General features: G+C 71.4%; 51 protein-coding genes (1 of these 51 cut by a window edge). 15 read left to right on the forward strand and 36 right to left on the reverse strand.

Annotated features, from left to right (window positions below):
* The 4 genes from ABD330_RS08510 to leuA all read right to left on the reverse strand — a co-directional run.
* On the reverse strand, positions 1–261 hold the beginning of the coding sequence (locus tag ABD330_RS08510) for an isoprenyl transferase (RefSeq protein ID WP_344462512.1). It extends 618 nt beyond the left edge of the window; 261 of the gene's 879 nt are visible here — the first part of the coding sequence; its start codon is at positions 259–261; the stop codon falls past the left edge of the window.
* Positions 262–266: 5 nt separating this feature from the next.
* On the reverse strand, positions 267–1,013 hold the full coding sequence (gene recO, locus ABD330_RS08515) for a DNA repair protein RecO (protein WP_344462514.1): 747 nt from the start codon (positions 1,011–1,013) through the stop codon (positions 267–269).
* Positions 1,014–1,246: 233 nt separating this feature from the next.
* Entirely contained in the window at positions 1,247–1,792 is a 546-nt protein-coding gene (locus ABD330_RS08520) for a TerB family tellurite resistance protein (protein ID WP_344462516.1), read from the reverse strand.
* A gap of 346 nt (positions 1,793–2,138) precedes the next feature.
* Entirely contained in the window at positions 2,139–3,920 is a 1,782-nt protein-coding gene (gene leuA, locus ABD330_RS08525) for a 2-isopropylmalate synthase (RefSeq protein ID WP_344462518.1), read from the reverse strand.
* A gap of 318 nt (positions 3,921–4,238) precedes the next feature.
* Between leuA and ABD330_RS08530 the strand changes: the two genes are divergently transcribed.
* Together ABD330_RS08530 and ABD330_RS08535 are read left to right on the forward strand one after the other, a co-directional pair.
* Positions 4,239–5,267 (forward strand): M4 family metallopeptidase, encoded by a 1,029-nt coding sequence (locus ABD330_RS08530; protein ID WP_344462520.1) that lies wholly within the window; start codon positions 4,239–4,241, stop codon positions 5,265–5,267.
* Between the two features lie 180 nt (positions 5,268–5,447).
* Positions 5,448–5,747 carry a protealysin inhibitor emfourin gene (locus tag ABD330_RS08535; protein WP_344462522.1) on the forward strand — a complete coding sequence of 100 codons (300 nt, stop codon included), beginning with the start codon at positions 5,448–5,450 and terminating at the stop codon, positions 5,745–5,747.
* Here the strand turns inward: ABD330_RS08535 and ABD330_RS08540 are convergent.
* The 23 genes from ABD330_RS08540 to hrcA form a co-directional block, all read right to left on the reverse strand.
* The gene (locus tag ABD330_RS08540) at positions 5,723–6,544 is read right to left on the reverse strand and encodes a phosphate ABC transporter ATP-binding protein (protein ID WP_344462524.1); all 822 of its coding nucleotides are present in this window, start codon (positions 6,542–6,544) and stop codon (positions 5,723–5,725) included. The two genes, ABD330_RS08535 and ABD330_RS08540, sit on opposite strands and share 25 nt — an antisense overlap.
* 90 nt (positions 6,545–6,634) lie before the next feature.
* Complete coding sequence (locus tag ABD330_RS08545; RefSeq protein ID WP_344462526.1) at positions 6,635–7,570, reverse strand: sortase domain-containing protein; 936 nt, start codon at positions 7,568–7,570, stop codon at positions 6,635–6,637.
* Positions 7,567–9,285 (reverse strand): WxL protein peptidoglycan domain-containing protein, encoded by a 1,719-nt coding sequence (locus tag ABD330_RS08550; RefSeq protein ID WP_344462528.1) that lies wholly within the window; start codon positions 9,283–9,285, stop codon positions 7,567–7,569. Before ABD330_RS08550 ends, ABD330_RS08545 begins: the two co-directional genes overlap by 4 nt.
* A gap of 145 nt (positions 9,286–9,430) precedes the next feature.
* Positions 9,431–11,026, reverse strand: coding sequence for an Ig-like domain repeat protein (locus tag ABD330_RS08555; RefSeq protein ID WP_344462531.1), 1,596 nt, complete (start codon positions 11,024–11,026; stop codon positions 9,431–9,433).
* A gap of 40 nt (positions 11,027–11,066) precedes the next feature.
* Positions 11,067–12,065, reverse strand: a complete 999-nt coding sequence (locus ABD330_RS08560; protein WP_344462533.1) for a substrate-binding domain-containing protein — start codon at positions 12,063–12,065, stop codon at positions 11,067–11,069.
* A gap of 183 nt (positions 12,066–12,248) precedes the next feature.
* The gene (locus ABD330_RS08565) at positions 12,249–14,969 is read right to left on the reverse strand and encodes a hypothetical protein (protein ID WP_344462535.1); all 2,721 of its coding nucleotides are present in this window, start codon (positions 14,967–14,969) and stop codon (positions 12,249–12,251) included.
* A gap of 11 nt (positions 14,970–14,980) precedes the next feature.
* Complete coding sequence (gene pstA, locus ABD330_RS08570) at positions 14,981–17,851, reverse strand: phosphate ABC transporter permease PstA (RefSeq protein WP_344462537.1); 2,871 nt, start codon at positions 17,849–17,851, stop codon at positions 14,981–14,983.
* The gene (gene pstC, locus ABD330_RS08575; protein ID WP_344462539.1) at positions 17,848–18,843 is read right to left on the reverse strand and encodes a phosphate ABC transporter permease subunit PstC; all 996 of its coding nucleotides are present in this window, start codon (positions 18,841–18,843) and stop codon (positions 17,848–17,850) included. Before pstC ends, pstA begins: the two co-directional genes overlap by 4 nt.
* On the reverse strand, positions 18,840–19,067 hold the full coding sequence (locus ABD330_RS08580; RefSeq protein ID WP_344462540.1) for a hypothetical protein: 228 nt from the start codon (positions 19,065–19,067) through the stop codon (positions 18,840–18,842). The genes pstC and ABD330_RS08580 overlap by 4 nt, the downstream gene beginning before the upstream one ends.
* Positions 19,068–19,434: 367 nt before the next feature.
* Entirely contained in the window at positions 19,435–20,364 is a 930-nt protein-coding gene (gene era / locus ABD330_RS08585; RefSeq protein WP_344462541.1) for a GTPase Era, read from the reverse strand.
* A 57-nt stretch (positions 20,365–20,421) separates the two neighbouring features.
* Entirely contained in the window at positions 20,422–20,577 is a 156-nt protein-coding gene (locus ABD330_RS08590) for a hypothetical protein (RefSeq protein WP_344462543.1), read from the reverse strand.
* A gap of 150 nt (positions 20,578–20,727) precedes the next feature.
* Complete coding sequence (locus tag ABD330_RS08595; RefSeq protein WP_344462545.1) at positions 20,728–21,108, reverse strand: cytidine deaminase; 381 nt, start codon at positions 21,106–21,108, stop codon at positions 20,728–20,730.
* A 43-nt stretch (positions 21,109–21,151) separates the two neighbouring features.
* Positions 21,152–21,691, reverse strand: coding sequence for a DUF4383 domain-containing protein (locus tag ABD330_RS08600; RefSeq protein WP_344462546.1), 540 nt, complete (start codon positions 21,689–21,691; stop codon positions 21,152–21,154).
* 129 nt (positions 21,692–21,820) lie between these two features.
* Positions 21,821–22,054, reverse strand: a complete 234-nt coding sequence (locus ABD330_RS08605) for a hypothetical protein (RefSeq protein WP_344462548.1) — start codon at positions 22,052–22,054, stop codon at positions 21,821–21,823.
* Between the two features lie 62 nt (positions 22,055–22,116).
* Entirely contained in the window at positions 22,117–23,442 is a 1,326-nt protein-coding gene (locus ABD330_RS08610; protein WP_344462550.1) for a hemolysin family protein, read from the reverse strand.
* Positions 23,443–23,454: 12 nt separating this feature from the next.
* The gene (ybeY, locus tag ABD330_RS08615; RefSeq protein ID WP_344462552.1) at positions 23,455–23,949 is read right to left on the reverse strand and encodes an rRNA maturation RNase YbeY; all 495 of its coding nucleotides are present in this window, start codon (positions 23,947–23,949) and stop codon (positions 23,455–23,457) included.
* A 14-nt stretch (positions 23,950–23,963) separates the two neighbouring features.
* Positions 23,964–24,992, reverse strand: a complete 1,029-nt coding sequence (locus ABD330_RS08620; protein ID WP_344462706.1) for a PhoH family protein — start codon at positions 24,990–24,992, stop codon at positions 23,964–23,966.
* 415 nt (positions 24,993–25,407) lie between these two features.
* Positions 25,408–26,331: a ribonuclease Z gene (locus ABD330_RS08625; RefSeq protein ID WP_344462554.1), complete on the reverse strand. Its 924-nt coding sequence runs from the start codon at positions 26,329–26,331 to the stop codon at positions 25,408–25,410.
* A gap of 4 nt (positions 26,332–26,335) precedes the next feature.
* On the reverse strand, positions 26,336–26,701 hold the full coding sequence (locus tag ABD330_RS08630) for a histidine triad nucleotide-binding protein (RefSeq protein ID WP_344462556.1): 366 nt from the start codon (positions 26,699–26,701) through the stop codon (positions 26,336–26,338).
* A 166-nt stretch (positions 26,702–26,867) separates the two neighbouring features.
* Complete coding sequence (locus ABD330_RS08635; RefSeq protein ID WP_344462558.1) at positions 26,868–30,113, reverse strand: S41 family peptidase; 3,246 nt, start codon at positions 30,111–30,113, stop codon at positions 26,868–26,870.
* A 123-nt stretch (positions 30,114–30,236) separates the two neighbouring features.
* Entirely contained in the window at positions 30,237–30,986 is a 750-nt protein-coding gene (locus ABD330_RS08640) for a 16S rRNA (uracil(1498)-N(3))-methyltransferase (protein WP_344462560.1), read from the reverse strand.
* 123 nt (positions 30,987–31,109) lie between these two features.
* Complete coding sequence (dnaJ, locus tag ABD330_RS08645; RefSeq protein WP_344462562.1) at positions 31,110–32,252, reverse strand: molecular chaperone DnaJ; 1,143 nt, start codon at positions 32,250–32,252, stop codon at positions 31,110–31,112.
* A gap of 71 nt (positions 32,253–32,323) precedes the next feature.
* Positions 32,324–33,421 carry a heat-inducible transcriptional repressor HrcA gene (hrcA, locus tag ABD330_RS08650; RefSeq protein WP_344462564.1) on the reverse strand — a complete coding sequence of 366 codons (1,098 nt, stop codon included), beginning with the start codon at positions 33,419–33,421 and terminating at the stop codon, positions 32,324–32,326.
* Between the two features lie 223 nt (positions 33,422–33,644).
* On the opposite strand from hrcA, the gene htpX reads away from it, so the two are divergent.
* From htpX to ABD330_RS08665, 3 genes are read left to right on the forward strand one after another with little or no spacing between them, the layout of a single operon-like run.
* A complete protein-coding gene (gene htpX, locus ABD330_RS08655; protein ID WP_344462566.1) occupies positions 33,645–34,568 on the forward strand; it encodes a zinc metalloprotease HtpX in 924 nt (307 codons plus the stop codon).
* A gap of 40 nt (positions 34,569–34,608) precedes the next feature.
* Positions 34,609–35,193 (forward strand): PspA-associated protein PspAB, encoded by a 585-nt coding sequence (pspAB, locus tag ABD330_RS08660; RefSeq protein ID WP_344462568.1) that lies wholly within the window; start codon positions 34,609–34,611, stop codon positions 35,191–35,193.
* Between the two features lie 29 nt (positions 35,194–35,222).
* Entirely contained in the window at positions 35,223–36,053 is an 831-nt protein-coding gene (locus ABD330_RS08665; protein ID WP_344462570.1) for a DUF3097 domain-containing protein, read from the forward strand.
* A 133-nt stretch (positions 36,054–36,186) separates the two neighbouring features.
* Here the strand turns inward: ABD330_RS08665 and hemW are convergent, their stop codons facing one another.
* Together hemW and ABD330_RS08675 are read right to left on the reverse strand one after the other, a co-directional pair.
* Complete coding sequence (hemW, locus tag ABD330_RS08670) at positions 36,187–37,416, reverse strand: radical SAM family heme chaperone HemW (RefSeq protein ID WP_344462572.1); 1,230 nt, start codon at positions 37,414–37,416, stop codon at positions 36,187–36,189.
* Between the two features lie 49 nt (positions 37,417–37,465).
* Positions 37,466–39,361, reverse strand: a complete 1,896-nt coding sequence (locus ABD330_RS08675) for an AMP-dependent synthetase/ligase (protein ID WP_344462574.1) — start codon at positions 39,359–39,361, stop codon at positions 37,466–37,468.
* 282 nt (positions 39,362–39,643) lie between these two features.
* Between ABD330_RS08675 and ABD330_RS08680 the strand changes: the two genes are divergently transcribed.
* From ABD330_RS08680 to ABD330_RS08695, 4 genes are all read left to right on the forward strand, one after another.
* Positions 39,644–41,377 (forward strand): ABC transporter ATP-binding protein, encoded by a 1,734-nt coding sequence (locus ABD330_RS08680; protein WP_344462576.1) that lies wholly within the window; start codon positions 39,644–39,646, stop codon positions 41,375–41,377.
* A gap of 110 nt (positions 41,378–41,487) precedes the next feature.
* Positions 41,488–43,386, forward strand: a complete 1,899-nt coding sequence (locus tag ABD330_RS08685; RefSeq protein ID WP_344462708.1) for an ABC transporter ATP-binding protein — start codon at positions 41,488–41,490, stop codon at positions 43,384–43,386.
* 202 nt (positions 43,387–43,588) lie between these two features.
* The gene (gene pnuC / locus ABD330_RS08690) at positions 43,589–44,248 is read left to right on the forward strand and encodes a nicotinamide riboside transporter PnuC (protein WP_344462578.1); all 660 of its coding nucleotides are present in this window, start codon (positions 43,589–43,591) and stop codon (positions 44,246–44,248) included.
* Positions 44,245–45,357 (forward strand): AAA family ATPase, encoded by a 1,113-nt coding sequence (locus ABD330_RS08695; RefSeq protein WP_344462580.1) that lies wholly within the window; start codon positions 44,245–44,247, stop codon positions 45,355–45,357. Before pnuC ends, ABD330_RS08695 begins: the two co-directional genes overlap by 4 nt.
* A 101-nt stretch (positions 45,358–45,458) precedes the next feature.
* Here ABD330_RS08695 and lepA read toward each other — a convergent pair whose 3' ends face one another.
* A complete protein-coding gene (gene lepA / locus ABD330_RS08700) occupies positions 45,459–47,327 on the reverse strand; it encodes a translation elongation factor 4 (protein ID WP_344462582.1) in 1,869 nt (622 codons plus the stop codon).
* A 186-nt stretch (positions 47,328–47,513) separates the two neighbouring features.
* Here lepA and ABD330_RS08705 point away from each other — a divergent pair, with 186 nt between their 5' ends.
* The 3 genes from ABD330_RS08705 (at position 47,514) to ABD330_RS08715 (ending at position 49,653) form a co-directional block, all read left to right on the forward strand.
* Positions 47,514–47,819, forward strand: a complete 306-nt coding sequence (locus tag ABD330_RS08705; RefSeq protein WP_344462584.1) for an antibiotic biosynthesis monooxygenase family protein — start codon at positions 47,514–47,516, stop codon at positions 47,817–47,819.
* A 191-nt stretch (positions 47,820–48,010) separates the two neighbouring features.
* The gene (gene rpsT, locus ABD330_RS08710) at positions 48,011–48,268 is read left to right on the forward strand and encodes a 30S ribosomal protein S20 (protein WP_344462586.1); all 258 of its coding nucleotides are present in this window, start codon (positions 48,011–48,013) and stop codon (positions 48,266–48,268) included.
* Positions 48,269–48,885: 617 nt separating this feature from the next.
* A complete protein-coding gene (locus ABD330_RS08715) occupies positions 48,886–49,653 on the forward strand; it encodes a hypothetical protein (RefSeq protein WP_344462588.1) in 768 nt (255 codons plus the stop codon).
* A 57-nt stretch (positions 49,654–49,710) separates the two neighbouring features.
* Here ABD330_RS08715 and holA read toward each other — a convergent pair whose 3' ends face one another.
* Positions 49,711–50,706, reverse strand: coding sequence for a DNA polymerase III subunit delta (gene holA, locus ABD330_RS08720; protein WP_344462590.1), 996 nt, complete (start codon positions 50,704–50,706; stop codon positions 49,711–49,713).
* Between the two features lie 90 nt (positions 50,707–50,796).
* Between holA and ABD330_RS08725 the strand changes: the two genes are divergently transcribed.
* The gene (locus ABD330_RS08725; RefSeq protein ID WP_344462710.1) at positions 50,797–51,054 is read left to right on the forward strand and encodes a hypothetical protein; all 258 of its coding nucleotides are present in this window, start codon (positions 50,797–50,799) and stop codon (positions 51,052–51,054) included.
* Positions 51,055–51,132: 78 nt separating this feature from the next.
* Here ABD330_RS08725 and ABD330_RS08730 read toward each other — a convergent pair whose 3' ends face one another.
* Genes ABD330_RS08730 through ABD330_RS08740 form a run of 3 tightly spaced genes read right to left on the reverse strand, consistent with a single transcriptional unit; the run spans position 51,133 to position 51,847 of the window.
* Positions 51,133–51,336, reverse strand: a complete 204-nt coding sequence (locus ABD330_RS08730; protein ID WP_344462592.1) for a hypothetical protein — start codon at positions 51,334–51,336, stop codon at positions 51,133–51,135.
* 11 nt (positions 51,337–51,347) lie between these two features.
* The gene (locus ABD330_RS08735) at positions 51,348–51,641 is read right to left on the reverse strand and encodes a hypothetical protein (RefSeq protein ID WP_344462594.1); all 294 of its coding nucleotides are present in this window, start codon (positions 51,639–51,641) and stop codon (positions 51,348–51,350) included.
* Positions 51,638–51,847: a hypothetical protein gene (locus tag ABD330_RS08740; RefSeq protein WP_344462596.1), complete on the reverse strand. Its 210-nt coding sequence runs from the start codon at positions 51,845–51,847 to the stop codon at positions 51,638–51,640. The genes ABD330_RS08735 and ABD330_RS08740 overlap by 4 nt, the downstream gene beginning before the upstream one ends.
* 204 nt (positions 51,848–52,051) lie before the next feature.
* Here ABD330_RS08740 and ABD330_RS08745 point away from each other — a divergent pair, with 204 nt between their 5' ends.
* The gene (locus tag ABD330_RS08745; RefSeq protein ID WP_344462598.1) at positions 52,052–52,888 is read left to right on the forward strand and encodes a helix-turn-helix domain-containing protein; all 837 of its coding nucleotides are present in this window, start codon (positions 52,052–52,054) and stop codon (positions 52,886–52,888) included.
* The gene (locus ABD330_RS08750) at positions 52,881–53,093 is read left to right on the forward strand and encodes a DUF397 domain-containing protein (RefSeq protein WP_344462600.1); all 213 of its coding nucleotides are present in this window, start codon (positions 52,881–52,883) and stop codon (positions 53,091–53,093) included. Before ABD330_RS08745 ends, ABD330_RS08750 begins: the two co-directional genes overlap by 8 nt.
* An 832-nt stretch (positions 53,094–53,925) precedes the next feature.
* Here ABD330_RS08750 and ABD330_RS08760 read toward each other — a convergent pair.
* Complete coding sequence (locus ABD330_RS08760; RefSeq protein WP_344462602.1) at positions 53,926–55,899, reverse strand: caspase, EACC1-associated type; 1,974 nt, start codon at positions 55,897–55,899, stop codon at positions 53,926–53,928.
* Positions 55,892–56,257: a hypothetical protein gene (locus ABD330_RS08765; protein ID WP_344462604.1), complete on the reverse strand. Its 366-nt coding sequence runs from the start codon at positions 56,255–56,257 to the stop codon at positions 55,892–55,894. The genes ABD330_RS08760 and ABD330_RS08765 overlap by 8 nt, the downstream gene beginning before the upstream one ends.
* Positions 56,258–56,932 lie beyond the last annotated feature (675 nt).

Raw genomic sequence — 56,932 nt, forward strand, 5'->3', positions numbered from 1 at the left:
GAAGGCGTACAGCGAGATGTTCTTCACGCCGAGCTCGATGGCGCCCTTGAGGACGTCGAGCACGACGGACTCGCCGACCTTGTGGCCCTCGGTGCGCGGCAGCCCGCGCTCCTTGGCCCAGCGCCCGTTGCCGTCCATCACGATCGCCACGTGCTCCGGGACGAGCTCGCCGGGGAGCTTCGGCGGCCGGGCGCCGCTCGGGTGCGGGGTCGGAGTCACGTACTCCCGCTGCTTGCTGCCGAAGAGGCGTCGCGCTGCCATGGTGCTCACTTCTCCACGTATCTCATCGAGCGGATGCCCCGCTCCAGGTGCCACTGCAGATAGGCGGCCACCAGCCCGCTGCCCTCGCGCCAGTACCGGGGCTCACAGTTGTCCGCCGTCTGCCAGTCCCCTGACAGCAGCGCGCCGAGCAGTACCAGTGTCTCAGGGGAGGGTACGGCACTTCCGGGTACCCGGCAGTCCGAGCAGAGCACACCGCCCGCCTGGAGCGAGAAGAACCGGTTGACGCCGTCCATACCGCACTTGGCGCAGTCGGTGAAGCTCGCGCCGTACCCGTTGACCGCCAGCGAACGGAGCAGGAAGGCGTCCAGCACGAGGTGCGACTCATGCAGCCCGGCCGCCAGTGTGCGCAGCGCGCCGACCAGCAGCAGGTACTGCTGGACGGCCGGTTCGCCCTCGTTCTCGGCGAACCGCTCCGCCGTCTCCAGCATCGCCGTACCGGCGGTGTAGCGGCCGTAGTCGGTGACGATCGAGCCGCCGTAGGGGGCGATGGTCTCCACCTGGGTGCAGAGCGGCAGCGAGCGGCCGACCAGGTCGGCGCCCCGGCTGAAGAACTGCACGTCGACGTGGGAGAACGGCTCCAGCCGCGCGCCGAACTTCGACTTGGTCTTGCGGATGCCCCGGGCGACCGCGCGCACCCGGCCGTGCTGGCGGGTCAGCAGGGTGATGATCCGGTCGGCCTCACCGAGTTTCTGGACGCGCAGCACCACGCCGTCGTCGCGGATGAGGCTCATGCGCGCGTTCCGGGGCAGCGGGTGTCGGACAGGGTGGCCATCCGACCATTGTCCCCCAAGCCGCCCGGTGCCCGGACAGCCGTCCGCCCGCACCCAGGTCCGTGGGGGGACGCCTCGGGTGCGGGTGACGGCGGGCCCGGAGGGGGGTTCGGGCCCGGTCTGTGGGGGTCTGAGGGGGTGGTGACGCGGTGAGCAGGGCGGCCGGGCGGGCGGCGGAACGCCGGACGCCGTGGTCAGTGCGGGGCGCTGGTGGCCGACTGGAGGAGTTCGCCGACCCGGAGTTCGGCGAGCTTGAGGCAGCGGCCGACGGCGGCCAGCGCGGCGCGCTCCTGCGGGAGGTACCGGCCGTCGGCCAGCGCGATCCGGGCGCCCTGCAGCAGCAGCCGCTCGCGGCCCTGCTGGGCCAGGTGCGGGGCCAGGGGTTCGAGCGCGGCGTGCAGTTCGATGGTCAGACCGCTGCCGGCGCCGTCGAGGTCGACCGGCACCTCGCCGTCGACCCCGGAGAGCGCGGCCAGCGCGGCCAGCACCTGGACCTCTCCGCAGTCCTCGAACCCGGCCTCGCGGACCACCGCGCAGGCGGCCTCCCGGGCCGCCCGGCCACCCGTGCCGCCGGCCGCGAGCACGGCCAGGGCCACGGTGTACTGGGCGTCGCGGAGCATCGAGGCCAGCCGGACACTGGTGAGCTGCTCCAGGGTCTCGACGCCGTACCTGCCGTGGCAGGAGGTGCACTGCACGCTGCCGACCACCGGCCCGACCGGGAGGATCGGCGTACCGACCAACCGCAGCCACCGCCGACCGTGCTGTCGGCGGTAGTTGCGGTCCCCGCCACAGCCGGGACAGAAGAAATCACCGAGGACGTCCGTCCGCCACCTAGGGCGGACACCCCACAACCCTGTCACGGCGCCACTCCCCAGACATGGCAGGCGGCCTGCGCATCAATGGGCAGGTCACGCGACCGGAAGGCGGGGGCCGTCCCACCGACCCCGGTTCCGGTGGATAGATGCTGCCACGGTTAAGGACACGTGTCAGCACCCCGAACGGGTAAAGATGTGGCGTGGAACACATTTCTCCGGAGGGGCCCCCGGGGCGTCCCGGGAGCCCTCCCCGGAACGCCCCCCGTACGAACTATCCGCGCTGCGCCCGGTTGACGGCGCTGACCATGGCCTTCAGCGAGGCCAGCACGGTGTTGCCGTCGATGCCGACGCCCCACAGCACCCGGCCGTCGACGGCGCACTCGACGTACGCGGCGGCCTGGGCGTCGCCGCCCTCGCTCAGCGCGTGCTCGGCGTAGTCCAGGACGCGGACGTCGATGCCGATCCGGGCCAGCGCGTCGCCGAAGGCGGAGACCGGGCCGTTGCCGGTACCGGTCAGCGTCGCGGGGACGCCGTCCAGGACGGCTTCGGTGGTCAGCGCGTCCCGGCCGTCCTCGGTGGTCAGGCTGCGCGAACCGCTCAGCGAGATCCGGCCCCAGGCGTTGTCCGGGGTGGGCAAGTACTCGTCCTGGAAGGCCGCCCAGATGTCGGCCGGGGTGACCTCGCCGCCCTCGGCGTCAGTCTTGGCCTGGATGATCTTCGAGAACTCGATCTGCATCCGGCGCGGCAGGTCCAGCTTGTGGTCGTTCTTCAGGACGTACGCGATGCCGCCCTTGCCCGACTGGCTGTTGACCCGGATGACGGCCTCGTACGAGCGCCCCACGTCCTTCGGGTCGATCGGCAGGTACGGCACGCCCCAGGTGTACTCGCCGACCGGCACCCCGGCCGCCGCCGCGTCGGCCTCCAGAGCGTCGAAGCCCTTCTTGATGGCGTCCTGGTGCGAGCCGGAGAAGGAGGTGTAGACCAGGTCGCCGGCGTACGGGTGGCGCTCCGGGACGGCCATCTGGTTGCAGTACTCGGCGGTGCGGCGGATCTCGTCGATGTCGGAGAAGTCGATCATCGGGTCGACGCCCTGCGAGAACAGGTTCATCCCGACGTTGACCAGGTCCAGGTTGCCCGTCCGCTCGCCCTGCCCGAACAGGCAGCCCTCGACCCGGTCCGCACCGGCCATCACGGCCAGCTCGGCGGAGGCGACGCCGGTGCCCCGGTCGTTGTGCGGGTGGGTGGACAGGCAGACGAACTCGCGGCGGGACAGGTTCCGCGACATCCACTCGATCTTGTCGGCGTAGACGTTCGGAGTGGAACGCTCCACCGTGGTCGGCAGGTTCAGGATGATCTCGCGGCCCTCGCCCGGCTGCCAGACGTCCATCACCGCCTCGCAGACCTCCAGGGCGAAGTCCAGCTCGGTGTCGATGAAGATCTCGGGCGAGTACTCGTAGCCCAGGACGGTGTCCTCGCCCAGCAGCTTCTCGGCGTACTCCATCACCAGCCGGGTGCCGTCCACCGCGATGGCCTTGATGTCGTCCTTGGAGCCCTTGAAGACCACCCGGCGGAACAGCGGCGAGGTCGCGTTGTACAGGTGGACGGTGGCCCGGGGGGCGCCGATCAGGGACTCCACCGTGCGCTCGATCAGGTCCTCGCGGGCCTGGGTCAGCACCGAGATGGTGACGTCCGCGGGGATCGCGCCCTCCTCGATCAGCGAGCGGACGAAGTCGAAGTCGGTGGCGCCGGAGGACGGGAAGCCGACCTCGATCTCCTTGTAGCCCAGCTTCACCAGCAGGTCGAACATCTTGCGCTTGCGGGCCGGGGACATCGGGTCGATCAGCGCCTGGTTGCCGTCCCGCAGGTCGGTGGACAGCCAGCGCGGCGCCTTGGTGATGACCTTGCCGGGCCAGGTGCGGTCCGGCAGGTCGATCGCGCCGAAGGGTACGTAGCGGCCGAACGGCATGCCGGACGGCTGCTGCCGGACGGACGAGGCGGTGATCGGGGTGGGACGGTCGATGAACGCGCGGGCGATCGAAGACTGCTCAGTCATGAAGGAGACTCTCGGCTTCTCTGTCGATTGCGGGCTGGTCGGGGTGGATGAACACCCGACTCGGCCGACTTCTGCGCCGCATGGAATGCATCGCTCAGGAGATGCATGGGCACAGCACGATCCCCGCGGCGAGGGGGCCGGCCTTCGTGGTCTACAGGCCCTCGCCGCGGCAGCTAAGAAGAAGCAGCCCGTAACGCATGATGTTGCCCAGCGTAACCCAGGTCCCCCGGCGCGAGCAGTGAACCGCACCACCATTCCACCCCTTGAGACACCGGCAGCACCGTGACAACAAGTCACCGATGCGTCACGCTTGGCGACATGACATCTGGCGCGCAGTTCTGCACCATCATCCCGCCGTACATGCTCGACCGGCTGGCCGAGCAGGGCCACGAGGCCGCCCAGCGCTCACTGGCCCTGGACGCCGTCCACCGCGCGGGCCGCCTGACCGCGGCCCCGGCGGCCGCCCCCGCACCCCCGCCGCACCACCTCACCCGCACCATCGGCGACGCCCACCACACCCAGAAGGCACCAGGGCGCCCGGTCCGCCGCGAGGGCGGCGCGCCGGTCAAGGACGCCGGCGTCAACCGCGCGTACGACGCCCTCGGGGCGACGTTCGCGCTGTACGAGGAGGTCTACGGACGGCACTCCGTCGACGGCGCCTGGCTGCCGCTGGACGCGACCGTCCACTACGGGCAGAAGTACGACAACGCCTTCTGGGACGGCGCCCGGATGGTCTTCGGCGACGGCGACGGCGTCCTGTTCAACGACTTCACCTCCTCACAGGACGTGATCGGCCACGAACTCACCCACGGCGTCACCCAGTACAGCGCGGGCCTGGACTACCAGGGCCAGTCCGGCGCGCTCAACGAGTCGGTCTCCGACGTCTTCGGCTCGCTCGTCAAGCAGTACGCGCTGCGGCAGCCCGCCGCCGACGCGGACTGGCTGATCGGCGCCGCCCTGCTCGCGCCCGGCGTCCAGGGCGTCGCGCTGCGCTCGATGAAGGCGCCCGGCACGGCGTACGACGACCCCCGGCTCGGCAAGGACCCGCAGCCGGCCCAGATGGGCGACTACGTCGAGACCACCGAGGACCAGGGCGGGGTGCACATCAACTCCGGCATCCCCAACCACGCCTTCTACCTGCTCGCCACCGCCCTCGGCGGCAACGCCTGGGAGCGGGCCGGGCAGGTCTGGTACGACACCCTGACGGGCGGCCGGCTCGCCCACGACGCGGACTTCACCGCCTTCGCCAAGGCCACCGCCGCGGCGGCCCGGGCCCGCTACACCGACGAGGCGGTGGCCAACACCGTGATCGCCGCCTGGTCGCAGGTCGGCGTCAGCGCGACCTGACGGCCGTCGGCCGTCGGCCGGCGGGCCGACCGGGCCGACCGGGCCGACCGGGCCGACCCGCCGGGCTGCCCGTTCCCGGCGGGCGAAACCTTGGAGCGGGCTGGGTGTCAGCTGGGCACGGTTCGCGCAAACTCTGTAAAAACCCAGCAAATCCCATCACCAGGCAGCAGACTGGCGACCATGTACATCCAGGTGACCCGTACCGGCGGCCTGGCTGGCCGCGCCCACCGCGCGGAGCTGGACACCGCCGACCGGCCCGACGCCCCGCACGTCCACGCCCTCGCCCGCGAGGCCGTGGCCGGCGGGCTGCGCGCACCCTCGTACGGGGTGCCGGACGGGTACCACTACGAGATCACCGTCGACGGCCGGACGGTGCACTGCGCCGACCCGAAGCTGACGGACTGCCAGCGCGAGCTGATCTCGCTGGTGCTGCACGAGGGCGTCAGCCGGCCGGATCAGCCGAAGCGGCCGTTGACGTAGTCGGAGGTGCGGGGGTCCGCCGGGGTCGCGAACATCGCCCCGGTCGGGCCGTGTTCGACGATGGCGCCCGGGGTGCCCTGCTCCGCCAGGAAGAAGGCGCAGCGGTCCGAGACGCGCTGCGCCTGCTGCATGTTGTGGGTGACGATCACGATGGTGACCGTCTCCGCCAGTTCGCGGATGGTCTGCTCGATCCGGCGGGTGGAGGTCGGGTCGAGGGCCGAGCAGGGCTCGTCCATCAGCAGCACCTTGGGGCGGACGGCCAGCGATCGGGCGATGCACAGCCGCTGCTGCTGGCCGCCGGAGAGCGCGCCGCCGGGCTGGCGCAGCCGGTCCTGAACCTCCCGCCAGAGCCCGGCCTTGCCCAGGCACTCCTCCACCAGGTGGTCCTTCTCCGGCCGGGAGGCCCGGATGCCGGTGAGCTTGAGGCCCGCCACCACGTTGTCGTAGATCGACATCGCGGGGAAGGGGTTGGGCTTCTGGAAGACCATCCCGATGTCCCGCCGGGCGCTGGTGAGCCGGCGCTCGGGGGCGTAGACGTCCGTGCCGTCGAGCAGCACCTCGCCCGCGAGGGCGGCGCCCGGGATCAGCTCGTGCATCCGGTTGAGGATCCTCAGGAAGGTGGACTTGCCGCAGCCGGACGGGCCGATCAGCGCGGTGACCTGCCCCTGGGGCATGGTCAGCGAGACCCGGTCCAGCACCTTGCGGTCGCCGAACCAGGCCGACACGGCCCGGGCATCGAGGGTCCCCGCCGTGGACGGCCGCGCGGGCAGCAGGACCGTGCTCTCGATGCTGGTCATGGGGTGGTGGTCTCCTTCACGGTGGTCTCCTTCAACGGTGTTGGCGGCTCACGGTGGTGGCGGCTCACGGCAACGACGGCGGCGGGCGGGTCAGACCAGGTTGGGCAGCAGGCGGGCGACTTCGTCCGCGACGGCGAGACCCAGCGCGCTCAGCACCGGTACCCCGACGATCCAGGCCTGCGGACGGCCCCAGCGGGACCAGGCCGAGGCCAGCGCGAGGGCGGCGAGCAGCAGGGCCTCGCCCCAGAGCACCAGCGGGATCCAGGCGCCGCTGTCCGTCCCCATCGCCAGCTCGCCGGGTGGCAGTGAACCGGCGCCGAGCGGACGGGCGTTGGCGTCCTTCACGGCGGAGACCTGGTCGGCGTCGACCAGCAGGACCCCGGACGGCGCGTACCGCGGCCCGTCCCCGGTGGCCAGCACCAGCCGGCCCGCGCCGTTCGGCAGGGCCGCCGGCACCGGGTCGCCGGCCCGCCGGACGTCCAGCACCCGGTAGGTGTGGGTGCCCTGGCCGGTGGTGACGGTGAAGGTCTCGCTCGGCCGGAGGTTGCCGAGGGTCCCGAACGGCCCGCCGAAGCCGGCCTGGCGGCCGAACAGGATGCTGGTACCGGCCTGTCCGGGGTACGGGCTGTCCCGGCGGTGCCCGGGGCCGGACTCCAGCACGTCGCCGGAGGTCCCCTCCCGCACCACCTCGCGCAGTCCCAGCTGTGGGATGGTCAGCAGGGCGATCGGGGTGCCGGGGTCGACCAGGGCGCCGCCCGAGGTGCGCTGGCCGATCGGCGTGGTGCCCTTGGCCAGGCTCTCGCGCAGCTGGGCGTAGCCGGTCTCGTGGTCGCGCAGGTGGCGCAGGCCGCCGAGCGGCCCGAGGTCGAGCAGCAGTCCGAGAAGCATCGCCGCCGCGATCGACAGCGCGGCGCCGACCAGCTGCGGGCCGTCCGGGCGCAGCCGGGCCCGGACGGGGGCGGGCGGCGGCGGGACGACCGCCTGCGGGAACCACGCGGGCACGGCGGGCGGGCGGGTGAGTGTCACTTGACGTCCTCCCCCGCGCCGCGCCCGGCCAGGCGGCGCCGCGCGTAGGGCACCCCGATCCAGCCCAGCAGCAGTACCCCGGCGCCCATCACGAGCCAGGAGCCGACGGGCGTACCGGACGAGGCCGTCCGCACCGCCGCCGTCCGCCGCACGCCCGGTGCGGCACCGGCCGGTGCGGCACCGGTCTGGCCGGCGGTCGGTGCCGTACCGGTCTGCGGGTCGGCCGCTGCCTCCTGGATCACGCCCGGCGGGGCGACGGTGACGGCCTGCCAGCTGGTGGGCGTGCCGAAGTTCAGTACCCCGGTGAAGTCGCGCAGCGAGGTGGGGGCGACCTTGGCCCGGCAGCTCGCGGTGACGGTGTAAGCGCCGTGCAACGGGCCCGCGCCACTGCGGTTGGCCACCACCCGCAGGGTGTTGGCGAGCGGCAGGACGTACCCGCCGTTGGCGGCGCGCCGGTACGCGGCGGCTGCCACCGTGCCGGTGAGCGGGGCGCCTTCGGCGGGGAAGCCCGCACCGGTGATCCGGACGGCCAGGTAGTCGCCGGCCGCCGGGCAGAGCCCGGAGGTGAGCACGTCGATGGCGTCGTCGTCGTGCCCGGTCTCGTAGTCGAAGGCGAGCGTGCCGGTGTCGGCGGGCGAGGCGAGCGTGCCGGCCTCGGCAGCCGAGGCGTGCGGGGCGAGCGGGAGCTGTCCGAGCAGCAGGGCGGCGGCCAGCAGAGCGCCGGCCACGACGGGCGCCGGGAGGGCCGGGATGCCGGTCAGCCGGTTGTGGCGGCGCTGCCGCAGAGCGTAGCCGATGAGGGCGAACGGCAGCAGGACGACCAGCAGGGCCCACGGGATGCTGGCGAAGCCCTGCTTGGCCACGGTGCTGGAGAGTTGCGGGTCCTTGTCGGCGCCGACCGCGAGCGGGTCGACGGTGATCCCGGCGGTGGACCAGAGCACCGGGTAGGAGCCGCTGACGTCGAAGTGGTAGCTGACGGTGTTCCCGGGCAGCAGTTCCTGCAGGTCGGCGGGGGCGGCGCCGGTCGCGATCGAGCCGAGCAGGTTGCTCACCCGGACGGCCTGCCGACCGCCCAGGCGGACGTTGCCGGTGTTGCGGACGGAGTAACTGACGGTGGTGCGGCCGCTGTCGAGCGGATTGAGGCTCGGGTGGTACACGGCCCGGGCGTCCAGGACCTTCAGTTCGGCGTGCAGCGCGCCGGAGACCCGGATCTGCACGCGGGCGCCGACCCGCTGGTCGACCGTCACGGCGTTGCCCTTGGCGTCCTTGCTCTCGCGGCGCAGCGAGACGACGATGCCCGCCGCGTGGTCGCCGGGCGAGGCGGTGGCGGGGACGGCGAGGGTGAACGGCACGATCTGCCGGCTGCGCGCGGGCAGCGTGAGCGAGTCGGCGGCGGTCCGCACCCAACTCCCGGCCTGGGTGGACGGCTTGCCCTCGGGCAGGACGTCGTAGCCGCCGGAGTCGGTGTTGAAGGCGTCGGCGGGGTAGAGCCGCAGGGTGAGCGGCTGGTCACCGTAGTTCCACACCGCGACGTGGTCCTTGACCAGCGCCCCCGGCGTCACCGAGTACGAGAAGGTGCCCCGGCTGTCCGGCTCGGTCGCGCTCGCGGGCTGGATGCCGAAGGTCTGCGCGGTCGGGGTGTCCGCACGGGCCGCCCCGCCGCCCAGCAGCAGGGTCAGCAGGGCGGGAGCGAGTACCAGGAGCCATCGGCGCATCGGCAGCGTCATCCCTCGTTTGTGGTACGTGAGTTGGGGTGGGCGGGCCGGACCGTCCTGGCGCCTTCGGCTCATGGGAGCCATTGGGCCAGGGCGGTCCGGCCGCCGGTTTACGACCTGGATGCCGGTCGGTGACGGGCAGGCGTCAGATCGCGGTCAGGGTGAGCACGCCCTGGTACGTCCCGGCCTGGGTGGAGGTGGGGGCGAGCAGGGTCAGGTCGGCGCCGACCTTGGCGGTGCCGAGGCCGGTCGCGGTGGCCAGCGTCCGGGAGGACTTCAGGCCGAGCACGCCGGTGTCGTTCGCCTCGACGGCGTTGGCCGGGTTGACCTGGCCGCCGAGGGTGACCTTGAGGCCGTCGCCCTTGGAGACCAGGTTCGGGGCCCAGCCGAGGTTCTCCGGGTTGATCGCGTTGGCACCCGAACTGAACGGCGCCACCTGGCCGCTGACCGACCAGCCGGGCGCGCCGGCCCGGGTGTCGGTGACGGTGACTGCCTGGATCGGGCCGGCGGTGGAGAACAGGGTGCTGGTGCTGTTCAGGGCGAGCGGAGGCAGCGTGACGGCGGAGCCGGCCACACTGATCACCAGCGCGCCGGGGGCGACGGTGGTGGTGATGGTCTCGCCGACCGGGGACGGCGGGGTCGGGCCGCCGGGGTTCGGCGGGGTGACGACCGGGGTGACGGTGAAGGGGACGGCAGCGGAGGCCGAGGCGGCGAACTTGGTGGCGTCGGCCGGGGTGAAGGCGGCCGTGAGCAGGTGGTCGCCCTGGGCCAGGCTGCTCAGGGTCAGCTGGGCCGCGCCGCCGCTGACCGGCTGGGTGCCGAGGCTGACGCCGTTGTCCTTGAACTCCACGGTGCCGGGGGCATCCGGCGTGACGGTCGCGCCGAGGGTGACCGAGGTGCCCTGCGCGGCGGAGCCGGACGGGGAGACCGCGAGCGCGGTGGTGGTGGACTGCGCGCCCTGCGGGCTGATGGTGTACGTGGTGGTGGCGGAGGTCGAGCCGAGGAAGCCCGCCGTGGTCGAGGTGAAGACCGCCGAGAGGCTGTGCACGCCCTGGGCCAGGGCGTTGGTGGTGAGCGCGGCCTGGCCGGCGGCCACCGCGACGGGTGCGCCGAGCGCGGCGGTGCCGTCCAGGAACTGCACCGTCCCGGCGGTGGCCGGGGAGACCGTGGCGGTCAGCGTGACGTTGCCGCCGACGGTCGCCGAGCCGGCCGGGGTCACCGCGAGCGTGGTGGTGGTCGCGGTGGTGGCCGGCGGGTTCGGGTCGGTCGAGGTGTACGTGGTGGGGCTGGTGAACCAGATGGCGCCCACGAAGTCGCCGAAGTACGTCGTGCCGAGCTTGGCGCGGCAGCGCATGTGGAACTCGTACTTGCCGCTCAGCGTGGTGAAGCCGTTCTTCTGTGCGAAGCTGCGCAGGGTGTCGCTGAGCGGGATGTTGAGGTCACCCTGCGCGTCGGGCGGGAAGACCGACTGTGCCTGGTTGAGCGTGACGCCGTAGCCGTCGGCCGGGAAGCCCTGGCCGAAGACCAGGGTCTGCAGGTTGGTGCCGCCCGGGCAGGAACCCGAGGTGACCACGTTGAGCAGTGAGTCGTCGGCGCCGGTGGCCGGGTTGACGGCCAGGGTGCCGATGGTCGGGCTGACGCCGTCGGCGTACGCGTCGACGGAGCCGATCATGCTGATGCTGCCGGCGGCCAGGAAGGTGGCCGCGCCGAGGGCGACGGAACGCGGGATGCGGATGCTCACGGTGGGTGGTGCCTTTCCTTCAGAAGTGGTGGAGGGAGGGTCAGCCGGTGGTGCGCGAGGTGTCGCCGCAGTTCTTGTTGACGCCGAAGCCGTACTGCGTGATGACGGCGGACTGCTGGCAGATCAGCGCGTTGCCGCCGACGAAGACGTCACTCCACGGGCTGGTGGCGACCTTGCTGCTCGGGATCACGTTGTAGACGTCGCGGGTGGCCGCCGCGCCGGTGTTCAGCAGCAGCGAGGGCACGCCGTTGATGTTGCCGAGCTGGGCGGTGCCGCGCAGGTCGGCGAGGGTGCCGGAGCTCTGCGCGATGTACTGGGCGATCGAGAACGGCACCAGCGAGGTCGGGTCCAGCACGCGGCCGTCGTGCTCCTCGATCGGCTTGCCGCCCTTGGTGTCGCTGATGCAGGGGTACTTCTTGGCGACGACGTCGGCCTCGGTGATGCCGACGGTGGTCTCCCAGAAGCTCCGGGTGCCGGAACCGGCCTGCGGGAGCAGCGGGTGGACGGAGTAGTTCGGGGCGGTGCCGACGAAGCCCGGGTCGCAGCTGTAGATCGCGTGCAGGTCGGAGACGGCGAGGTCGAGCGGCAGCGAGCTGCCGGCGCTGACCGCGTACGTCACGCCGTCCACCGCGAACGGGACGTAGGTCAGGCCCGGGGTGGCGGCGGCGAGGTTCAGGCTGGAGGAGCGGGAGAAGTCCAGGCAGTTGTTGTTCTTGTTGAGCTCGTTGAGCAGCATGGTGCGGCCGGCGCCGGAGCCGTTCGGGCGGGTGAGGCCCTGGCAGGCGGCCGTGCTCTTGGTGTTGATGGTGGGCGAGCCCACCGCGTCGTACGAGCCGATGACCTTCTGGCCGCCCAGGGTGACGGCGTTGGAGAGCGCGTTCATCACGCCCTGCGTGGTGTCCGAGCCGACACCGGCGAGCTGGCGGTAGGCCGGCGCACCGGACGGGTCGGCCTGGGCGATACCCGCACCGGCGACCAGCAGGCCGAGACCGGCGGCGACGGTGACGCACTTGGCGAGGTGGCTCTTGGTGAAGCTCATCACGGTGTTCATCCCTCACAAAGGCAGCTGCGGGGCAGCTGTTCCTGGGCACGGCGGAAGGACCTTCCGTCGTGTGGCGCACATGCGTCGGCTGTTCGGACGGAGCGGTGAAAGTGAGCGGTGGGACGGAGCGGTGTACGGGAGCGGTGGCCGGAACAGCAGGCGCTCCGGCAGGTGGATCGGTCAGGGGCGCCGCTTGCGCAGCAGCAGGGGGACGAGGATCCCGGCGCCGCCGGCGAGCAGCCCGGCGAGCAGGGCGCCGGGCAGCAGGTAGCGCAGACCGCCGACGGCCGTCGTGGCTGTACGGGCGACCGGCGCGGCCTCGGCGGCGGGGGCCAGCGTGGCGGTGCTGTGGGAGGGGCTCGGGCCGGGAGCCGGTTCCTGGCCGGCGTCCGGTGCGGCGGCGTGTCCGGCACCGGCCGGGCCGCTGCGGTCGGCCGGACGGTCGCCGGAGCCGTCCGGGCCGGAGCCGCCGGAGGACCCGCCGGTGTCCGGCGCCGTCATCGGCGGCGGCGGGCCGGCCGGCGGCCGGGCGCCGGGGGTGGTCTCGGGTACACCGGCCCACTGCTCGATCAGCTGGGCCACCCAGAGGGTCCTGGTCCGCCAGGCGGCCGGCAGCGGCAGGTACCCGTCGGGCAGCTGGCCGGCCGCGACGCCCGTCGTCTGGCCGTCACCCATCGCGTAACGGAGCAGCCCCGCATAGGACTTGCCGTCGTCCTTGGTCAGCGCGGAGGGCACCGTGGCGGCGTAGGTGACGTCGGTGAGCGGGTAGCCCCCCGGCACCTTCGAGGTCGGGTCGGTGAGCAGCACGCCGCCGTCACTGCTGTGGACGACCTGGCCGAGCGAGGCGAGCAGTGCGCTGTCGGTCGGCGCGACGTACTCGCCCGCTCCGTTGCGCAGCTTGGCCGTGCTGAGGCCGAACTTGGCCGCCTGGGCGGTGGTGGTCAGCGCCATCACGCCGCGCAGCCCCTGGGCCTGGAGCGGCACCGACTTGTAGGTGCCGGGCGGGGTCGGGTCCCAGATCGTCTTGGCCAGGGTGTCGCCGCGGGCCGCGCCGCGGGCGCCGTCACGCATGCTCTTGGAGAGCGGGTGGCCGTCGGCGTTGCAGAGCTGCCCCGGCTTGGCGGGGTCGTCCGGAAACTCCTCGCAGTAGCCGTCGGCCCGCAGGAAACTGGCGGCCGGCAGTTGGACGTCCGGGCGCAGGAACTCGGGGTTGACGGAGTCGTGGTACTTGGGGCTGACCGTACCGTGCAGGAAGGCGGCGGCGTCCGGGTCGCTCAGCAGCCACTGCCAGACCAGGAGCATCGCGTCGCCCGAGCCGGTCGGCAGCAGCAGGTCGGGGATCCTGGAGGGGAAGTAGAGGTCCTTGAACTGCGGGTTCAGGTCCAGGAATTCGGGATCGGAGGTCAGGTCGAGCGGGTTGCCCTTGGGGATGTGCGGGTCACCCGGGTTGACGGAGTACTGGTAGCTCTGGGTGATCAGCTTGGCCACCAGCCGGGGGCTCAGGGACATGTCCTGGATGCGCTGCCCGTCCTGTTTGCGGACGTCCAGCGGGGTGCGGGAGTAGGACTGGCTCTCGATGTCGAAGGCGATGGTGAGCCCGGACACCGCGAGCGGGGCGTAGATCGGGGTGCGGCCGGGCACCTTCGCGGCCGGGCCCAGTGGGCGGCCGACGTAGACCAGTCCGGGGTCGCCGTCGTCGGTGAGCGCCTTGCGCGCCGAATCGTCCGAAGTGGGAATGTAGTTGAAGATCCCGCCGGCCTGCCGGCAGAGCACCGGCTGCCAGCGCCAGACCGCCTCGGCCGCCAACTCGTTGCCGGAGGTGGTCCGTTCGACGCTGCCGATCGGGCAGGACAGACCGATCGGCTCGAAGTGCAGTGGGACGACCATGCGCCCGGCCCAGTTGGTGCTGCTGAGCGGTGAGGACTGGAGCTTGGCGGAGTCCCCGGTGGGCACCGTACCGTCCACCTCGTGGCTGCCGCGCGGGACGATCACCAGCCAGCAGCGGCGCCCCTCGCTGAACGGCCCGGGCTGGCCCGCCGGGGTCTGCCCGCAGCCGAGGCCGGAGGCCTCGGTGCCGGTCTCGATCTCGAAGAAGACCTGGCCCGTCCCGTCCGCGCGGGTCGGCGCGAACGGCACCTCGTTGGTGGACTGCGAGTCGTAGTACTGGCTGGTGCCGCCGGTGTCCGGTGTCCCGCCGTTGGCCGGGCGGAACGGCACGTAGACGTTCTGGTTCGGCTGGGTCTGCACCATCGGCTCGGCCGGATCGGTGAGCGTGCGGCCGTAGTTGAGCTGCCGGCTGGGCACGTAGGCCCCTCCCCGGGCATCGCCCTTGGCGGCGCCGTACTGGCACTGGGAGCGGTCCGGGCCGCTGTCGGTGTCACCCCAGCACTCCATCAGCTCCAGGTAGTTCTGGCCGTAGGACATCGGGCTGGGCGTGGTCTCCCGGCCGCCCTGCCAGGTGACGGCCACCACCTGGTTGACCAGGTGGGTGGTCTGGGCGACCGTCACCTGGAGACCGGCGAACTCGCCCTTGCCCCGGACGATCACCTTCCCGGGATCGGCCGACTCCGGACGCACCGCGCCGGCCGCCGTCCCGGCGGCGGGCGCCCCGGCCGGCCCGGCCGGCCCGGCGGGCCCGACCGGCGCGGCGGCGCCCTTCGGCACGGCCGGCGCGACTCCCCCGGCGGTCCCAGCGGCCCCGGCACCCGCACCGTCGATCGGGACGGGTGCCCCGGCGATCGGGTCGACCGGGATCCGCGGCGTCGCCGAGGCGGCCGAGGCGACCTGTGCGGGCGGCTCTCCCGAGCCCCCCGAGAGCGTCGCACCGGCCGCGGTGGCCAGTACCAGGGCCAGCGCGCCGGCCGTACGCAGCGCCCGCCGTAGGACGGTGTGCCTGATCACGCCCGCGCCTCTCATCGCTGCCCCTCCCGGCCCCGCCCGGCACGGCCCAGGACCAGCGGCGGCAGCACGATCAGCCCGCCGAGCAGCACCCCCGCGATCACCATCAGCGCATGCCGCAGACCGCTGCCGGCACTGGCCGAGATGGCCACCGAGTCCGCGTTCACCTGCTGCCCGCCGCCGCTGCCACTGCCGCCGTCCCCGCCGCCGGTCAGCGCCGGGTCACCGCCGCCGGCCCCGCCGCCCGGTCCCCCGGTGCCCCCCGCACCGCCGGCCCCGCCCGAGGCGCCTCCCGCACCCCCTGGGCTGCCGCCGCCCGGCCCGGCTGTGCCTCCCTTGCCCCCGCCGCCCTTGTTCCCGCCGGCGCCCCCGCCGGTCCCACCGGCCGCACCGCCGCTGCCGCCGCCCGAGCCGGAGCTCACCGGCGTGACCACCTGCCCGGCGCCGCCCGTACCGTTGCCGCACTGCGTGGTGGAGTCCTTCTGGTCGCACGCCTGCGGTTTGGGGGCGCTGTCCGCGTAAGGGTTGCTGCCGCCCGGCCCGAAGGTCGGGTTGGTGCACTGCGCGGGGTCGAACGCCTTGGCCTCGCTGCCGGGCACCTTGGCGAACTGTTGGAAGGCCGACTGGACGAGCTGCTGGGTCAGCGGCGAGTAGCCGAGCCGGTCGGCCTGTTTCTGGCCCTCGCACAGGAAGTAGTAGCCGAAGGCGGCGAGCGTGCGGCCCTTGTCCTTGGTGAAGGTCCCGACCTCGGAGGTGTGCACCACCATGTAGCTGTAGCTGGAGAGCGGGTAGGCGTTCTGGTCGGTGCTGTCGTACACGGCGTCGAGCTGCTGGGTCAGGTCGGGGTTGATGTGGGCGTTCTTGAGGGCCACCGAGACGTTCCTGCCGTTCGGCTCGACGTAGTACCCGGCGTTGTTGAGCAGTTTGACCACCGGGAAGCCGCTGTTGAGCGCGTACGAGTACTCGACATAGGTGATCGCGCCGACGTTGTCGGAGTTGGAGACGGCGTCGGCGACGTTCACCGAGGTGCTCAGCGCCTGCCAGGTGGAGCCGGGCAGCAGCGGGTAGAACGAGGTCATGCCGCAGGGGACCGGCCTGTTGGCGCGGGCGCAGTAGTCGTCCCAGATCGCCTGCTGCCGCTTGCTCATCCAGGTGGTCAGCTGGGCCGTGGTGCCGGAGCCGTCCGAGCGGACGACCGGGCGGACGGCGACGTCCGGCATCTGCAGGCTGGGGTTCTCCCGCTGCACCTCGGGGTCGTTCCAGCGGGTGATCTTCCCGGTGAAGATCTTGGCCACGGTCGCCCCGGTGAGCCGCAGGTTGGTGACGCGCTGCCCGTTGATCTTGAGGTTGTACATGAAGGAGGTGCCGCCCGCGACGATCGGCAGGTAGGCCGTCGGGAACGGCGGCGGGGCGTCCACCTGGCCGCCGTCGCTGAGCCCGTACGGGATCTCGGTGACCGCGAAGTCCGTCGCGCCGTTCTTCAGCTGGCTGCGGCCGTAGGAGGAGCCCTGCGAGTCGAAGTCGATCACCATGCCGTACTGCTTGACGTTGCTGACCCAGGCGTCCATCGCGTTGCTGCTCCAGGTGGAGCCGGCACCGCTGATCCGCCGGTAGTCCGAGGCGGCCGCCCGGGGCGCCGCGCCGAGCAGCAGCGAGGAGCCGAACAGGGCCAGGGCGGCAAGCAGGGTGACACCTCGGGTGAGGGCTGGGCTGCTGGTCACGGGGTCCTTCCGGAGGGTCTGGGGCAGGGTCATCCGCCGCAGGTCGTCGGCCGACCGCCTGGCCCTGCGCCGCTGTTGGCGCCCGGTCAGTTCACCCGGGCCGCGCCCGCCGAGGGTCCGGGCCAGCAGGAAGAGCAGCAGGACCAGGACGAGCAGCACGGCCGCCGCCCCGAAGGCGCGCGTCACCTGGAGCCGGGACGGGAACTTGACCAGCGTGAACGCCATCAGCGGCAGTGAGGCCTGCGGGTCGTGCAGCGGGTCGAGGTTGAGGTTCTTGGTGTAGCCGGAGCAGAGCAGCACCGGCGAGGTCTCGCCGATACCCCGCGCGGCGCCGAGGATCACGGCGGTGGCCAGACCCGACCGGGCACTGGGCAGCGTGACCGTCCAGACCGTCCGCCAGCGGCTCGAACCCAGCGCGTAGGAGGCCTCCTTGAGCGAGGCGGGCACCAGCCGCAGCACCACGTCGGCAGCCCGGATCAGGATCGGCAGCATCATCACCGACAGCGCGACGCCGGCCGCCAGCCCGGAGCGCGGGAAGCCGAGCGCGAGCACCAGGACGGCGTAGATGAACAGCCCCGCCAGGATCGACGGCAGCGCCGTCATCGCCTCGACCAGGGTCCGGACCAACCGGCTGAAGCGGCCCGGGACTTCGCTCAGGAAGACCGCGCAGCTGATCCCGAGGGGGATGGTGACCGCCAGCGCGACGGTGATCTGGGTGAGCGTGCCCGCGAGCGCGTGCAGCGCGCCGCCCTTGGTCAGCGGGTCGGTGGGCCCGGCCTCGGAGAGGTCCTGGGTGAAGAAGTTCGGGTGCCGCAGCGCGGCGAACCCGTGCAGGAAGACGTAGCCGACCGTCCAGACCAGCACCCCCAGCAGCAGCGCGGCGAGGCTGTGCACCACGGCCGAGACCAACCGGTCGCGCACCACGAGCCCGCTCTCGTCCCGGGAGACCAGCAGCGCGTACAGGCCGAGGAAGGCCACCCAGGCGCAGACCGTGAAGCCGATCCCGCCGCTGAGCGGGGCGAACCGCCCGAACAGCAGCGAGGTGAGCGCCACCGAGGCCGCCAGGCTCCCCCAGAGCGCGTAGTGGTCGGCGGCCCGCCGTACGCCCACCCTGCGGCGCGGCTCCTCGGCGGCGGGCTCCGGCGCGGGTACCACCGTGCTCATGAACTGGCCCCCGAACGGCTGCGGGCGACCACGGCGGCCGCGGCGAAGTTGACCACCAGGGTCAGCAGGAAGAGCGTCAGCCCGGCGGCCATCAGCGCCGAGATGGAGAACGGGGTCGAGTCGCCGTACCGCAGCGCGATCAGCGGCGCGACGGCGCTGCCGCCGGTCTGCAGGATGTGCGGCTGGATCTCGAAGTGCATCGACAGGATCAGGTAGACGGTGATCGTCTCGCCGAGCGCCCGGCCGAGCCCCAGCATCGTCCCGCCGATCACGCCGCCGCGCCCGAACGGCAGCACCACCGAGCGGATCATGCCCCAGCGGGTGCTGCCCAGCGCGTACGCGGCCTCGCGCTCACCGGCCGGCGCCTGGTCGAACACCTCGCGCATGATCGAGCACATCACCGGCGTGACCATGAAGCCCACCACCGTGCCGGCCATCAGGCTGGAGGCCGTGTACACCAGCGGCGGGTTCAACGGGTCGTTCACGTCCACGCCGTTCACGTGCAGCAGCGGGAGCCAGCCGAACCAGGTGGAGAGCCAGCGGGCCACCCCGGCCAGCCGGTACTGGAGCAGCACGAACCCCCACACCCCGTACACCACGCTCGGCACGGCGGCCATCAGGTCGACCATGCCGACCAGGGTCCGCTTCAGCCGCCGGGGCGCGTACTCGCTGATGTAGAGGGCGCTGGCGAGCGCGAGCGGCACGGCCAGGGTGACCGCGATCCCGCCGATCAGCACCGTGCCGACCAGCACGGCGGCGATGCCGAACTGCCCGTGCCCGGCGTCCGGGTTCCACGCCTGGGTGGTCAGGAAGGAGAAGCCGGCGACCTTCAGCGCGCTGCTCGCCCGGACGGCGAGGTAGCCGCCCACCCCGAGCATCACCAGCAGCACGAAGACGCCGCTGCCACGGGCCCAGGCCAGGAAGAGCCGGTCCGCCAGGCCGGGGTCGGCCGTCAGCGTCCGCGGGGAGTCGGCCGTGTCCGGGGCGCTCACGCGCCGCCCCCGCTCGCCGCGCTGCGTGCCCCGGCCAGGAACCGGGCCAGGTTGTACTGGCACTCGCGCTGGCGCCGGTAGGCCCGGGCCGAGCTGGCGACCGGCCGGCCGTCCAGCTCCAGGTGCCAGCACCAGAGCTGGCCGTGCTCCAGGGTGCTCAGGGTGGCCCGGCCCTGGTCCAGCCGCCGCTGGAGCTGCTCGATGGCGCTCCGGCAGTCGGGCACGGACCGGAAGGTCTCCTCGCTCCGCCCGAGGTGCCGGTTGTTGGCACCGAGCAGCCGCCACACCGTCCCGGCGGACGCCGTGTCGGAGCGCGCCGGTCTACTGACGATAAGGAATCTGGGATGTCCCATGCCGGTGTTCGCCTTCCGACGTGCTCCGTGGCAGGAACAGACGGTCTCGGCTCCGGAGGGCGGCCCAGGTTCGGAAGCATGAACGCCGGACACGCGCTGTCTTAACGAACGGTCCGCGAGTCCTGCACGAATCATGCACCCGGCGCACGAATCTGACGGATCGTCAGTCCAGCTGCCACGGTCTGCGGGAACGCGAAGGCCGGTGCCCCCCGTGGGGACACCGGCCGGCCGGGTGCGGTCAGAAGCCGAGCTTGCGCAGCTGCTTCGGGTCGCGCTGCCAGTCCTTGGCCACCTTGACGTGCAGGTCGAGGTAGACCGGGGTGCCGAGCAGCCCCTCGATGTGCTTGCGGGCGGTGGTGCCGACGTGCTTCAGGCGGGCGCCCTTGGAGCCGATCACGATCGCCTTCTGGCTCTGCCGCTCGATGTAGACGATGGCGTGGATGTCGAGCAGCGGGCGGTCCGCCGGGCGGTCCTCGCGCGGGATCATCTCCTCGACCACCACGGCGAGCGAGTGCGGCAGCTCGTCCCGGACGCCCTCCAGGGCGGCCTCGCGGATCAGCTCGGCCACCATGATCAGCTCGGGCTCGTCGGTGAGGTCGCCGTCCGGGTAGAGCGGGGGGCCCTCGGGGAGCAGCGGGGCGAGCAGGTCGGCCAGCAGGTCGACCTGCTTGTCGCCGACGGCCGAGACCGGGATGATCTCGGCCCACTCGATGCCCAGCTCGATACCGAGCTGGTGGACGGCGAGCAGCTGCTCGGCCAGCGTCTTGGAGTCGACCAGGTCGGTCTTGGTCACGATCGCGACCTTGGGGGTCTTCTTGACCTCCGCGAGCTCCTTGGCGATGAACTTGTCACCGGGGCCGAGCTTCTGGTCGGCCGGGAGGCAGAAACCGATCACGTCGACCTCCGCCCAGGTCGAGCGGACCAGGTCGTTGAGGCGCTCGCCGAGCAGCGTGCGGGGCTTGTGCAGGCCGGGGGTGTCGACCAGCACGAGCTGCGCGTCGGGGCGGTGCACGATGCCGCGGACGGTGTGGCGGGTGGTCTGGGGACGGTCGGAGGTAATCGCGACCTTCGTCCCGACCAGCGCGTTGGTCAGGGTCGACTTTCCCGCGTTGGGACGGCCGACGAAGCACGCGAACCCGGAACGGTACGGGGATGAAGGGGCAGTCATGCCCCCCATTGTCCCTGATCACCCGAGCGGCGCCGGACACCCGGCCCTCGGCGGGCCCTACCGCCCCCCGCGCCGCGAGGTCAGCCCCCCGATCAGGGTCAGCACGAACAGCGTCACGGAACCGGCCAGCCAGTACGGCGAACCGGTCTCCTTCCAGCGGCCCATGCCCATCACGCTGACCAGCAGCGCGGCGAAGAACCCCAGTGCCCCCATGACACACCCCCTGCCGGTCAGATTATCCGCACGCAAGGGGGCCCGTCAGGGTTGCGGAGAACTGCGCGGAACCGGAGGCGGCGGCACGCCGTCCGCCGCTTCGCACAGCCTCCGCCCCCCTTCGGAAGGTGTCCGGCGCGCCGCAGAGCGCTACTCGGCCCGCGCGGCGACCCGCAGCACCCCGTCCGGCCCCGCCAGCAGGACCGGCGTACCCGCGCCGCCCAGGTCCCGTACGGCCGCCAGGTCCGCCGCGGCCGGCTCGGCGGCCTCGCTGACCACCGCGGCCGCCTCCAGGCCCTTGGCCCCGCTGGCCACCGCCATGGCGACCGCCGTCTGCAGGGCGCTGAGCCGCAGCGACTCCAGTGCGACGGTGCCCGCGACGTACGTCCGCCCGGTCTCGTCACGCACCGCGGCCCCCTCCGCGACGCCGTTGCGGGCGCGGGCGGAGCGGGCCAGCGTGATGATCTTCTTGTCCTCGGGATCCAGCGCGGCCGGGTCCTGGTCGGTGAGCTCACTCATGCCGCTGAGCATAGGGGCCGCGCGGGCGGGGCGTCCGCGCGGCCCGGGGTCGGCGTCAGTGGCCGATCGGGTGGGACGGGCCGGGCTTGAAGATCTTCACCATGGCCGGCGGGCCGGAGGGCAGCTGCTCACGCTGGGCGTGGCGCTTCTGCCAGTACGGGTTGTCGTGCGGCAGATGGCTGCTCACCCTGCCGTACATGCCGAAGGTGAGCACCACGAAGCCGAAGATGAAGCTGAACAGCACGTTCGACATCCGGAAGTTCAGGATGTTGGCGCTGCCCCGGCCGAGCAGGGTCAGCCCGGCGAAGCCGGAGAGGACGAAGAGCACGCCCACGATCATGTTCAGGTTCGAGGCGACATTGCCGCCGATCACCGCGCCGACGATCAGCACGACTCCCATCACCACCGAGAGCCAGCTCAGCGCGCCGTTGGTCGACATCCCGGCGATCGACTGCCCGTGGGTGCTCAGGAAGCCCGGGTGGTCCAGCACCCCGAGGATCCCGAAGACCAGCAGGAAGACACCGCAGAGCCCCGCGCCGACCCGGTAGACGCTGGCGAGCCGGTGATCCATCGGAAGTTCGTCTTGCAGTTTCATCGGGGACCTCCACCGCACGGGCCAGGACTGGCCGACCGGTCCTCCCCTACGGACGGGTACGTCCGCACCGCTCCCAAGGTACGTCGCGGCACGTCCGGCCGCGCGCCCGGCGGAGTCGCCGGGCAGGTCCTAGCGGTGCGGATCGCCGGGGAAGTGCGGAACCTCGTGCATGTACAGCGAACCGCACTGCTGGCAGGCCCGGAGCCCCGTCCCCCAGGCCTCCTCGCTCTGGGCCTCGGCGTCCGCCTCGATCTCGCGGCCGCACATGGCGACGAGCCCGTCGGTGTTCCGGACGACATGCCACATCTTGACGCCGCCGCCGCGGCCCGCCGGGCCGTACTCCGCTCGCAACTGATGACTCATGGTCACATCGTGCAAAGGGGCCGGCGGGCCGGGCAATTCCTGTTAGGCCTTCCGGGCCGCCGTCACTCGCCGTCGCCGTCCGGCTGCGCGGCCGGGTGCCGGACGGGTGAGACCACGACGGTGCCGATCCGGTTGCGGCGGCCCGCGGAGCTCTCGGCGGTGAGCCGGATGGCCGTGAAGTCGGCCTGGGCGTCCTCGGGGACGGGGAGGTCGCAGGAGGAGCCGGGGATCGGCACCCGCCCGAGGTGCTTGGCGAGCAGACCGCCGACCGTCTCGACGTCCTCGTCCTCCAGCTCCAGGCCGAACAGCTCGCCCAGGTCCTCGACCAGCAGCCGGGCGGTGATCCGGTACGAGCCGTCCCCCAGGTCCTCGACCGGGGCGATCTCGCGGTCGTACTCGTCGGTGATCTCACCGACGATCTCCTCCAGCACGTCCTCGATGGTGACCAGGCCGGCCGTGCCGCCGTACTCGTCGATCACGATCGCCACGTGCGAACGCATCTGCTGCATCTCGCGCAGCAGGTCGCCGGCCGGCTTGCTGTCGGGGACGAAGACCGCCGGGCGCAGCACCGAGCCGACCGGCTCGGACTCGGCGTCCCGGTTGATGTGGGTGCGGCGGACGAGGTCCTTGAGGTAGACGATGCCCACCACGTCGTCCTCGTTGTCGCCGACCACCGGCATCCGGGAGAAGCCGGAGCGCAGCGCCAGGGTGAGCGCCTGGCGGATGGTCTTGTGGCGCTCGATCATCACCAGGTCGGTGCGCGGCACCATCACCTCGCGCACGATGGTGTCGCCCAGCTCGAAGACCGAGTGCACCATCCGGCGCTCGTCGTCCTCGATCAGGTCGTCCTTCTCGGCCAGGTCGACCAGCGCGCGCAGCTCCGCCTCGGAGGCGAACGGGCCCTCCCGGTACCCCTTGCCCGGGGTGAGCGCGTTGCCGAGCAGGATCAGCAGGCGCGGGATCGGGCCGAGGATCCGGGCCAGCGGCAGCAGCACGAAGGAGGCCGCCGTCGCCGTGGTCAGCGGGTGCTGGCGGCCGATCGTGCGCGGCGAGACCCCCACCGCGACGAACGAGACCAGCACCATCACCCCGAAGGCCAGCAGCACGGCCTGCCAGGTCTGCTGCAGGCTGCGCACGCAGACCACCGTCACCAGCACGGCCGCCGCCATCTCACTGGCGACCCGGATCAGGGTCGCCAGGTTGAGGTAGCGGATCGGGTCGGAGGCCAGCATCAGCAGCCGGCCGGAGCCGCGCCTGCCGTGCCGGACGGCCTCCTCCGCGCGGAACCGGGAGATCCGCGAGATCCCGGACTCGGCGCAGGCCGCCAGCCAGCCGAGCACGACCAGCAGGCAGGCCCCGACCAGGAAGCTCGTACTCTCACCACTCACAGAAGGCCGGCCTCAGTGGGTGGTCGGCGCCGGGGAGATCCCCGACAGCCCGCGACCGGCCCGCCAGTCGTCCAGGATCCGCTTCTGGAGCGCGAACATCGCGCGCTCCTCCTCGGGCTCCTCGTGGTCGTAGCCGAGCACGTGCAGCACCCCGTGGACGGTGAGCAGCTGGAGCTCCTCGTCCATCGAGTGCTTGGAGGGCGCGTCCAGGCCCTGCTTCTCGGCCACCTCCGGGCAGAGCACGATGTCGCCGAGCAGGCCCTGCGGCAGCTCGTCGCCCTCCTTGCCCGGGCGCAGCTCGTCCATCGGGAAGGACATCACGTCGGTGGGGCCGGGGAGGTCCATCCACTGGATGTGCAGTTCCTCCATCGCCGCGCCGTCCACCAGGATCACGGACAGTTCGGACTGCGGGTGGATCCGCATCTTGTCGAGGGCGTAGCGGGCGATGTCGAGGATGGCATCCTCGTCCACGTCCCAACCGGACTCGTTGGCGATGTCGATCGACATGGAGGGCTTGGTACTCAGCTTTCGGTGCGATGGGACTGGCGGGGCGCACGGGTGGCCTCGGCCTTGCCGGGGCGGCGCTGTGCGGGCTTGCGGGGTACGGCTTCGGTCTCGGCCTCCTGGAGGGCGTCCCAGCGTTCGTAGGCGTCAACGATCCGGCCGACCAGTTTGTGACGGACCACGTCGGTGCTGGTGAGGACGGAGAAGTGGATGTCGGGCACGTCCATCAGGATCTCCTGGACGACCTTGAGTCCGCTCCTCGTGCCGCCCGGCAGGTCGATCTGGCTGGTGTCACCGGTGACCACCACCCGGGAGTTGAAGCCCAGGCGGGTGAGGAACATCTTCATCTGCTCGGGCGAGGTGTTCTGCGCCTCGTCCAGGATGATGAAGGCGTCGTTGAGGGTACGCCCGCGCATGTACGCCAGCGGGGCGACCTCGATGGTGCCGGCCGCCATCAGCCGCGGGATGGTGTCCGGGTCCATCATGTCGTGCAGCGCGTCGTAGAGCGGCCGCAGGTACGGGTCGATCTTCTCGAACAGCGTCCCGGGCAGGAAGCCGAGCCGCTCGCCCGCCTCGACCGCCGGACGGGTCAGGATGATCCGGTTGACCTCCTTGGCCTGGAGGGCCTGGACGGCCTTGGCCATCGCCAGGTAGGTCTTGCCGGTACCGGCCGGGCCGAGGCCGAAGGTGATCGTGTGCTTGTCGATCGCGTCGACGTAGCGCTGCTGGTTGAGCGTCTTGGGGCGGATCGTCCGGCCGCGGTTGGAGAGGATGTTCGCGGTGAACACCTCGGACGGGGCCGGGTGGTCCGGGTCCGTGACAGCACTCCTGAGCATGGCGATGGAGCGCTCCACGGCATCCTCCGTCAGGGGTTGGCCGGTGCGCAGCACCAGCATCATCTCGCTGAACAGCTCCTGGACGAGGGCGACCTCGGCACGGTCGCCGGTCGCGGTCACCTCGTTGCCGCGGACATGGATGTCGGCGGCGGGGAAACCGGTCTCGATCACTCGCAGGAGGGAGTCGCTGGCACCGAGCAGGGTGACCATCGGGTGCTTCTCGGGGATCACTATCCGGGCGCTGGCCGCCCCGTCGGGGCGCGGCTGTCCGTTGGCGGGAGTGCGTGATGTGTCGCTCATGGGTCGGCCGCTCGGGCCTGCCTCATCCCATCCGTCGTCGGGGTGCCACTCGGTCTCTCCGGGACACCAGGGTACGCCGCACGGATGATCGCTGCGGCGGTGCGGTACCGCCTCCGGCGGCGGGTTCGATGCTCGGGTACTTCGGTCGGCTGCGCGAGTGGTTTTAGAACGGTCGCCCCCAACAGTGAGGGCCGGCCCCAGGGGGCGCGTGGGGGTACCTCCCGGCCGAAGGCTGGGGGAGAACCGCGCGAGATCGGAAGGCGACGACCTGTGCCCTACCGCCTTCGCGCAGTTCCCCGCGCCCCTACTGTGCTCACCCGGGTGCCTACAGATCGCGGCGGGGCGGGACGGAGACCCGGGTGAGGTCCTCGGCGACGATCAGCTCGCCGTCGAAGTGCTTGCGGGCCTCGGCGAGGTGGGCGTCCAGGTCCGGGTAGCGCTGGGAGAAGTGGGTGAGGACCAGGGTGCGGACACCCGCCTCGGTGGCGGCCCGGGCGGCCTGGGCGGCGGTGAGGTGGCCGTGGTCCTCGGCGAGGTGGGCGTCGGCGTCCAGGAAGGTCGCCTCGATCACCAGCAGGTCGGCGCCCTCGGCCAGTTCGCCGACGCCGTCGCAGAGCCGGGTGTCCATCACGAAGGCGAACCGCTGGCCGGGCCTGGGCACGCTGACCTCGGCCAGGGTGACGGTGCGCCCGTCCCGCTCGATCCGGCCCTCGCGCTGCAGCAGGCCCACGTCCGGCCCGCGCAGGCCGAGCGCGGCCAGGCGCTCGGGCAGCAGGCGGCTGCCGTCCGGCTCGACGAGGCGGTAGCCGAAGGAGTCCACCGGGTGCGAGAGCCGTACCGCCTCCAGCGTGAACGGCGCGCCGGGCGCCGCCAGCGGCCCCGGCCCGGTGACCGGGCGGGGGCGCAGCTCGGCGGTCTCGTGGAAGGCCGTGGCGTGCCGCAGCCGTTCGAAGAAGACCTCGCCGGTGGCCGGGTAGTAGACGTCCACCGGGTGCGGGACGCGGTCCAGGTTGATCCGCTGGATCACCCCGGCGAGGCCGAGGCTGTGGTCGCCGTGGAAGTGCGTGACGCCGATCCGGGTGATCGAGGTGGCGGAGACCCCGGCGTGCAGCATCTGCCGCTGGGTCCCCTCCCCCGGGTCGAACAGCAGGCCCTCGCCGTCCCAGCGGAGGAAGTAGCCGTTGTGGTTCCGCCGGCGGGTGGGCACCTGGCTGGCCGTGCCCAGGGCCACGAACTCGCGTTGCGACACGGGGTCAGACCAGACCCGGGTGCTGGAGCGAGGTGCCGCCGCCGAGCACGTGCACATGGGCGTGGAAGACGGTCTGTCCGGCGCCCGCGCCGGTGTTGAAGATCAGCCGGTAGCCGGACTCGACGATCTTCTCGTCGGCGGCCACCTCCCCGGCCTCGGTGAGCAGCTCGGCGGCGACGGCCGGGTCGCCGGCGGCGAGGTCGGCGGCGTTCGCGTAGTGCGCCTTGGGGATGACCAGCACGTGGGTCGGGGCCTGCGGGTTGATGTCCCGGAAGGTGAGCGTGCCGTCGGTCTCCCGCAGGACGGTCGCCGGGATCTGCCCCGCCACGATCTTGCAGAACAGGCAGTCGGACTGCGGCTCGCCGGCCATCTCGGTCTCCTCGTACTGGGTGCTGCGAGTCGGGTACGGCGGAAGCCTAGCGCCCCCGCTGACGGACCGTGGTGGATCATGGGCCGGACGGACGGGAGCTCCGGGGACCGGCCGTCGGGCCGACCGGTGGGGGAGACCCGGCCCAGGTCTCCCCCACCGCCCCTGTTTACAACTCGGGCAGCGCCGGGAAGGTCTTCGCCGGCGTTTCGGCGAGGGCCGCGAGCGCGAGGCGGACGCCCTCGGCCAGCTGCGGGTCCTGGCCCGCCGCCCACTCGTGCGGCGCGATGTCGACCTCGACGTCGGGGTCGACGCCGTGGTTCTCCACGCCCCACTCGTAGCCCTCCAGCCAGAAGGCGTACTTGGGCTGGGTCACCATGGTGCCGTCCACCAGCGCGTACCTGCTGTCGATGCCGATCACGCCGCCCCAGGTGCGGGTGCCGACCACCGGGCCGATCCCCAGCGCCTGGACGGCCGCGTTGACGATGTCGCCGTCCGAGCCGGAGTACTGGTCGGCCAGGGCCACCACCGGGCCGCGCGGGGCGTCGCCCGGGTAGGAGGTCGGGTTGGCGAGGTCGCGGCCCCGGCTCCAGCCGATGATCTTCCGGTTGAGCTTCTCGATGATCAGCTGGGAGGTGTGCCCGCCCCGGTTCTCCCGCAGGTCGACCACCACGCCCTCCTTCGCCATCTCGACCCGCAGGTCGCGGTGGAGCTGCGCCCAGCCGTTGCTGATCATGTCCGGTACGTGCAGGTAGCCGAGCCGCCCGCCCGAGAGTTCCCGGACGGCCGCCCGGCGCCCGGCCACCCAGTCGTGGTAGCGCAGCGCCTCCTCGCTCGCCAGCGGGACGACCACCGGGTGGCGCTCGTCCGTGCCGTCCTCGCCCGCGACGGTCAGCTCGACCGGCCGGCCGGCCGTCCCGGCGAGCAGCGGCGCCGGGCCGGTGACCGGGTCCACCGGGCGGCCGTCGACGGCGAGGATCGCGTCCCCGACCCGGACGGCCGCCCCGGGGGCGGTCAGCGGCGAGCGGGCCCGCGGGTCCGAGGACTCACCGGGCAGGATCCGGCCGACCCGCCAGACCTCGCCGTCCTTGACCAGGTCCGCGCCGAGCAGGCCCTGCCGGCGCGCCTCCTCGGTGCCCCGGCCGGGCGGCGTCACGTACGCGTGCGAGGTGCCCAGCTCGGCGACGGTCTCCCAGAGCAGGTCGGTGAGCTCGTCGTGCGAGCCGACCCGCTCCACCAGCGGGCGGTAGCGGGCCAACGTGCCCGCCCAGTCGAAGCCGCCGAGGTCGGCGCGCCAGAAGTTGTCGCGCATCAGGCGGCCGTTCTCGTCGAACATCTGCCGCCACTCGGCCGCCGGGTCGACCGTCACCCGGACCCGGGCCAGGTCCACCTGGACGTCCTCGTCCTCGCCCGCCGGGCGCCCGGCGGGGACGATCCGCAGGCCGCCCCGGTCCAGCACCGCGACCCGCTCGCCGTCGCCGCTGACCGCGAAGTCGTCGAGCCCGGCGAGCAGCTGCTCGGCCCGGCGCTTGCCGAGGTCGAAGCGCTCCAACGTGGGGCGGGGCGGCTCGTCCTCCAGCGAGGCGGCACTGTCGCCGAGTTCGCCGAGCAGCGGCAGCCGGGTCCAGAGCACGCCGTCCTTGGCCGCCGCCAGCGAGCCGAAGCTGCCGCCCTCGACGGGGAAGGGGACGATCCGGTCGGCGATGCCCGCCAGGTCGACCCGGGTGACGGGCGGGGCGTCGGCGCCGTCCTGCCCGGCGTCCTGCCCGGCGTCCTTCGGGTCGCTCTTCGGGTCGCTCTTCGGGGTGTCCTCCACGCCGCTCACCGGGCGCCCGGCCCGCTGCGGGCCGAACGGTGACGGGGTGTCGGCGGCCAGCGTGATCAGGTACGGGCGGCAGCCGGTCGGGAAGGAGAGGTCGAAGACGTGCGCGTCGTACACCGGGTCGAAGTTGCGCACCGAGAGGAAGGCCAGGTGCTTGCCGTCCGCCGTGAACGCCGGGGAGTAGTCGAGGAAGCGTTCCGGGGTGGCCGCGCTGACCGTACGCTCCGCCAGGTCCGCCAGCATGATCTGGCGCACCGACCAGGGCCCGAGGGCCGGCTGGGACCAGGCCAGCCAGCGGGAGTCCGGGGCGAAGGCCAGGCCGCTGACCTCGCCGTCCGTGCTACGGGCCAGCTCGTGCACGGCGCCGTCGGCGAGTGCGACCAGCAGCAGCCGCCCGTCGTGGGAGGCGGCGGCCAGCTGCGTGCCGTCCGGCGAGACGGCGAGTTCGAGCACCCGGCCGAGCCGCCCGGCGGCCAGCCGGCGGCGCTCGGCGCCCAGCACGGCCGGGGCGTACTCGATCACGTCGTCGCCCTCGGCGTCGCTGACCCAGACGGCACCCTGTCCGCCGTCGGCGCCCGGGACCACCCGGGCCAGCCGGGCGCGGACGCCCGGGGTGTCCGCGAGCACCCGGGCCGGGCCCTCCCGGTGGGTCAGCCAGTGGACGCCGCCGCGCACGACCACGGCGGCGGCCCGGCCGGTGCGGTCGGGGGCGACCGTCTCCAGCCGCCCGGCCGCCGCGACGGGGTACGCCTGACGGCCCGTCCGAGGGCCGGCCGGGCGGACGTCCAGGCGGCGGGGCTCGGCGCCGTCCAGGTCGTCGAGGAGCCAGAGCTCGCCCGCGCTGTGCCAGCAGACCCGGGTGCCGTCGGTGCTCGCGTCCCGGGCGTAGAACTCGCCGCTGCTGTGGCGCCGCAGGTCGGAGCCGTCCGGGAGGCTGGACCAGAGCTGCGCGGTGCCGTCGTGGTCGGAGAGGAAGGCCACCCGCTCCCCCACCCAGAGCGGGGAGGCGAGGTTGCCGTCCAGCCCGGCGTGCAGGCGGTGGTACTCCCCGTCGCCGATCCAGAGCTTGCCGACCCGGCCGCCCCGGTAGCGCTTCCAGCGGGCGGGCTCGCTCGAAGCGGCGGAGAGCAGCAGGGTCCGGGGCCCGTCCGGCTCCTGGGCCAGGCCGCCGACCGGGCCGTACGGGAGCCGGACGGGCTCGCCGCCGTCCAGCGGAAGGGCGAAGGCCCAGGTGCGGCGCGAGGTCGACTGGCCGGCCGAGGTGACCGCGATCGGACGGCCGTCCGCCGTCCAGCCGCGCAGCGCGGTCACGGCGCTGCCCCAGTACGTCAGACGGCGGGCCGGGCCGCCCTCGGTGGGCGCGACGAAGATCTCGGGCGCGCCGTCCCTGGCCGACGTCCAGGCGAGGTGGCGCCCGTCCGGGGAGAACCTCGGGTGGCTGACGGGCGCCTGGTCGGCCGTCAGCCGCCAGGCCCGGCCGCCGTCGACCGGCGCGAGCCAGATGTCGTCCTCGGCGACGAACGCGACGAGGTCGCCGTGCAGGTGCGGATGGCGCAGGTACGCGCCCGGAGCGGGGTGCTGGGATTCGGTCACGGCACGACCCTAGAGACCGGGCCCGGGCTGCTGCCAAAGGTTTCTTTGTCAGCGAACCCGGCCTGTCGGCGAACCCGGCCGGTGCGGCCCGGACTCAGACCCAGCAGCCGGTGCGGCCCGGGCTCAGGACCAGCGGCCGGTGCGGCCGAGGAGCAGTGCACCGGCCGCCACCCCGGCGGTCGAGGTGCGCAGCACGGACGGGCCCAGCCGGTACGGCCCGGCCCCCGCCTCGGCGAAGGCGGCCAGCTCGTCCGGGGAGACGCCGCCCTCGGGACCGACGACCAGGACCAGGTCGCCGGTGTCCGGCAGCGCGGCGGCGGCCAGCGGCTCGGCGCCCTCCTCGTGCAGCACGGCGGCGAACGCGGCGGCGCGCAGCAGCGGGGCCAGCTGGCGGGTCGTCATCGGCTCGCGGACCTCGGGGAAGCGCAGCCGGCGGGACTGCTTTCCGGCCTCGCGCGCGGTGGCCCGCCACTTGGCGAGCGCCTTGGCGCCCCGCTCGCCCTTCCACTGCGTGATGCAGCGGGAGGCGGCCCAGGGGATCACCACGTCGACCCCGACCTCGGTCATGGTCTCGACCGCGAGCTCGCCCCGGTCGCCCTTGGGCAGCGCCTGGACCACCACGATCCGGGGCGCGGGCTCCGGCTCCCGCCGGACGGCCGACACCGTGACGTCCAGCGCGTCCTTGCCGACCACGGCGGCGACCGTGCCGTCGGCCCCGGTGCCCAGGCCGTCCGCGAGGGTCACCGCCTCACCGGCCTCCAGCCGCTTCACGGTGACGGCGTGCCGCCCCTCCGCACCGTCGAGGCGGACCACCGAGCCGGGGACAACACCGGCCAACCGCGACGAGTCGACGACGAACACAGGGGCGGTCATACCGCGAACCTCCAAATGATGAGCGTAAACCTCAAGGGGCGCGGGGAACTGCGCGAAGCGGGAGGGCACACGTCGCACCCTTCCGATCTCGCACAGTTCCCCGCGCCCCTGAAAACAACCGGCTCAGCGGCCGTTGAAAGCGTCCTTCAGCCGGGAGAACAGCCCCTGCTGGCCCGGCGCGAACTGGCCGGACGGCCGCTCCTCGCCGCGCAGCACCGCGAGGCGGCGGAGCAGGTCCTCCATCTCGGGGTCGAGCTTGGTGGGGGTCTGCACCTCGACATGCACTATCAGGTCGCCCCGGCCGCCGCCCCGCAGGTGGGTGATGCCCCGGCCGTGCAGCGGGATGGACTGGCCGGACTGCGTACCGGGCCGGATGTCGACCTCTTCGAGGCCGTCCAGGGTCTGCAGCGGCACCTGGGTGCCGAGCGAGGCCGCCGTCATCGGGATGGTGACGGTGCAGTGCAGGTCGTCGCCGCGCCGCTGGAAGGTCGAGTGCGCGGTCTCCGCGATCTCGACGTACAGGTCGCCGGGCGGGCCGCCGCCGGGGCCGACCTCGCCCTCGCCGGCCAGCTGGATCCGGGTGCCGTTGTCCACGCCCGCCGGGATCTTGACGGTGAGGGTGCGGCGGGCCCGGACCCGGCCGTCGCCCGCGCACTCGGGGCACGGGGTCGGCACGACGGTGCCGAAGCCCTGGCACTGCGGGCAGGGGCGCGAGGTCATGACCTGGCCCAGGAAGGACCGGGTGACCTGCGAGACCTCGCCCTTGCCGCGGCACATGTCACAGGTCTGCGCGGAGGTGCCGGGAGCGGCACCCTCACCCGAGCAGGTGGTGCAGGTCACGGCGGTGTCGACCTGGAGTTCCTTGGTGGTGCCGAAAGCCGACTCCTCCAGGGTGATCTCCAGGCGGATCATCGCGTCCTGGCCCCGACGGGTCCGCGAACGCGGGCCGCGCTGGCCCGCCGCGGCGCCGAAGAAGGCGTCCATGATGTCGGAGAAGCCGAAGCCCGCCGCGCCCGCGCCGAAGCCGCCCGCGCCGCCACCGCCGTTCGGCGAGAGCGGGTCGCCGCCGAGGTCGTAGACCTGCCGCTTGGACGGGTCGGAGAGCACCTCGTATGCGGCGTTGATCTCCTTGAACCGCTCCTGCGTCTTCGGGTCCGGGTTGACGTCCGGGTGCAGTTCACGGGCGAGGCGCCGGAACGCCTTCTTGATCTCGTCCTGCCCCGCATCCCGTCGGACGCCGAGTACCGCGTAGTAGTCCGTGGCCACCAAATGCTCCGCTTGTTCCGCCTCTAGAAGTGCTGCGACTTGTCACCGTGTGTGGTCACACGGTGCTGTTCCTACGACTCGGCCAGGATCTGGCCCACGTACCTTGCCACCGCACGCACCGCCCCCATTGTGCCCGGGTAGTCCATCCGGGTCGGACCGATCACCCCGAGTTTCGCGACACTCTCGTCGCCCGAACCGTAACCGACCGAGACGACCGAGGTGGAATTGAGCCCCTCGTAGTCGTTCTCCCGGCCGATCCGCACGGTCATCCCGGCGTCCGCCGTCTCACCCAGCAGGCGCAGCAGGATCACCTGCTCCTCCAGCGCCTCCAGCACCGGCTGGATGGTGAGCGGGAAGTCATGTCCGAAACGTGTCAGGTTGGCCGTGCCGGCCAGCATGATCCGTTCCTCGTTCTGCTCGGCGAGGGTCTCGAAGAGGGTCGCCAGCACGGTGGTCACGACCGGCCGGTCGGCCGCCTCGAAGGCCGCCGGGAGGTCCTCCAGCAGACCGGGGACGTCCGGCAGCCGCTGGCCGCCCGCGCGGGCGTTGAGTCTGGTCCGGAGCTCCGCGAGGACGGTCTCGCCGACCGTGCCCGGACAGTCCACCATCCGCTGCTCGACCCGGCCGGTGTTGGTGATCAGGACCAGCATCACCTTGGCCGGGGCCAGTGCGACCAGCTCGACGTGCCGGACGGTCGAGCGGGAGAGCGAGGGGTACTGCACCACCGCGACCTGCCGGGTCAGCTGCGCGAGCAGCCGGACCGTCCGGGCGACGGTGTCGTCCAGGTCGACCGCGCCGTCCAGGAAGTGCCGGATCGCCCGGCGCTCGGGGGCGCTCATCGGCTTGACCTCGGCCAGCCGGTCGACGAAGAGCCGGTAGCCCTTGTCGGTGGGGATGCGGCCCGCGCTGGTGTGCGGCTGGTGGATGTAGCCGTCCTCCTCCAGGGCCGCCATGTCGTTGCGCACCGTCGCCGGGGAGACCCCCAGGCTGTGCCGCTCGACCAGGGCCTTGGAGCCGACGGGCTCCTCGGTGCCGACGTAGTCCTGCACGATGGCGCGGAGCACCGCGAGCTTGCGGTCGTCCAACGGGCGGAGATCGCGGACGTCCAGGCGCGAATCGAGCTGCCGGGCATCGGACTTGCGTTCGTCGGCTCTGCGCTCGCTGAACATGGCACGCACCTCCGTCTTCGTCCGTTGAGTCTGGTAGCTGTCCGGTCCCCTGGCACTCTGGAAGGCAGAGTGCCAGAACCGTACCTGCCAGTGTAAGGCCCGTCCACGACGGCAGGAACGGCCCGCGGACGTGATCCTCGACCGAAATCCGGCGCGGGGGCGGTGCCTGCACGCCCCCTGAGTGGCAGCATCGAAGACGAACTTGAATATCGAAGGAGCAGCGATGTCGGCGTCATCCCAGCATTCCCGCTTCGCACCCGACCGCGGGCTGACCGGTCGGATGGTCACCACCATGTTCTTGATCGGGTTGCTCTACGTCGGCTTCACCGGAGTGCTGATCGTCCTGCTGCGCGGGGCGTGGCCGCTGATCGTGCTGATCTCGGGCGGCCTGTTCGTGGCCCAGTTCTGGTTCAGCGACAAGATCACCGAGCGGGCGATGGGCGCCCGCGAGGTCACCCCGGAGCAGTACCCGCAGTTGCACGGCACCATTGACCGGCTCTGCGCGCTGGCCGACATGCCGAAGCCGCGGATCGCGGTGGCGGACAACGACATGCCGAACGCCTTCGCCACCGGCCGCAACCCCGAGAAGTCCGTGGTCTGCGTCACCACCGGCCTGCTGCGGCGGCTGGAGCCGGAGGAGTTGGAGGGCGTGCTCGCGCACGAGCTCTCGCACGTCGCGCACCGGGACGTCGCGGTGATGACGATCGCCGGCTTCCTCGGCGTGCTGGCCGGGGTGATGACCCGGATCGCGCTGTACGGCGGCTTCCTGGGCGGCAACAACCGCAACAACAACGACCAGAACGCCGCCATCGCGATGATGATCATCCCGCTGGTCAGCATCGTGGTCTACGCGATCAGCTTCCTGCTGACCCGGCTGCTGTCCCGCTACCGCGAGCTGGCCGCCGACCGGGCCGCCGCCCAGCTCACCGGCCGGCCCAGTGCGCTGGCCTCGGCCCTGACCAAGGTGACCGGCCAGATCGCCGCGATCCCCACCAAGGACCTGCGCAAGGCGCAGCCGTACAACGCCTTCTACTTCGCCCCCGCGCTCAGCGCGCGGGACGCGGCCACCCAGCTGCTGTCCACCCACCCCTCGCTGGAGCAGCGGCTGGAGCAGCTCGGCAAGATCTCGGCCCGACTGGGCGAGTGACCCACCCGGACCGGAACGGTTCAGAACGGTAGGAGACTTCGTGGGAATCCTGGACGCCCTGTTCGGCCGCACCAAGCCGGTGCGGCCCGACCTCGACCAGCTGTTCGGCGTGCCCTCCGCCGCGCTCACCCTGGAGGCGGCGGCCGGCTTCCGGCCGACCGGGCTCGGGTCGGTCTGCTTCGCCGCCGTCGAGGGCGGCGCCTTCGGCGAGGTGGAGCGGCAGGTCAAGGACCTGCTGAACGCCGACACCGTGAACGGCGGCGTGCCGGTGGAGGCCAGCCAGGACGACTACGGCTACACCTGGCTGCTCGCCCGGCACACCCCGCAGGAGCTGCCGGAGCTGGTCAACGACCTGCACGCGGTCAACAGCGAGCTGGAGGCGAACGGCTTCGGGCCGCAGCTGCTCTGCTCGATCGTCGGCTTCCGCAACGACAAGGGGCAGTCGCTGGGGCTGGTGTACCTCTACAAGCGGGGCAGCTTCTACCCCTTCGCCCCGATGCCGGGCGGCACCGAGAAGCGGAACAGCCCGGTCGAACTCCAGGTCAAGGCGATGCTGGGCAACGACCTGCGGGTCGAGCAGGACCTCAGCCGCTGGTTCCCGGTGTGGGGCGCGCCCGGGCTCTGACGGCTCGTCGGACTTCCTATCATCGGGGAATGCACAGCAGCAGGAGTTACGGACCCGACCTGACCCCGCCGTGGAAGCGGCAACAGCCGGCCCCCGAGGTACCGGCCGAGCGGGAGCTGGTGGTGGAAGAGGCCGCCACCGGCTTCTGCGGGGCGGTGGTGCGCTGCGAGAAGACCGCCGAGGGGCCGACGGTCACCCTGGAGGACCGTTTCGGCAAGCACCGGGTCTTCCCGATGACCCCCCGCGGCTTCCTGCTGGAGGGCCGGGTGGTCACCCTGGTACGGCCCGCCGGGCCCGCCCCCGCGCGGACCCCGGGCCGTACCGCCTCCGGCTCGGTGGCCGTGCCCGGCGCCCGGGCCCGGGTGGCCCGGGAGTCGCGGATCTACGTCGAGGGCCGGCACGACGCGGAGCTGGTCGAGCGGGTCTGGGGCGACGACCTGCGGATCGAGGGCGTGGTCGTGGAGTACCTGGAGGGCATCGACGACCTCCCCGCGATCGTCGCCGGCTTCGGCCCGGGCCCCGGCCGCCGCCTCGGCGTCCTGGTCGACCACCTGCTGCCCGGCACCAAGGAGCACCGGATCGCCGCCCAGGTGACGGGAGACGCCGTCCTGGTCGTCGGCCACCCGTACATCGACGTCTGGGAGGCCGTGAAGCCCGGCAGCGTCGGCATCCCGGCCTGGCCGTCCGTCCCCCGCGGCGAGGTGTGGAAGGAGGGCGTCTGCCGCCGCCTCGGCTGGCCGGTGGACACCCCGGCCGCGTGGAAGCGCATCCTCGCCTCGGTCGACTCCTACAAGGACCTGGAACCCGAGCTGCTGGGCCGCGTCGAGCAGCTGATCGACTTCGTCACCACCGAACCCTAGGCAACCGGGTAACCCCGACAGGGGCGCGTGGGGGTACCCCCGGCCGAAGGCTGGGGGAGAACTGCGCGACCAGGGCACAACGGAGGTGCACGGTTGATCGCGCAGTTCCCCGCGCCCCCTTGGGTTAACCCGTTCAGTCCACGAGGTCCCGGACGACCGCGTCCGCCAGCAGCCGCCCCGGCAAGGTGAGCACCGCCCGCCCGTCCGCGAAGGACGCCGGGTCCAGCAGCCCGTCCGCGAGCGCGCGGCCCGCGGCCGCACGGCCCGCCGGGGCCAGCAACGAGAGCGGGCAGCCCTCGCGGAGGCGGAGTTCCAGGAGGATGCGCTCCACCCGGCGGTCCTCGTCCGGGAGGACCTCGCGGCCCAGCGCGGGCGTCCGCGACTCGGCCAGCGCCTGCGCGTACGCGGCGGGGTGCTTGGCGTTCCACCAGCGGACGCCGCCGACGTGGCTGTGCGCGCCGGGGCCGGCGCCCCACCAGTCGGCGCCGGTCCAGTACAGCTCGTTGTGGCGGCAGCGGCCCGCGTCGGTGGTGGCCCAGTTGGAGACCTCGTACCAGTCGTACCCGGCCGAGCTGAGCGCCTCCTCGGCGATCAGGTAGCGGTCGGCGTGCACGTCGTCGTCGACCATCGGCAGTTCGCCGCGCTTGATCCGGGCGGCCAGCTTGGTGCCGTCCTCGACGATCAGGGAGTACGCGGAGACGTGGTCGGGGCCGGCGCCGATCGCGGCGTCGAGCGAGGCACGCCAGTCGTCGTCGGACTCGCCGGGGGTCCCGTAGATCAGGTCCAGGTTGACGTGCTCGAAGCCCGCCGCGCGGGCCTCGGCGACGCAGGCCTCCGGGCGGCCGGGGGTGTGGTGGCGGTCGAGCAGTTGGAGCACGTGCGGCTTGGCGCTCTGCATGCCGAAGGAGATCCGGTTGAAACCGCCCTCACGGAGTTCGGCGAGGTAGGCGGGGTCGACCGACTCCGGGTTGGCCTCGGTGGTGACCTCGGCGCCCTCGGCGATCCCGAACTCTTCACGGATCGCCGCGAGCATCTTCACCAGGTCACGGGCGGGCAGCAGGGTCGGCGTGCCGCCGCCGAGGAAGACCGTCCGCACCGGCAGGTCGGCGGAGCCGAGCACCCGCCGGGCGAGGCGGATCTCGGCGACCAGGTTGTCGGCGTACGTCTCCTGCGAGGCGACCGTGCCGGAGGAGCGGAGCTCGGTGGCGGTGTAGGTGTTGAAGTCGCAGTAGCCGCAGCGCGTCGCGCAGTACGGCACGTGCACGTAGAAGCCGAAGGGCCGCTCGCCCAGCCCCTTCAGGGCGTGGTCGGGCAGGGAACCGTCGGACGGCACGGGTTCGCCGTCGGGGAGTGCGGAGGGCATGCCCCCATTGTCCGGTACGGCTCGGGCGAGCCGTACCGGACGGCGTGGGTCACGCCTCGTTGGCGCCCTCGTACATCCCGGTCACCGCGTCCGCGTAGGTCCGCTCGACCACCGGGCGCTTGATCTTCAGGCTCGGGGTGAGCTCGCCGTGCTCAATGTCGAGGTCGCGCGGGAGCAGGGTGAACTTCTTGATCGTCTGCCAGCGCTGGAGGTCGCCGTTGAGCTGCTTGACGTAGCCGCCGATCAGCTCGTTCACCTGCGGCGAGGCGACCACCTCGGCGTACGGCTTGCCCGCCAGGCCGTGCGAGGCGGCCCACGGCATGATCACCGTCTCGTCCAGGCCGATCAGCGCGGTGCAGAAGTTGCGGTTGTTGCCGATCACCAGGATGTTGCTGACGAACGGGCAGACCGCCTTGAACTTGCCCTCGACCTCGCTGGGGGCGACGTACTTGCCGCCGGAGGTCTTGAACATGTCCTTCTTGCGGTCGGTGATCCGCAGGTACCCGTTCTCGAAGTCGCCGATGTCACCGGTGTGGAACCAGCCGTCGGCCTCCAGCACCTCGGCGCTCTGCTCGGGCATCTCGTGGTACCCGCGCATGATGCTCGGCCCGCGCAGCAGCACCTCGCCGTCCTCGGCGATCCGCACCTCGGTGCCGGGCAGCGGCCGGCCGACCGTGCCGATCCGGATGTCGTCGGGGCGGTTCACGGTGGTGCCGGCGCTGGTCTCGGTCAGGCCGTACCCCTCCAGGATCGGCACCCCCGCGCCGAGGAAGAAGTAGCCGATCTCGGGTGACAGGGCGGCGCTGCCGGAGACCGAGCCCCGGAAGCGGCCGCCGAACGCGGCGCGGATCTTCGCGTAGACCAGCTTGTCGGCGATCGCGTGCTGGAGCTTGAGGGCGAAGGGGGCGGTGGCCCGGCCGGTGGCCGTCCGGTTGGCCTGGGTGGTCCGGGCGTAGTCCCGGGAGACCTTGGCGGCCCAGAGGAAGATCTTGTACTTGGCGCCGCCCTCAGCCCGGGCCTTGGCGGCGATGCCGTTGTAGACCTTCTCGAAGATCCGCGGCGCCGAGGCCATCAGGGTGGGCCTGATCACCGGCAGGTTGTGGATGATGCGGTCCACCCGGCCGTCCACGGCCATCACGTGGCCGGTGGCGATCTGGCCCGAGATCAGCGCCTTGCCGAAGACGTGCGACAGCGGCAGCCACATGAAGTGGATGTCGTCCGAGCGCAGCAGGCCGCTCTCCTCCTGCGCGACGCCCTGGTAGGCCCAGCAGTCGTGCACCAGGCGCACGCCCTTGGGGCGGCCGGTGGTGCCGGAGGTGTAGATGAGGGTGGCGAGCTGCTCCTTGTCGAGCGCGGCGACGGCCTCGGTGACGGCGTCGGGGTGCTCGGAGAGGTACTTCGCGCCGGCCTGCTCCAGCTCGGCGAGGGTGAGCACGGTGAGGCCCTCGGCCGCCGGCTGCTCGGCGGCGCCGCCGAAGAGGATCACCGTGCGCAGCTCGGGGAGGTCCTCGCGCTTGGCGACGACCTTCTCCAGCTGCTTGGCGTTCTCGGCGAAGAGGGCCCTGCTGCCCGAGTTGGAGAGGATGAAGGCCGTCTCGTCGGCGTTGGTACTGGGGTAGACCGTCGTGGTGGCGGCACCGGCGCACATGTTGCCGAGGTCGGCGATGATCCACTCGATCCTGGTGGACGAGGCGATCGCGACCCGGTCCTCCGACCGGATCCCCAGCGACATCAGGCCTGCGGCGACCGCCTTGACCCGCTCCGCGGTCTGTGCCCACGTCAGCGAGCGCCACTGCTCGGCGCCCGGGGCACCGTCTGCGGCGTGCTCGTCGACGGGCACGGGGTACCGGTAGGCCTCACCGTCGGGTGTGGCCTCTACCCTGCTGAGGAACAGGTGCGCCACCGACGTCGGACGTCGCTCGATCATGGACTGCGCGGAACTCAACGAGGACCTCCGGGGGGCGGGTGGCCGAGGGTGGAGAGCGGTGGCAGTGGGGGCAGCCGACCGGCCGCACATGTTAACCAGCGAGTAACAAGCGGGCAATCTGCAGCCTAGGGGGTACGGAGCCGTTCCGTAAGGGGGTGCAGACAGCTGGCACCTCGCCGGACCGGCAGTGCAAAGGACAGTACAAGCCTGCGGGTGGGGCCTGGGTTAAGCCCCCCTGTAGAGCACGCGAAGTATGAAAATGGGGATGCGAATCCCCCTGCCGACAACGAGAGTGTCCCGGTGCTGATCAAAATCCTCCGAGCCCATCTGGGCCCCTACTCACGACCGATCTCCGTGCTCGTCCTCCTTCAGCTCGTCTCGACCATCGCGGCCCTGTACCTCCCCACGCTCAACGCCGACATCATCGACAACGGTGTCGTCAAGGGCGACACCGGCTACATCATGCAGCTCGGCGGCGTGATGATCGGCGTCACCCTCGTCCAGGCCGTCTGCTCGGTCGGCGCGGTGTACTTCGGCGCCCGGACGGCGATGGCCGTGGGGCGGGACATCCGCGCCTCCGTCTTCGACCAGGTGCAGAGCTTCTCCGCGCGGGAGCTCGGGGGCTTCGGCGCGCCCTCGCTGATCACCCGCACCACCAACGACGTCCAGCAGGTGCAGATGCTGCTGCTGATGAGCTTCACGCTCATGGTGGCCGCACCGATCATGTGCTTCGGCGGCATCATCATGGCGCTCAACCAGGACGTGCCGCTCTCCGCGCTGCTGCTGATCGTGGTGCCGCTGCTCGGCGCCGTGGTGACCCTGCTGGTGAAGCGGCTGCGGCCGGACTTCCGGACGATGCAGACCCGGATCGACAAGGTCAACCGCGTCCTGCGCGAGCAGATCACCGGCATCCGGGTGATCCGCGCCTTCGTGAAGGACGGCCACGAGCAGGACCGTTTCGGCGGCGCCAACCAGGAACTGACCGACGTCTCGCTGCGGGTCGGCCGGACGATGGCCTTCATGTTCCCCTCCGTGATGCTGGTGGTGAACGTCTCCAGCGTCGCGGTGATGTGGTTCGGCGCGCACCGGATCGACAGCGGCGGGATGCAGATCGGCGCGCTGACGGCCTTCCTGTCCTACCTGATGCAGATTCTGATGAGCGTCATGATGGCCACCTTCATGTTCATGATGGTGCCGCGCGCCGAGGTCTGCGCCGAGCGCATCCAGGAGGTGCTGGGCACCGAGACCAGCGTCGTGCCGCCCACCGGCCCGGTCGTCGAGCTGCGCGGCAGCGGCCACCTGGAGCTGCGCGGCGTCGAGTTCCGCTACCCGGGCGCCGAGGCGCCGGTGCTGCGCGGCATCGACATCGTGGCCCGTCCCGGTGAGACCACCGCCGTCATCGGCTCCACCGGCAGCGGCAAGACCACGCTGCTCAGCCTCGTCCCCCGGCTGATCGACTCGACCGGCGGCACGGTCTTCGTGGACGGCGTCGACGTCCGGGAGCTGTCCCCCGAGCTCATCGCCGAGACGGTCGGGCTCGTCCCGCAGAAGCCGTACCTCTTCACCGGGACGGTGGCCAGCAACCTCCGCTACGGCAAGCCGGACGCCACCGACGAGGAGCTCTGGCACGCGCTGGAGGTGGCCCAGGCGAAGGACTTCGTCGAGCGGCTGGACGAGGGCCTGGAGGCCCCGATCGCCCAGGGCGGCGGCAATGTGTCGGGCGGTCAGCGCCAGCGGCTGGCGATCGCCCGCGCACTGGTGCGCCGGCCCGAGATCTACCTCTTCGACGACTCGTTCTCCGCGCTCGACTACGCCACCGACGCGAAACTGCGCAAGGCGCTCTCCCGGGAGACCGCCGAGGCGACCGTCCTGATCGTCGCGCAGCGGGTCAGCACCATCCGGGACGCCGACCGGATCATCGTGCTGGACGAGGGCGCCGTCGTCGGCTCGGGTACCCACCACGAGCTGATGGCCGACAACCCGACGTACCGGGAGATCGTGCTCTCCCAGCTCACCGAGCAGGAGGCGGCGTGACCACGCCAGGCAAGGGGTCGCCGAAGCAGGCGCCCACCGAAGAGAAGACGGCCCCCAGCGACTCGCAGAGCGCCGCGGCGCGCCGCGGTCCGGGCGGTCCGGCCCGGTTCATGGGCGGCCAGGGCACCGAGAAGTCGATGGACTTCAAGGGCTCCGGCAAGCGCGTGCTGAAGCTGATGCGCCCCGAACGGGCCACCCTCTACGGGGTGTTCGGCCTCGGCGCGCTCAGCGTCGGCTGCGCGGTGGCCGGGCCGAAGATCCTCGGCAACGCCACCGACCTGATCTTCGCGGGGGTGATCGGGCAGCGGTTCAAGCCCGGCACCACGCACGACCAGGCGATCGCGGCGGTGCGCGCGGGAGGCAACGGCAAGATCGCCGACCTGCTCTCCTCGGTCCACTTCACCCCCGGCCAGGGGATGGACTTCGACGCCATCGGCACCGTGCTGCTCTGGGTGCTGGCGATCTACGTCGCCTCGGCGGTCTTCAGCATCTTCCAGGGCCGGCTCGCCGCCCGGGCGATCAACCGGACGGTCTACCGGCTGCGCGAGTCCGTCGACGCCAAGATCTCCCGGCTGCCGCTCAGTTACTTCGACAAGCAGCCGCGCGGCGAGGTGCTCAGCCGCGTCACCAACGACATCGACAACATCGGCCAGTCGATGCAGCAGACCATGGGCCAGGTGGTGAACTCGCTGCTCACCATCGTCGGTGTGCTGGCGATGATGTTCTGGATCTCCCCGCTGCTGGCGCTGATCGCGCTGGTCTCAGTACCCGCCTCGGTGGTGGTGGCGACCAGGATCGGCAAGCGCGCGCAGCCGCAGTTCATCGACCAGTGGCGGATCACCGGCAAGCTCAACGCGCACATCGAGGAGATGTACACCGGCCACGCGCTGGTGAAGGTCTTCGGCCGGCAGAAGGAGGCCGCCGAGATCTTCCGCCAGGAGAACGAGGCGCTCTACGCCACCGCCTTCAAGGCCCAGTTCATCTCCGGCATCATCCAGCCGGCCATGATGCTGATCGGCAACCTCAACTACGTGCTGGTCGCCGTGGTCGGCGGTCTGCGGGTGGCCAGCGGCGCGCTGTCGATCGGTGACGTGCAGGCGTTCATCCAGTACTCGCGGCAGTTCAGCCAGCCGCTGACCCAGGTCGCCAGCATGGCCAACCTGCTGCAGTCCGGCGTCGCCTCGGCGGAGCGGGTCTTCGAGCTGCTGGACGCACCCGAGCAGAGCCCGGAGCCGGCCATGCCGGAGCGTCCGGCCGTGCTGCACGGGCGGGTCGCCTTCGAGGAGGTCTCGTTCCGGTACGACCCGGAGAAGCCGCTGATCGACGGGCTCTCGCTCAAGGTCGAGCCCGGCCACACCGTGGCGATCGTCGGGCCGACGGGCGCGGGCAAGACCACCATGGTCAACCTGCTGATGCGGTTCTACGAGGTCAGCGGCGGCCGGATCACCCTGGACGGGGTGGACATCGCCGCGATGTCCCGCGAGGAGCTGCGGGCCGGCATCGGCATGGTCCTCCAGGACACCTGGCTGTTCGGCGGCACGATCGCCGAGAACATCGCGTACGGCGCCGAGTCCTCCACCCGGGAGCAGGTCGTCGAGGCGGCCAGGGCCGCGCACGTGGACCGGTTCGTCCGCACCCTGCCGGACGGCTACGACACGGTGATCGACGACGAGGGCGCCGGGGTCAGCGCGGGCGAGAAGCAGCTGATCACCATCGCCCGGGCCTTCCTGGCCCAGCCGAGCATCCTCGTCCTGGACGAGGCGACCAGCTCGGTCGACACCCGTACCGAGGTGCTCATCCAGCGGGCGATGGCCACCCTGCGCACCGGCCGCACCAGCTTCGTCATCGCGCACCGGCTCTCCACCATCCGGGACGCCGACGTGATCCTGGTGATGGAGAACGGCTCGATCGTCGAGCAGGGCTCGCACGACGACCTGATCGCCTCCAAGGGCGCGTACGCCCGCCTGTACGAGGCCCAGTTCGCCCAGGCGGTCGCCGAGGTCGACTGACCGTCCGGCGGATCCGTGCGGGGGGAGGCGCCACGCCTCCCCCCGCACGCGTTTTCCCGCCTTCCCTTTTCCCTCCCCGCCCCACCGGGCCGTTCTCACCCCGCACCGGGACGGCCCGGCCCCCGAACGTGCAGGTCCGGGGCATTGCGCTCGCCACCCGCTCCCGCTTATCGTCACATCGACCATAAGTGAGGGGTGGCCCATGGCCGTCAGCGATTTCCTGAGCGAGTTCACCGACCCGCTCAACACCGTGCTGTTCCATCTCGGCCAGGACGCCGTCAGCTGGGCCGAACTCCTCGGCTTCGCGACCGGTGCGGTGGGGGTGTGGCTCACCGTCCGGGCCAGGATCTGGAACTTCCCGGTCGGCATAGCGAACAACCTGTTCTTCCTGGTGCTCTTCTGGAGCGCCCGGCTCTACGCCGACGCGGCCCTGCAGGTCGTCTTCCTGGCACTGGGCGTCCACGGCTGGTGGCAGTGGCTGCGCGGCGGGGAGCGGCGCTCCGCCCGCGCCCTGCGCCGGGCGGACCCGCGCACCCTGGCCGTCCTGTCGGCCCTGGTCGTCCCGGTGACCTGGGGGCTCACCGTGGTGCTCGGCCACGCCCAGGACAGTTCGCCGTTCTGGGACGCGCTCACCACCGCGCTCTCGCTCGCGGCCCAGTGGCTGCTGAACACCAAGCAGTTCGAGAACTGGTACTTCTGGATCGCGGCCGACCTGGTCTACATCCCGCTCTACTTCGCCAAGAAGCTCGACCTCACCGGCCTGGTCTACCTGCTGTTCCTCGGCCTGTGCCTGGTCGGCCTGCGGGCCTGGCGCCGCGAACTGGCCGGGCCGGCCGAGCGCCCGTCGGCGGTGGCACTGTGAGCGCGCGGTTCCGGCACGGGCTGGTGATCGGCAAGTTCTACCCGCCGCACGCGGGCCACCACTTCCTGATCAGGACGGCCGCGGACGCCTGCGAGCTGGTCACCGTGGTGGCGATGGCCGCCGACGTCGAGTCGGTCCCGCTGGCCGCCCGGGTGTCCTGGCTACGGGAGGCCTGGGCCGGTCACCCGCACGTGCGGGTGACCGGGGTGGTGGACAACCTGGCGGTGGACTACGACAGCGAGCAGGCCTGGGACGGTCACGTCGCCCTGATGCGGGACGGGCTGGCGACCGCCCCGGCGGCCGGCCCGGTGGACGCGGTCTTCACCTCGGAGCCGTACGGCGAGGAGCTGGCCCGGCGGTTCGGCGCGGCGGCGGTGGTGCTGGACCAGGGGCGGGAGACCTTCGCGGTCTCCGGTACGAAGGTCCGGGCCGATCCGGTCGCGCACTGGGACGCCCTGGAACCGCCGGTCCGCGGCTGGTTCAGCCGGCGGGTGGTCGTCCTGGGCGCCGAGTCGACCGGCACCACCACGCTCTCCCGGGATCTCGCCGAAGCCCTGCGGGGACGCTGCGGCCCGCACGCGCTGACCCGCTGGGTGCCCGAGTACGGGCGGGAACTGACGATCGCCAAGCTCGCCGTGGCCCGGTCCGTGGCCGACCCCTCGGCACCGGCCCCGACCGTCTTCGACCTGGAGTGGACGGACGAGGACTTCGAGCTGGTCTGCCGACGGCAGTCCGCCGACGAGGAACGCGCCGCCCGCGAGGGCGGCCCGGTGCTCGTCTGCGACACCGACGCGCTCGCCACCACCGTCTGGCAGGAGCGCTACCGGGGCGCCACCACCGCTCCGGTCCACGAGCTGGCCGCCGCCCTCCCGCCCCGCGCCCTCTACCTGCTGACCTCCGACCGGGACGTCCCCTTCCACGACGACGGACTCAGGGACGGCGAACACCTGCGCCCCTGGATGACCGGACGCTTCCGGGAGGTCCTCGCCGCCGGCCGCACCCCCTGGCTCGAACTGACCGGCGACCGCGCCGAGCGGCTCACCCGGGCCCTGGCGGCGGTGGACGCCCTGCTGGCGGCCGGCTGGTCACTGGCCGACCCGCTCGGCTGAGCGGCTCCGTCCCCGCCCCCGGGGGCACTGCCTTCGGGGCGAACGCACTCCGGCCTCCGAGAACGGGTCTCGGAGGCCGGAGTGCGTGGCAGCGCCAGGTGCTACTTCTTTTCCTTCGGGGCGTCCGCGTCGGTGGACAGCGCGGCGATGAAGGCCTCCTGCGGGACCTCCACGCGGCCGACCATCTTCATCCGCTTCTTGCCCTCCTTCTGCTTCTCCAGCAGCTTGCGCTTACGCGAGATGTCACCGCCGTAGCACTTGGCGAGGACGTCCTTGCGGATCGCACGGACGGTCTCACGGGCGATCACCCGCGAGCCGATCGCGGCCTGGATCGGCACCTCGAACTGCTGGCGCGGGATCAGCTTCTGGAGCTTGCCGGCCATCATGATGCCGTAGTTGTAGGCCTTGTCCTTGTGCACGATCGCGGAGAACGCGTCGACCGCGTCACCGTGCAGCAGGATGTCGACCTTGACCAGGTCGGCGCTCTGCTCGCCGATCGGCTCGTAGTCGAAGGAGCCGTAGCCACGGGTCTTGGACTTCAGCATGTCGAAGAAGTCGAAGACGATCTCGGCCAGCGGGAGGGTGTAGCGCAGCTCCACCCGCTCCTCGGAGAGGTAGTCCATGCCCTGCATGTTGCCGCGACGGCCCTGGCAGAGCTCCATGACGGCACCGACGAACTCGTTGGGCACCAGGATGGACCCGCGGACCACCGGCTCGTTCACCTCGGAGATCTTGCCCGTGGGGAACTCGCTCGGGTTGGTGACGGTGTGCTCGGTGCCGTCCTCCATGACCACCCGGTAGACCACGTTGGGGGCGGTGGAGATCAGGTCGAGGTTGAACTCGCGCTCCAGCCGCTCCCGGACGATCTCCAGGTGCAGCAGCCCGAGGAAGCCACAGCGGTAACCGAAGCCCAGCGCGACGGAGGTCTCCGGCTCGAACACCAGGGCGGCGTCGTTCAGCTGGAGCTTGTCGAGGGCGTCGCGCAGCAGCGGGTAGTCACTGCCGTCCAGCGGGTAGAGGCCGGAGAACACCATCGGACGCGGGTCCTTGTAGCCGCCCAGCGCCTCGGTCGCACCCTTGTGCATCGAGGTGATGGTGTCACCGACCTTGGACTGCCGGACGTCCTTCACACCGGTGATGATGTAGCCCACCTCGCCGACACCGAGGCCGTCGGAGACCTTCGGCTCGGGCGAGATGACGCCGATCTCCAGCAGCTCGTGCGTCGCACCCGTGGACATCATCTGGATGCGCTCGCGCTTGGTGAGCTCGCCGTCGACCACTCGGACGTAGGTGACCACGCCGCGGTAGGTGTCGTAGACCGAGTCGAAGATCATCGCGCGGGCCGGGGCGTTCTTGACGCCGACCGGGGCCGGGACCTTCGCGACCACGTGGTCCAGCAGGTCCTCGACACCCAGGCCGCTCTTGGCGCTGACCTTCAGGACGTCCTCGGGCTCGCAGCCGATGATGTGCGCGATCTCGGCGGCGTACTTCTCCGGCTGGGCGGCCGGCAGGTCGATCTTGTTGAGGACCGGGATGATCGTGAGGTTGTTCTCCAGCGCCAGGTACAGGTTGGCGAGGGTCTGCGCCTCGATGCCCTGGGCCGCGTCCACCACGAGGATGGTGCCCTCGCAGGCGGCGAGCGAGCGGGACACCTCGTACGTGAAGTCGACGTGGCCCGGGGTGTCGATCATGTTGAGGATGTGGGTCTTGCCCACACCCTCACCGGTGGTCGGCGCCCACGGGAGGCGGACCGCCTGCGACTTGATGGTGATGCCGCGCTCGCGCTCGATGTCCATCCGGTCGAGGTACTGGGCACGCATCTGCCGGGGGTCGACAACGCCGGTGATCTGCAGCATCCGGTCGGCGAGCGTCGACTTGCCGTGGTCGATGTGGGCGATGATGCAGAAGTTGCGGATCAGCGCCGGGTCGGTACGGCTGGGCTGTGGCACATTGCTGGGGGTCGCGGGCACCTTGGTCCGATTCTCCGTGGGTCCGGGGGCCGGGAGTGCCCTGGTCATCGCTGACCGGCTTCCCGGGGACCGGACGGTCTCGTCCGATCGACATGGTTCCTCCCATCCTCCCACGACCGGGGGGCAGCTTGCCGGTCAGCTCCCGGGGCTTCCGGATCGGCCCGGGGCGCGCGAGGATCGGTGACCATGATCTTGGAGAGTGCACTGCTCGACGTCCTGCCCGGCCAGGAGGAGACCTTCCTCGCCGCGTTCGCCCAGGCCAAGCCGCTGATCGCGGTCCAAACGGGCTTCCGATCGCTCCAGCTCCGGCGGTGCCTGGACGAGGGGCGCGGCGCGCGCTTCCTGCTCCAGGTGGAGTGGGAGACGCTCGCCGATCACACCGAGGGCTTCCGGGGTTCGGCTGAGTACGGGCAGTGGCGGGCGCTGCTGCACCACTTCTACTCGCCGTTCCCGACGGTGGAGCACTACGGCGAGCCACTGCTCACGGCGTAGCCGGCGCGGGCGGCGCCCGGCCGGCCGGGCCGCTCGGCGCGGGGGCGGCTCGGGCCGCTCGGTTTGGGCCCGACTGCGGGCCCCTGGTAGCGTGGGGCGCTGCACCTGGCATCGGCATGCCCTCTCAGCTTGCCGGAGGCCGCCGGTGCAACCCGTTCATGATCCATTAGAAACTAGACTGAGGCTCCTTCGTGGCGAACATCAAGTCCCAGATCAAGCGCAACAAGACCAACGAGAAGGCGCGCCTGCGCAACAAGGCCGTCAAGTCCTCGCTGAAGACCGCTGTCCGCAAGGCCCGCGAGGCCGCTGCCGCCGGTGACGTCGAGAAGGCCACCCTGCTGGCCCGCGCGGCCTCCAAGGCCCTCGACAAGGCCGTCAGCAAGGGTGTCATCCACAAGAACCAGGCCGCCAACAAGAAGTCCGCGATCACCAAGCGCGTCGCTGCCTGATTTCCGGCTGACTCCAGCTGACTGATTCACCCCCCGGGCCCCGCCCGGACCGGTCGGCGCGACCGGCGGCCCTCTACCCGCCCCCGTCGACCACCCCCTCGGACCAGTTCCCGGCCCTCTAACCGGAACCCCGAGGCGCACAGACTCCGTACCGCACGCGGCCTGCGTTCGCCACGCGGGTGCGGTACACCAGATCGACCGCGGAGGTGCCTGCTCGCAGGCCGTTCGCTCGCTGCCCGTCCGGATCACTCCGGGCGGGCAGTTCGCGTATCCGGGCGGTCCGCGTGTCGAGCCGCTCGCGTGTCGGGCCGTTTCACGGGCGGGCCGTTCGGCGGGCGGGCCGTTCGGCGGGCCGGGGAAGGCCGCGCCGTGACGGTGTCAACACCGCTCCCCCGGTGGACGGCCGCGAGTTCCGGCGCCCGTTCCGGTACGTACTCGGGCGCGTATTCCGGAGGTTCCGGCGGGGTAGGTAGGACGGACGAGGCGCTCGGGCGGGTGACGCACGGGGTTCGCTTACTCTGTGCGACCGCATGTTCACCGATAGGGTGCGGTGCGACGGACTGCTGCGACGGTCAACGCGGGGACACCACGCGGGACACCAGTTGGGGGCTCACCAGATGTCGACACCAACAGACGCCGGCCCCGGCTACGGGTCCATCCCCGGCCCGCCCTCGGCCTTCGGGCCCCCGCCGCCCCCGCCACCCGCTCCCCCGGCCCGGCGGGCCGCCCCGACTCCCCCGGCCGCGCCCGGGCGCGCGCGCCGTGGCCCGATGTGGGGCATCGCGGGGGCTCTGGTCGCCTCGGGAGTGTGGGCGGCGGCCGTGATCACCGTGCCGGGACTGGTCACCGCCAAGAGCACCGCCGCGAGCCTGCACGGCTACCGTCTCGTCGACGACCTCTGCGCCACCGCCCGGTTCGAGCGGTTCACCCAGCTCTACCCCTCGCAGTCCGGCTCGCCCTACCACTACTCGACCAGGCACCCCGCGCTGGACGACATGTACTGCAGCGAGTACGTCAAGAAGAACACCACCGACGCCGAGTACTCCTCGCTCTACCTGGAGGTCCAACTGCACAAGGCGGTCGACGACCGGCCGGAGTTCGCGGCCCAGCGGGAGAGCCTGCGGCAGCGCAAGTACCAGATCACCGAGGTGCCCGACCTCGGCGAACAGGCCTACGTCGGCTACCTCGACGAGCCGAGCAGCTCCGACCGGACGTGGCACTTCCTGACCCAGGTGCTGTACGTCCGCGACGGCGGGCTGACGTACTACCTGAGCTGGTCCGGCTCCTACCAGGAGGGCAAGAGCACCCCGCCGGACCGGGACACCATCCGGCAGGCACTGGTGATGGACACCCGGGACATCCTGAGGGCGGTCGGCGGCACCTGAGCACAGCAGGGCCACCGGCCGGCGGCCGAGCTGACGGCCCGCCGGCGGCCGGCGCCGTCAGTACCCGCGAGCGCCCGAGCGGGCGGCGCGGGCGACGGCGACCACGGCCCGCTCCAGGGCGTACGCCGGGTCGTCCGAGCCGCCCTTGACGGCGGCGTCCGCCTGGGCGATGGCGGTGAGGGCGGTGGCGACGGCGTCGCCCGTCCAGCCGCGCATCTGCTGGCGGACCCGGTCCACCTTCCAGGGCGGCATCCCCAGCTCACGGGCCAGGTCGGCCGGGCGCATGTTCCGGCCGGTGGTCGCCAGGCGGCCGATGCTGCGGACGCCGGAGGCCAGTGCGTAGGTGATGCCGGTGGGCGGCTGGCCGACGGCCAGCGCCCAGCGCAGCCGTTCCAGCGCCTCGGCGGCCCGCCCGGTCACGGCGAGGTCGGCGACCTCGAAGCCGGTGGCCTCGGCGCGGCCGCTGTAGTAGCGGGCGACGACCGTCTCGTCGATGGTGCCCTCGACGTCGGCGGTCAGCTGGCTGCAGGCCGCCGCGAGCTCGCGCAGATCACCGCCGAGCGCGTCCAGCAACGACTGGCAGGCCTCCTGGGTGGCGGCGCGGCCCAGTGTGCGGAACTCGCCCTTGATGAACGCCAGTCGGTCACCGGCCTTGGTCAGCTTCGCGCACGCGACCTCGCGGCCGCCGGCCTTGCGGCCCGCGTCCAGCAGCCCCTTGCCCTTGGCGCCGCCGGCGTGCACCAGCACCATGATCACCTCTTCGGCCGGGGCCTCGATGTACGCCTTGACCTCCTTGACCGAATCGGCCGGGAGATCCTGCGCGGCCCGGACGACGATGACCTTGCGCTCGGCGAACAGCGAAGGGGTGGTCAGCTCCGCGAGGCTGCCGGGCTGCAGGGCCCCGGGGGCGACATCGCGCACGTCGGTGTCCGGATCGGCCGCGCGGGCGGCGGCGACCACCTGGGCGACCACACGGTCGAGCAGCAGCTCCTCCTGGCCGACCGCGAGGGTCAGCGGGGCGAGCAGGTCGTCGGGTGCACTCTTCCTGGCCATCGCCTACCAGGATCGCACGGGGCACCGACAGCCACGGCCGCCCCCGGGCGCATCCGAGCGGCAGGGTGTCTGGAGAATAGGGCGGTGACCATGAACTTCACCCGCCAACTACTCGTCCTCCCCGACCGCGACACCGCAGAGGAGGCCGCCGAGGAACTCTCCGCCGGCTGGCCCGACCTGGGCCACCTCGAACTCGTCCGGGACTCGCTGGCAGGCGAGGACGACGCGGAGGACGCCCAGTGGCTCGTCGTCCTGGAGGCACCGGAGGACACCGGCTGGGCGCCGGGCCAGCTGACCGCGCTGGACACCTTCGTCACCGGCCACGGCGGCTGGCGCGAGGAGGAGTGAGCCGCTGACCGGCTGTCGGCCGACCCTTGGCCCGCGTACCAGGCCGGACCCTCGCCGATGCGCCGGAGGTGGTGGCCGTCACAGCCGCGGAGAGGCGCACTGGGGTGACCCGACGGCTCGGGACGGCACCTGTCCCGGGCCCGCATCTCCGCTGCCCCACCGGCCCGCGCCGCCGGACTCGCACCCGGTCGCAGCGGCGACCGAGCCGAACGAACGCCCGAGTACGGCGGCGAGCGCCACCATGGTCTCGCCGCCCTCGTACCGGCGGACGATCCAGTTCATCTCGGTGATCGTCAGTGGCCCGAGGCGACCACCCGGACCACGTGGGTACGGCCGTCCATCGTGAACGTCACCTCAAGTGGCCTCGGGCTCCGCTCCTCCAACAGTCGAACGACATTGGCGGGCGCATCGGCCCCGACCAGGAAGCGCTCGTACGCGGAAGCCTGGTCCCACCCGAGCGGAAGCACCCGGATCGACTTCCAGAGCGCCGCGAGCGCATCACACAGCTGCTTGAACGTCGCCGGCTCGGTGACACCTTCGATGGTGACGGTGTACGGCCCGGTGACCGCCCTGCCGACAGCACTCACCCCCGGCTCACCTGCCAGTCGACGAACCCGCCCGGGGCATCGTCCGGCGGGATCAACTCGCCTACCCGATAGTCGGTTTCACGTCCACCACGCAAGGGGCGGGTGGCAACCCGGCCCTTGGACAAGTCCATGATCTCGACCCTGGTGCCGTCGGCGCGGACGGTGACGACTTGGCCGACGGCGGGCTCCCACACGTCAGCGGCCATCGCCTGCCTCCCTCGTGCCTCCAGTTCGCTCACGGCGCCACGCCCTCGGACAACTCACCGGCCGTGGAACCGCTCGGCGTCTCCAACACTGCCAACTCCCCTCTCCGACAATCACTGTCCGCCCTTCAAGAGTCGGCATCCAGCGATAGCCTGAACAGGGACGAGGACCCAACAAACAGCCTGCCAGGAGAGAGGTGCTGATCCATGGTCAGCCCGCGGGACCTAGACCCCTCCGAGTCACCGCAGGCGTTCTACGGGGCGGAAGTCCGCCGGCTGCGTGAGGCGGCCGGGCTCTCCCAGGACCGACTGGGTGAGCTGGTCTTCTGCTCGGGCGCGTACATCGGGCAGATCGAAGCTGCCACCCGCAAGCCCCAGAAGGACCTGTCCATCCGCCTCGACACCGTCCTCCGGACTGATGGGCACTTCAGCCGCCTGTACCCGATGGTCACGCGCACACGCTTCGCCGAATACTTCACGGCTGCTGCCGAGCTGCAAGCCATAGCGCAGACGATCAGCGAATACGCTCCGGCTCTCGTGCCAGGTCTCCTGCAGACCCCCGAGTACGCCCAGGCAGTCTTCCGCGCAGCTCAGCCTCTGCGCTCGGCGACTGACATCGGCGAACGCGTTGCCCTGCGCATGGAGCGGTCACAGATCCTCGACGATCCAACAAGGCCCATGTTTTGGGTCGTCATGGATGAGAGCGTCATCCGGCGGCCGACGGGTGGAGCGGCGGTCATGTGCGGCCAGCTCTCCCGCCTCTCCAACCTGGTGCGCGACAGTCGGATCATCATGCAAGTGCTGCCCTTCAGTGCTGGGGCGCACGCCCTGTTGGAGGGCGCTCTCTGTCTCATGACCTTCGCTGATGCTCCTCCCGCGGCGTACGTCGAAGGCCCGCATGCGGGTCAACTACTTGATGATCCGGCCTTTGTGGCGAAGTGCTTGCTGTCCTACGATCTCGTACGGGCCGTCGCGCTGTCGCCGGAGGCGTCCCTAGCCCTGGTCGAGTCGGTGGCGGAGGAATACGCAGATGAGCATGACTGACCACCAACACCAGCCGGAGCGTTGGCGAAAGAGCACCCACAGCGGCGGCAACGACGGCAACTGCATCGAGATCGCGGACGGCGTCACCGGCATCGTCCCCGTCCGTGACAGCAAGGACCCCGAGGGCCCCGCCCTGGTCTTCCGCGCCGACGCCTTCAGCGCCTTCGTGGCCGGCGTCAAGGCCGGAGAGTTCGGCGCGGTCTGACCCCTGGCCACCTGGGGACCGGTTGCACGGAGGCCTCGCCGTGACCTTCAACGGTGATGAGGCTCACCTGAGTCGGTGCGGCCTGTTCCCATCCTGTCCTGTCCGGGTCTCCCACACCCACTTCGGCGAGCCACTGGATCGGACTCGCGGGACGCCCGGAGTCGCTGCCCGACTGCCGCTGCGCGGGACCGGCCCGGGCCGGGGGTGAGCGGGCGGGGGACGGCCGGTGGGGTGGGCGTTCGGGTGGGTGCTGGTGGGGGTGGACGGCCGCGTGGAGGTGGCTGCGGGTGCCCAGGACCGCGATGTCGCCGGAGCGGTCGGTCCGCAGCACGGTGGCGCCGAGCGCCCGGAGCCGGTCCACGGTGTTCGGTGCCGGATGACCGTAGGAGTTGTCCGCGCCGCAGGAGATCAGGGCCAGCCGGGGGCTCAGGGCACCGGTGGAGTCCCAGTCCTGGTTGGCGGAGCCGTGGTGGGCGACCTTGAGGACGTCCACGCGCGGCAGCGGGCTCCGGGCGCGCAGCTGAGAATGTCAGCAAGACTTGGCACTTTTCAGCTTGAGCTGGCACCGCCTCGTGTGACTGAGCATCTGAGTGTGACTGGAAGTCGGATCAGCTCGGGTGGATGGTCTGTGAATCGGTGTGGTCGGGTAGCCAGGCTGGACAATGATGCTCTGCCAGTCGTGGGGGTGGAGATGTCATAAGGCAAGGTGCTGGCGGCGGCGGTTGCGGTCGATGGGGTCGGGGAGTGTGCGGTGTGGGCGGTCCCATCATCAGCCCCTGTCAGCTTTCGGGACTCGGTAGCGAGCCCGTGTCGTAGCCAGCTCGGACGGTAGTCAAGAGACCTTCCAGAGTCGGACGGTCTTGTCACTCCCGCCGCTGGCTATTGTCTTGCCGTCGGGGCTGAAGGCCACCGAGTTGACGGGATCGGTGTGGTTGGTGAGAGTGGCGACGTTTTCGCGGGTCGCCACCTCCCAGAGCCGGACGGTCTTGTCTATGCCTCCGCTGGCTATTGTCTTGCCGTCGGGGCTGAAGGCCACCGAGTTGACAGGACCGGTGTGGCCGGCGAGAGCAGCGATGCTTTTGCGGGTCGCCACCTCCCACAGTTCGATGGCGCCACCGTTTTCGGATCCGGTGGCCAAAGTCAGTCCGTCTGGACTGAAGGCCACGGAGTGCACCCATGCGGGACCTGGGATGCTAGCGGCAAGTCGTCCAGTCCCTACGTCCCACAGCCGCACGCCGTCCTGTGTGCCCCCGACGGGCTCCAGGCCAGCGGCGAGTGTTTTCCCGTCGGGGCTGAACGACAGTGAGTTGGCGTTCATGTAGATCGTCGGTACTTCCAAGGTGGTCGTCTCGCCAGTCGTGGTATTCCACAGCCAGGCACGGCCTACATTGTCGCCACCAGCCACCAGTTTGCCGTCCCTGCTGAATGCCACTGCTTCTATTACAAGGTTGTTCACCGTTTGATGATAGAGCGGAGGCGCGATGGTCACACTGACGGTCCTGTTGGACACGTCCCACAGCCGTATCCGGCCATCCAAGCCACAGACGACAAGCATGTTTGCATTCGATGGGTTAAACGCGATATCCATCACAGCTGCGCCTTCTGCGGTGAGGTTGACGGGGGCACTTTTGGCTGTGAGATCCCATAGTTGAGTGGTTGCTGTGTCGGATATGCCAGCGGCCAGCAGCTTGCCATCCGGGCTGAATGCCACCTTGCCGACCGGCGCCGCGGCGTTAAGCGTGGCACTCAGGGACGGAAGGCCAGACTTCTGTGCGGGGTTCAGGGACGGATGGTCACGCCTCGATAGCAGAACTATTGAGGGGACGCCGACCGCAGCTGCCAGCCCCCCGAGTAATACAGTACGACGTCTAATTCTGCTTCGCTGCACTGCCTCGCGAAACTCCTTCTGTGGGAACAGACGATCGGGCCCGTCGGTTCCGAGGGTGTGTGGGTCACGGCCATGGTTCGCCGTCGAGGGTTTGGCAGATACGTTTCCGACAGGCGGGCCCGGTGAAGCGGGCTGTGGCTGGCCGGTCGGGCTGGCGTAGGGGTTGTGTGCGAGCCAGATTTTGCCCTCGGCGCCGTATGCCCAGCGTTGCGGGGTCTGAGCGGCGGCGTGGGCTTGGACGTGGGTGTAGGCGTAGTCATAGGCGTCCTCGACCGAGATCAGCCCGTCGTTGTCGCTGTCCGCGCCGCCGGTGCGCAACCCGTTGACCAGACCGGTGGTGAACACCGATCCGGTGATCTCTGCCCCAGGCAAAGCCTGGCCCTCGTAGGAGTACTCCCCGGCACGCGATGCGGTCAGCACCACCCGCCCGCGGCCGTGCCCGACCAGCAGGCGCCACAGTTCACCTTCGCCCTCGCCTTTTCGGCCAGTGGCAGCGAATGCACCGCTGAAGCAACAGTCCAAGATCAGCACCTGACGCCGCGCCCGGCACTCGTCCAACCGCTCGAGCAACCACAGCGACTCGATGCCGGTAGACGACAAATGAGCCTTGTCCGTGTCGGCTGCGGCAAAATACAGCCGACCTCGCGCGTCGCGCACCCCGTGGCAGGACAGGTACACGACCAGCAGATCACCCGTGGCGCGGCCGGAAAGGAAGTCCTCCACCCCCATGCGGATCTCGTGGGCAGACCGGTCGAGCAACGAGGTCACCTCGAACCGACCAAGCCGTGGATCGCCGAGCACTTTGGCAAGGTCCGCCGCGTCGCGCGCGGGAGAACGCAACCGTGCCAGCTGCGCGTCGGCGTAGACCCCCGTAGCGATCACCAAGGCCGACCGGTTCTCGGCCGGGAGTTCAGGCATCAGGAGCGTGCCGAGCCAGCCATGCCTGGATCACGCGCTCCTGCTGCTCACGGCTCGCGCCGGTCAGCTTGAGCACGTCCCCGTCGATACTGAGCTCCACCGTGCGCCCTGCGCGTGTTGCCCACTCATGCACTGCCGTCAGCATCGCCCTGAGGACGTCGAAACTCACCAACCGGGCCAGCAGCGCCCCGGCCGCGCTCCCTAACCCCTTCGAACCTGCCGGCGCATCCCCACCTGCGTCAACATCGATCGAGGCGTCGTCTAACCCTGACAACTCGACTAGCAGCCGGGATGCCCACTCCGCGACTTCGCCGGCGTCCTCGTCGGAGTCCGGAACCACCGCCACCCGTACGTCCACGAGACTGTCCCCCCATCAAAGTCCTTGTCAGCACCGCATCTTAGAGGTGCTGGCAGGACTGTGTGGTGCTCATGTCCTATCCTCCCGCGCGTCGTTGAGTAGATCGTGGGAAAGGGGGCGCCGTGGTGCGCGTCAGCCTTCAGGCGTCGACCCCGGGTCAAGATCAGCACGGTGAGACGCCTCCCCACCCGTGTTGCTGGCCCTGCTCGGTCTGGCCACCCGCAACCAGACAGAGCACAGTGGTCTGTTTGAACACCGCTCGACCGTGGGCTGCAACTTGCCAACTGAAGCGCTCAAGTCCACGGGCTGGCCTGAGTGGGCGCTATCCCGGTGCGGTCGATGATCGGATTCAGGTAGTCCGCGTACTGCTTCAGTGCTTGCATCAGTTGGTCCTCGGCGGGTCTCCTGACGTCGGTCTGGCGAGTTCGCGCGTAGTAGGCGTATAGGCTGGCCCGCCATTTCGGCTGGGCATCGGGATCTTGTTGATCGCCGATCGGCGTCGGGGCTAGGACGTGTTCCCCCTGGGTGACGAGTGTCCAGAGTATGGCGGACGCGATGTGTGCCGTAGCTGGGGATCTCGACCTGGTCCGCGTTCTCGTACTTCTCGGCAACGTACTGGTGGATGAGGCCGACCCTGGCCCTCATGTTGATCTTGGAGCGGTGGAGGGTCTCGGC

It is taken from the genome of Kitasatospora kazusensis (genome assembly GCF_039529945.1).
Taxonomy (GTDB): Bacteria; Actinomycetota; Actinomycetes; order Streptomycetales; family Streptomycetaceae; genus Kitasatospora; species Kitasatospora kazusensis.

Excerpts from the sequence above, each read along its gene's own strand:
- recO (WP_344462514.1), bottom strand. The coding sequence starts at position 1,013 with ATGAGCCTCATCCGCGACGACGGCGTGGTGCTGCGCGTCCAGAAACTC.
- leuA (WP_344462518.1), bottom strand. The coding sequence starts at position 3,920 with ATGACTGAGCAGTCTTCGATCGCCCGCGCGTTCATCGACCGTCCCACC.
- ABD330_RS08530 (WP_344462520.1), top strand. The coding sequence starts at position 4,239 with ATGACATCTGGCGCGCAGTTCTGCACCATCATCCCGCCGTACATGCTC.
- ABD330_RS08535 (WP_344462522.1), top strand. The coding sequence starts at position 5,448 with ATGTACATCCAGGTGACCCGTACCGGCGGCCTGGCTGGCCGCGCCCAC.
- ABD330_RS08540 (WP_344462524.1), bottom strand. The coding sequence starts at position 6,544 with ATGACCAGCATCGAGAGCACGGTCCTGCTGCCCGCGCGGCCGTCCACG.
- ABD330_RS08550 (WP_344462528.1), bottom strand. The coding sequence starts at position 9,285 with ATGCGCCGATGGCTCCTGGTACTCGCTCCCGCCCTGCTGACCCTGCTG.
- ABD330_RS08560 (WP_344462533.1), bottom strand. The coding sequence starts at position 12,065 with ATGAGCTTCACCAAGAGCCACCTCGCCAAGTGCGTCACCGTCGCCGCC.
- pstA (WP_344462537.1), bottom strand. The coding sequence starts at position 17,851 with ATGAGCACGGTGGTACCCGCGCCGGAGCCCGCCGCCGAGGAGCCGCGC.
- era (WP_344462541.1), bottom strand. The coding sequence starts at position 20,364 with ATGACTGCCCCTTCATCCCCGTACCGTTCCGGGTTCGCGTGCTTCGTC.
- ABD330_RS08590 (WP_344462543.1), bottom strand. The coding sequence starts at position 20,577 with ATGGGGGCACTGGGGTTCTTCGCCGCGCTGCTGGTCAGCGTGATGGGC.
- ABD330_RS08595 (WP_344462545.1), bottom strand. The coding sequence starts at position 21,108 with ATGCTCAGCGGCATGAGTGAGCTCACCGACCAGGACCCGGCCGCGCTG.
- ABD330_RS08600 (WP_344462546.1), bottom strand. The coding sequence starts at position 21,691 with ATGAAACTGCAAGACGAACTTCCGATGGATCACCGGCTCGCCAGCGTC.
- ABD330_RS08605 (WP_344462548.1), bottom strand. The coding sequence starts at position 22,054 with ATGAGTCATCAGTTGCGAGCGGAGTACGGCCCGGCGGGCCGCGGCGGC.
- ybeY (WP_344462552.1), bottom strand. The coding sequence starts at position 23,949 with ATGTCGATCGACATCGCCAACGAGTCCGGTTGGGACGTGGACGAGGAT.
- ABD330_RS08620 (WP_344462706.1), bottom strand. The coding sequence starts at position 24,992 with ATGGTCACCCTGCTCGGTGCCAGCGACTCCCTCCTGCGAGTGATCGAG.
- ABD330_RS08630 (WP_344462556.1), bottom strand. The coding sequence starts at position 26,701 with ATGGCCGGCGAGCCGCAGTCCGACTGCCTGTTCTGCAAGATCGTGGCG.
- ABD330_RS08640 (WP_344462560.1), bottom strand. The coding sequence starts at position 30,986 with ATGACCGCCCCTGTGTTCGTCGTCGACTCGTCGCGGTTGGCCGGTGTT.
- hrcA (WP_344462564.1), bottom strand. The coding sequence starts at position 33,421 with ATGTTCAGCGAGCGCAGAGCCGACGAACGCAAGTCCGATGCCCGGCAG.
- htpX (WP_344462566.1), top strand. The coding sequence starts at position 33,645 with ATGTCGGCGTCATCCCAGCATTCCCGCTTCGCACCCGACCGCGGGCTG.
- ABD330_RS08665 (WP_344462570.1), top strand. The coding sequence starts at position 35,223 with ATGCACAGCAGCAGGAGTTACGGACCCGACCTGACCCCGCCGTGGAAG.
- hemW (WP_344462572.1), bottom strand. The coding sequence starts at position 37,416 with ATGCCCTCCGCACTCCCCGACGGCGAACCCGTGCCGTCCGACGGTTCC.
- ABD330_RS08685 (WP_344462708.1), top strand. The coding sequence starts at position 41,488 with ATGGGCGGCCAGGGCACCGAGAAGTCGATGGACTTCAAGGGCTCCGGC.
- pnuC (WP_344462578.1), top strand. The coding sequence starts at position 43,589 with ATGGCCGTCAGCGATTTCCTGAGCGAGTTCACCGACCCGCTCAACACC.
- ABD330_RS08705 (WP_344462584.1), top strand. The coding sequence starts at position 47,514 with ATGATCTTGGAGAGTGCACTGCTCGACGTCCTGCCCGGCCAGGAGGAG.
- ABD330_RS08715 (WP_344462588.1), top strand. The coding sequence starts at position 48,886 with ATGTCGACACCAACAGACGCCGGCCCCGGCTACGGGTCCATCCCCGGC.
- holA (WP_344462590.1), bottom strand. The coding sequence starts at position 50,706 with ATGGCCAGGAAGAGTGCACCCGACGACCTGCTCGCCCCGCTGACCCTC.
- ABD330_RS08725 (WP_344462710.1), top strand. The coding sequence starts at position 50,797 with ATGAACTTCACCCGCCAACTACTCGTCCTCCCCGACCGCGACACCGCA.
- ABD330_RS08730 (WP_344462592.1), bottom strand. The coding sequence starts at position 51,336 with ATGAACTGGATCGTCCGCCGGTACGAGGGCGGCGAGACCATGGTGGCG.
- ABD330_RS08740 (WP_344462596.1), bottom strand. The coding sequence starts at position 51,847 with ATGGCCGCTGACGTGTGGGAGCCCGCCGTCGGCCAAGTCGTCACCGTC.
- ABD330_RS08745 (WP_344462598.1), top strand. The coding sequence starts at position 52,052 with ATGGTCAGCCCGCGGGACCTAGACCCCTCCGAGTCACCGCAGGCGTTC.
- ABD330_RS08750 (WP_344462600.1), top strand. The coding sequence starts at position 52,881 with ATGACTGACCACCAACACCAGCCGGAGCGTTGGCGAAAGAGCACCCAC.
- ABD330_RS08760 (WP_344462602.1), bottom strand. The coding sequence starts at position 55,899 with ATGCCTGAACTCCCGGCCGAGAACCGGTCGGCCTTGGTGATCGCTACG.